Origin of the sequence: Nocardioides sp., from assembly GCF_030150155.1 — a bacterium.
Taxonomy (GTDB): domain Bacteria; phylum Actinomycetota; class Actinomycetes; order Propionibacteriales; family Nocardioidaceae; genus Nocardioides.
Window position 1 is genome coordinate 1 of record NZ_JASLGR010000013.1, and the last position, 57,099, is coordinate 57,099.

The 57,099-nt window shown below is 70.0% G+C and carries 52 protein-coding genes (1 of these 52 only partly in view); 22 read left to right on the forward strand and 30 right to left on the reverse strand.

Features of this window, described 5'->3' with window-relative positions; genetic code table 11:
- From Q1V88_RS02460 to Q1V88_RS02475, 4 genes are all read left to right on the forward strand, one after another.
- Positions 1-1,591 (forward strand): fumarate hydratase (locus tag Q1V88_RS02460; RefSeq protein ID WP_300677423.1); only part of this gene is annotated, 1,591 nt, incomplete at its 5' end.
- Positions 1,592-1,668: 77 nt separating this feature from the next.
- On the forward strand, positions 1,669-3,483 hold the full coding sequence (locus Q1V88_RS02465) for a sensor domain-containing diguanylate cyclase (RefSeq protein ID WP_300677426.1): 1,815 nt from the start codon (positions 1,669-1,671) through the stop codon (positions 3,481-3,483).
- 63 nt (positions 3,484-3,546) lie between these two features.
- A complete protein-coding gene (locus tag Q1V88_RS02470; protein WP_300677429.1) occupies positions 3,547-4,971 on the forward strand; it encodes an aldehyde dehydrogenase family protein in 1,425 nt (474 codons plus the stop codon).
- 50 nt (positions 4,972-5,021) lie between these two features.
- Positions 5,022-6,404: a class II fumarate hydratase gene (locus Q1V88_RS02475; RefSeq protein WP_300677432.1), complete on the forward strand. Its 1,383-nt coding sequence runs from the start codon at positions 5,022-5,024 to the stop codon at positions 6,402-6,404.
- On the opposite strand, the gene Q1V88_RS02480 is transcribed toward Q1V88_RS02475, so the two are convergent.
- The 4 genes from Q1V88_RS02480 to Q1V88_RS02495 all read right to left on the reverse strand — a co-directional run bounded on the left by Q1V88_RS02480 (position 6,405) and on the right by Q1V88_RS02495 (position 10,071).
- Complete coding sequence (locus Q1V88_RS02480; RefSeq protein ID WP_300677435.1) at positions 6,405-6,761, reverse strand: hypothetical protein; 357 nt, start codon at positions 6,759-6,761, stop codon at positions 6,405-6,407. It lies immediately after the preceding gene.
- Between the two features lie 136 nt (positions 6,762-6,897).
- Positions 6,898-7,563 (reverse strand): lytic transglycosylase domain-containing protein, encoded by a 666-nt coding sequence (locus tag Q1V88_RS02485; RefSeq protein ID WP_300677438.1) that lies wholly within the window; start codon positions 7,561-7,563, stop codon positions 6,898-6,900.
- Between the two features lie 148 nt (positions 7,564-7,711).
- Positions 7,712-9,019, reverse strand: a complete 1,308-nt coding sequence (locus Q1V88_RS02490; RefSeq protein ID WP_300677441.1) for a PhoH family protein — start codon at positions 9,017-9,019, stop codon at positions 7,712-7,714.
- A 275-nt stretch (positions 9,020-9,294) separates the two neighbouring features.
- Positions 9,295-10,071 carry an isoprenyl transferase gene (locus tag Q1V88_RS02495; RefSeq protein ID WP_300677444.1) on the reverse strand — a complete coding sequence of 259 codons (777 nt, stop codon included), beginning with the start codon at positions 10,069-10,071 and terminating at the stop codon, positions 9,295-9,297.
- Positions 10,072-10,138: 67 nt separating this feature from the next.
- Here Q1V88_RS02495 and Q1V88_RS02500 point away from each other — a divergent pair, with 67 nt between their 5' ends.
- The gene (locus Q1V88_RS02500) at positions 10,139-10,882 is read left to right on the forward strand and encodes a hemolysin III family protein (protein ID WP_300677447.1); all 744 of its coding nucleotides are present in this window, start codon (positions 10,139-10,141) and stop codon (positions 10,880-10,882) included.
- A gap of 34 nt (positions 10,883-10,916) precedes the next feature.
- Here Q1V88_RS02500 and Q1V88_RS02505 read toward each other — a convergent pair whose 3' ends face one another.
- The 9 genes from Q1V88_RS02505 to Q1V88_RS02545 form a co-directional block, all read right to left on the reverse strand.
- Complete coding sequence (locus Q1V88_RS02505) at positions 10,917-12,878, reverse strand: thioredoxin domain-containing protein (protein WP_300677449.1); 1,962 nt, start codon at positions 12,876-12,878, stop codon at positions 10,917-10,919.
- Positions 12,879-13,956: 1,078 nt separating this feature from the next.
- Entirely contained in the window at positions 13,957-14,703 is a 747-nt protein-coding gene (locus tag Q1V88_RS19555) for a DUF3883 domain-containing protein (protein ID WP_366914055.1), read from the reverse strand.
- 215 nt (positions 14,704-14,918) lie between these two features.
- Positions 14,919-16,373, reverse strand: a complete 1,455-nt coding sequence (locus Q1V88_RS02515; protein WP_300677452.1) for a hypothetical protein — start codon at positions 16,371-16,373, stop codon at positions 14,919-14,921.
- Between the two features lie 72 nt (positions 16,374-16,445).
- Positions 16,446-16,790, reverse strand: coding sequence for a very short patch repair endonuclease (locus Q1V88_RS02520; protein WP_300677454.1), 345 nt, complete (start codon positions 16,788-16,790; stop codon positions 16,446-16,448).
- A 191-nt stretch (positions 16,791-16,981) separates the two neighbouring features.
- Positions 16,982-18,514, reverse strand: coding sequence for a DNA cytosine methyltransferase (locus Q1V88_RS02525; protein ID WP_300677463.1), 1,533 nt, complete (start codon positions 18,512-18,514; stop codon positions 16,982-16,984).
- 212 nt (positions 18,515-18,726) lie between these two features.
- Entirely contained in the window at positions 18,727-19,266 is a 540-nt protein-coding gene (locus Q1V88_RS02530; RefSeq protein WP_300677465.1) for a glutathione peroxidase, read from the reverse strand.
- Positions 19,267-19,710: 444 nt separating this feature from the next.
- A complete protein-coding gene (locus Q1V88_RS02535; protein ID WP_300677467.1) occupies positions 19,711-19,932 on the reverse strand; it encodes a DUF2007 domain-containing protein in 222 nt (73 codons plus the stop codon).
- 21 nt (positions 19,933-19,953) lie between these two features.
- Positions 19,954-21,225, reverse strand: a complete 1,272-nt coding sequence (locus tag Q1V88_RS02540) for an MFS transporter (RefSeq protein WP_300677470.1) — start codon at positions 21,223-21,225, stop codon at positions 19,954-19,956.
- Between the two features lie 25 nt (positions 21,226-21,250).
- A complete protein-coding gene (locus Q1V88_RS02545) occupies positions 21,251-22,123 on the reverse strand; it encodes a DUF2510 domain-containing protein (RefSeq protein WP_300677473.1) in 873 nt (290 codons plus the stop codon).
- Between the two features lie 220 nt (positions 22,124-22,343).
- Between Q1V88_RS02545 and Q1V88_RS02550 the strand changes: the two genes are divergently transcribed.
- The gene (locus Q1V88_RS02550) at positions 22,344-23,255 is read left to right on the forward strand and encodes an NAD(P)H-binding protein (protein WP_300677475.1); all 912 of its coding nucleotides are present in this window, start codon (positions 22,344-22,346) and stop codon (positions 23,253-23,255) included.
- Positions 23,252-23,974: a CPBP family intramembrane glutamic endopeptidase gene (locus tag Q1V88_RS02555; RefSeq protein WP_300677477.1), complete on the forward strand. Its 723-nt coding sequence runs from the start codon at positions 23,252-23,254 to the stop codon at positions 23,972-23,974. Before Q1V88_RS02550 ends, Q1V88_RS02555 begins: the two co-directional genes overlap by 4 nt.
- Positions 23,975-24,058: 84 nt before the next feature.
- On the opposite strand, the gene Q1V88_RS02560 is transcribed toward Q1V88_RS02555, so the two are convergent.
- The gene (locus tag Q1V88_RS02560) at positions 24,059-24,853 is read right to left on the reverse strand and encodes an enoyl-CoA hydratase/isomerase family protein (RefSeq protein WP_300677480.1); all 795 of its coding nucleotides are present in this window, start codon (positions 24,851-24,853) and stop codon (positions 24,059-24,061) included.
- A gap of 119 nt (positions 24,854-24,972) precedes the next feature.
- Here Q1V88_RS02560 and Q1V88_RS02565 point away from each other — a divergent pair, with 119 nt between their 5' ends.
- The 5 genes from Q1V88_RS02565 (at position 24,973) to Q1V88_RS02585 (ending at position 30,373) form a co-directional block, all read left to right on the forward strand.
- Complete coding sequence (locus Q1V88_RS02565; RefSeq protein WP_300677483.1) at positions 24,973-26,313, forward strand: solute carrier family 23 protein; 1,341 nt, start codon at positions 24,973-24,975, stop codon at positions 26,311-26,313.
- Positions 26,314-26,362: 49 nt separating this feature from the next.
- Positions 26,363-27,445, forward strand: coding sequence for a hypothetical protein (locus tag Q1V88_RS02570; RefSeq protein ID WP_300677485.1), 1,083 nt, complete (start codon positions 26,363-26,365; stop codon positions 27,443-27,445).
- Positions 27,446-27,473: 28 nt separating this feature from the next.
- A complete protein-coding gene (locus Q1V88_RS02575) occupies positions 27,474-27,836 on the forward strand; it encodes a VOC family protein (protein WP_300677487.1) in 363 nt (120 codons plus the stop codon).
- Positions 27,837-28,012: 176 nt separating this feature from the next.
- Positions 28,013-30,127: an MMPL family transporter gene (locus Q1V88_RS02580; RefSeq protein WP_300677490.1), complete on the forward strand. Its 2,115-nt coding sequence runs from the start codon at positions 28,013-28,015 to the stop codon at positions 30,125-30,127.
- 30 nt (positions 30,128-30,157) lie between these two features.
- Positions 30,158-30,373 carry a DUF2892 domain-containing protein gene (locus Q1V88_RS02585; RefSeq protein WP_300677493.1) on the forward strand — a complete coding sequence of 72 codons (216 nt, stop codon included), beginning with the start codon at positions 30,158-30,160 and terminating at the stop codon, positions 30,371-30,373.
- Here Q1V88_RS02585 and Q1V88_RS02590 read toward each other — a convergent pair.
- The 8 genes from Q1V88_RS02590 to Q1V88_RS02625 all read right to left on the reverse strand — a co-directional run bounded on the left by Q1V88_RS02590 (position 30,345) and on the right by Q1V88_RS02625 (position 40,238).
- A complete protein-coding gene (locus tag Q1V88_RS02590) occupies positions 30,345-32,267 on the reverse strand; it encodes a prolyl oligopeptidase family serine peptidase (RefSeq protein WP_300677496.1) in 1,923 nt (640 codons plus the stop codon). The two genes, Q1V88_RS02585 and Q1V88_RS02590, sit on opposite strands and share 29 nt — an antisense overlap.
- 2 nt (positions 32,268-32,269) lie before the next feature.
- Positions 32,270-32,815 (reverse strand): XRE family transcriptional regulator, encoded by a 546-nt coding sequence (locus Q1V88_RS02595; protein ID WP_300677499.1) that lies wholly within the window; start codon positions 32,813-32,815, stop codon positions 32,270-32,272.
- Positions 32,815-34,500, reverse strand: a complete 1,686-nt coding sequence (locus Q1V88_RS02600) for an ABC transporter ATP-binding protein (protein WP_300677502.1) — start codon at positions 34,498-34,500, stop codon at positions 32,815-32,817. The genes Q1V88_RS02595 and Q1V88_RS02600 overlap by 1 nt, the downstream gene beginning before the upstream one ends.
- Entirely contained in the window at positions 34,497-35,315 is an 819-nt protein-coding gene (locus tag Q1V88_RS02605; RefSeq protein WP_300677504.1) for an ABC transporter permease, read from the reverse strand. Before Q1V88_RS02605 ends, Q1V88_RS02600 begins: the two co-directional genes overlap by 4 nt.
- Positions 35,312-36,262, reverse strand: coding sequence for an ABC transporter permease (locus Q1V88_RS02610; RefSeq protein WP_300677507.1), 951 nt, complete (start codon positions 36,260-36,262; stop codon positions 35,312-35,314). The genes Q1V88_RS02605 and Q1V88_RS02610 overlap by 4 nt, the downstream gene beginning before the upstream one ends.
- Before the next feature lie 3 nt (positions 36,263-36,265).
- The gene (locus Q1V88_RS02615) at positions 36,266-37,927 is read right to left on the reverse strand and encodes an ABC transporter substrate-binding protein (RefSeq protein WP_300677509.1); all 1,662 of its coding nucleotides are present in this window, start codon (positions 37,925-37,927) and stop codon (positions 36,266-36,268) included.
- Between the two features lie 68 nt (positions 37,928-37,995).
- Entirely contained in the window at positions 37,996-39,270 is a 1,275-nt protein-coding gene (locus tag Q1V88_RS02620; RefSeq protein WP_300677512.1) for an amidohydrolase family protein, read from the reverse strand.
- Positions 39,270-40,238: a PDR/VanB family oxidoreductase gene (locus tag Q1V88_RS02625; protein WP_300677514.1), complete on the reverse strand. Its 969-nt coding sequence runs from the start codon at positions 40,236-40,238 to the stop codon at positions 39,270-39,272. Before Q1V88_RS02625 ends, Q1V88_RS02620 begins: the two co-directional genes overlap by 1 nt.
- Positions 40,239-40,362: 124 nt before the next feature.
- Between Q1V88_RS02625 and Q1V88_RS02630 the strand changes: the two genes are divergently transcribed.
- The 4 genes from Q1V88_RS02630 to Q1V88_RS02645 all read left to right on the forward strand — a co-directional run bounded on the left by Q1V88_RS02630 (position 40,363) and on the right by Q1V88_RS02645 (position 44,453).
- Complete coding sequence (locus tag Q1V88_RS02630) at positions 40,363-41,589, forward strand: amidohydrolase family protein (RefSeq protein ID WP_300677516.1); 1,227 nt, start codon at positions 40,363-40,365, stop codon at positions 41,587-41,589.
- A gap of 83 nt (positions 41,590-41,672) precedes the next feature.
- On the forward strand, positions 41,673-42,422 hold the full coding sequence (locus Q1V88_RS02635) for an ABC transporter ATP-binding protein (protein ID WP_300677518.1): 750 nt from the start codon (positions 41,673-41,675) through the stop codon (positions 42,420-42,422).
- Positions 42,422-43,213: an ABC transporter permease gene (locus Q1V88_RS02640; protein WP_300677519.1), complete on the forward strand. Its 792-nt coding sequence runs from the start codon at positions 42,422-42,424 to the stop codon at positions 43,211-43,213. The genes Q1V88_RS02635 and Q1V88_RS02640 overlap by 1 nt, the downstream gene beginning before the upstream one ends.
- A 43-nt stretch (positions 43,214-43,256) precedes the next feature.
- Entirely contained in the window at positions 43,257-44,453 is a 1,197-nt protein-coding gene (locus Q1V88_RS02645; RefSeq protein WP_300677522.1) for an ABC transporter substrate-binding protein, read from the forward strand.
- A 34-nt stretch (positions 44,454-44,487) separates the two neighbouring features.
- Here the strand turns inward: Q1V88_RS02645 and Q1V88_RS02650 are convergent, their stop codons facing one another.
- Positions 44,488-45,093, reverse strand: a complete 606-nt coding sequence (locus Q1V88_RS02650; protein WP_300677524.1) for a helix-turn-helix domain-containing protein — start codon at positions 45,091-45,093, stop codon at positions 44,488-44,490.
- A gap of 99 nt (positions 45,094-45,192) precedes the next feature.
- Here Q1V88_RS02650 and Q1V88_RS02655 point away from each other — a divergent pair, with 99 nt between their 5' ends.
- Genes Q1V88_RS02655 through Q1V88_RS02665 form a run of 3 tightly spaced genes read left to right on the forward strand, consistent with a single transcriptional unit; the run spans position 45,193 to position 48,040 of the window.
- Entirely contained in the window at positions 45,193-46,554 is a 1,362-nt protein-coding gene (locus Q1V88_RS02655) for an FAD-binding oxidoreductase (protein WP_300677527.1), read from the forward strand.
- A gap of 39 nt (positions 46,555-46,593) precedes the next feature.
- The gene (locus tag Q1V88_RS02660; RefSeq protein ID WP_300677529.1) at positions 46,594-47,385 is read left to right on the forward strand and encodes a creatininase family protein; all 792 of its coding nucleotides are present in this window, start codon (positions 46,594-46,596) and stop codon (positions 47,383-47,385) included.
- A gap of 4 nt (positions 47,386-47,389) precedes the next feature.
- A complete protein-coding gene (locus Q1V88_RS02665) occupies positions 47,390-48,040 on the forward strand; it encodes a pyridoxamine 5'-phosphate oxidase family protein (protein ID WP_300677531.1) in 651 nt (216 codons plus the stop codon).
- Between the two features lie 24 nt (positions 48,041-48,064).
- On the opposite strand, the gene Q1V88_RS02670 is transcribed toward Q1V88_RS02665, so the two are convergent.
- From Q1V88_RS02670 to mca, 6 genes are all read right to left on the reverse strand, one after another.
- Positions 48,065-50,350 (reverse strand): Ig-like domain-containing protein, encoded by a 2,286-nt coding sequence (locus Q1V88_RS02670; RefSeq protein ID WP_300677534.1) that lies wholly within the window; start codon positions 50,348-50,350, stop codon positions 48,065-48,067.
- Positions 50,351-50,453: 103 nt separating this feature from the next.
- Positions 50,454-51,281, reverse strand: coding sequence for a hypothetical protein (locus Q1V88_RS02675; RefSeq protein WP_300677537.1), 828 nt, complete (start codon positions 51,279-51,281; stop codon positions 50,454-50,456).
- Positions 51,278-52,726: a dicarboxylate/amino acid:cation symporter gene (locus Q1V88_RS02680; protein WP_300677540.1), complete on the reverse strand. Its 1,449-nt coding sequence runs from the start codon at positions 52,724-52,726 to the stop codon at positions 51,278-51,280. Before Q1V88_RS02680 ends, Q1V88_RS02675 begins: the two co-directional genes overlap by 4 nt.
- 182 nt (positions 52,727-52,908) lie before the next feature.
- Complete coding sequence (locus tag Q1V88_RS02685; protein WP_300677542.1) at positions 52,909-53,979, reverse strand: DUF475 domain-containing protein; 1,071 nt, start codon at positions 53,977-53,979, stop codon at positions 52,909-52,911.
- 15 nt (positions 53,980-53,994) lie between these two features.
- On the reverse strand, positions 53,995-54,222 hold the full coding sequence (locus tag Q1V88_RS02690) for a hypothetical protein (protein ID WP_300677545.1): 228 nt from the start codon (positions 54,220-54,222) through the stop codon (positions 53,995-53,997).
- Positions 54,223-54,234: 12 nt separating this feature from the next.
- Positions 54,235-55,158: a mycothiol conjugate amidase Mca gene (gene mca / locus Q1V88_RS02695; RefSeq protein ID WP_300677547.1), complete on the reverse strand. Its 924-nt coding sequence runs from the start codon at positions 55,156-55,158 to the stop codon at positions 54,235-54,237.
- Positions 55,159-55,188: 30 nt separating this feature from the next.
- On the opposite strand from mca, the gene Q1V88_RS02700 reads away from it, so the two are divergent.
- Positions 55,189-55,587, forward strand: a complete 399-nt coding sequence (locus tag Q1V88_RS02700) for a DUF4307 domain-containing protein (RefSeq protein WP_300677549.1) — start codon at positions 55,189-55,191, stop codon at positions 55,585-55,587.
- Between the two features lie 23 nt (positions 55,588-55,610).
- Here Q1V88_RS02700 and greA read toward each other — a convergent pair whose 3' ends face one another.
- Positions 55,611-56,123: a transcription elongation factor GreA gene (gene greA / locus Q1V88_RS02705; protein WP_300677552.1), complete on the reverse strand. Its 513-nt coding sequence runs from the start codon at positions 56,121-56,123 to the stop codon at positions 55,611-55,613.
- A 128-nt stretch (positions 56,124-56,251) separates the two neighbouring features.
- On the opposite strand from greA, the gene msrA reads away from it, so the two are divergent.
- Positions 56,252-56,899, forward strand: a complete 648-nt coding sequence (gene msrA, locus Q1V88_RS02710; RefSeq protein WP_300677555.1) for a peptide-methionine (S)-S-oxide reductase MsrA — start codon at positions 56,252-56,254, stop codon at positions 56,897-56,899.
- Positions 56,896-57,099: the 5' portion of a GNAT family protein gene (locus Q1V88_RS02715; RefSeq protein ID WP_300677557.1), read on the forward strand. Its footprint extends 354 nt past the window's final position; only the first 204 of its 558 coding nucleotides appear in the window; the start codon lies at positions 56,896-56,898; its stop codon lies off the right edge, out of view. The genes msrA and Q1V88_RS02715 overlap by 4 nt, the downstream gene beginning before the upstream one ends.

Here is a 57,099-nt window from a genome sequence, read left to right on the forward strand (position 1 = left end):
GGTGGAAGCCAGGCAGGCGTTCGGGCGATCCTTTCTTTCCGTCGATCCTGAGGCGCTTACCCTGCTGAGCCGGACGGCCTTCCGTGACATCGCCCACCTGCTGCGCCCTTCGCACCTGAAGCAGCTGCGGTCCATCCTCGACGATCCCGAGGCCTCGCCGAACGACCGCTACGAGGCGCGCGACCTGCTGCAGAACGCGAACATCGCGGCCGGCGGCATCCTGCCGATGTGCCAGGACACCGGCACCGCGATCGTGATGGGCAAGCGCGGCCAGGGGGTGCTCACCGACGGGCGGGACGAGGAGCACCTCGCCCGCGGCGTCTACGACGCGTACACCCAGCTGAACCTGCGCTACTCCCAGATGGCGCCGCTGACCATGTGGGATGAGAAGAACACCGGGTCCAACCTGCCGGCCCAGATCGAGCTGTACGCCACCGACGGGGACGCCTACAAGTTCCTCTTCATGGCCAAGGGCGGCGGCTCCGCGAACAAGTCGTACCTGTACCAGGAGACGAAGGCGGTGCTGAACCCGGCCCGGATGGCCTCCTTCCTGGAGGAGAAGATCGCGGCGATCGGCACGTCCGCCTGCCCGCCTTACCACCTGGCGATCGTAGTGGGCGGGACCAGCGCGGAGTTCGCGCTGAAGACCGCCAAGTACGCGTCGGCCCGCTACCTGGACACGCTGCCGTCAGCCGGGTCCGCGCTCGGCTACGGGTTCCGGGACCTGGAGCTCGAGCAGAAGGTCCTGGAGATCACCAGGAAGATCGGGATCGGCGCGCAGTTCGGCGGCAAGTACTTCTGCCATGACGTGCGGGTGATCCGCCTGCCCCGGCACGGGGCGTCCTGCCCGGTCGCCATCGCCGTGTCGTGCTCGGCGGACCGGCAGGCCCTCGGCAAGATCACGGCCGGGGGCGTCTTCCTCGAGCAGCTCGAGACCGACCCGGCGCAGTACCTGCCCGACACCACCGAGCAGCACCTGATCGAGGGCGGCGAGTCGGTCGCGATCGACCTCAACCAGCCGATGTCCGCGATCCTGGCCGAGCTGTCGAAGCACCCGGTCAAGACCCGGCTCTCCCTGACCGGCCCGCTGGTCGTGGCCCGCGACATCGCGCACGCCAAGATCAAGGAGCGCCTCGACGCCGGCGGTGACATGCCGCAGTACCTCAAGGACCACCCGGTCTACTACGCCGGTCCGGCCAAGACCCCCGACGGGATGGCCTCGGGCTCCTTCGGCCCGACCACGGCCGGCCGGATGGACTCCTACGTCGACCAGTTCCAGGCCGCGGGCGGCTCGATGGTGATGCTGGCCAAGGGCAACCGGTCCAAGGTCGTCACCGAGGCCTGCGACACCCACGGCGGCTTCTACCTCGGCTCGATCGGTGGCCCGGCCGCGCGTCTGGCCCAGGACTGCATCAAGTCCGTCGAGGTGATCGAGTACCCCGAGCTCGGCATGGAGGCGATCTGGAAGATCGAGGTCGAGGACTTCCCGGCCTTCATCGTGGTCGACGACAAGGGCAACGACTTCTTCACCGACCCGTCGGGGTCGGTGACGGTGCCGCTGACCGGCATCCGGATCCGCTCGAAGGAGTAATTCCGGCGTTCGGCAGCGCGGCCGACTCCCTCCCACCTACCGTAGGTAGCGTCTCGATTCGGGGGGAGGGAGACACGATGCGTCGTGGTGCGCTCACCACCGTGGACGGGGCACCGCCGGCCTGGATGGGCGCGGTCCGCCTCGCTGCCGGCCTCGTCGTCCTCCTGACCGCCCTGGCCGTCCTGGTCGGCTGGGGCATCGGCTCGACCGCGCTGACCTCCTTCGGCGGCTTCCACGACCTGCGCCCGTGGGACGCCGTGGCCTTCGCCGTCGCCGGTGCCGCCCTGCTGGCCCCCGGCGAGCCGTTCGCGTCCCGCAGCCCGGCCGCCGCCCGGCTCCTGGTGCTGCTCGGCGTGCTGGGCCTGCTCGGGCTCGCCCAGGTGGTCAGCCACCGTGCGCTCGGGGTCGCACACCTGGTCGGGCAGCACCCGCACCACGACCTGCGGCTCTACCCCTCCCCGCAGGTGTCGGTGGAGATGGTGCTGTTCAGCCTGACCCAGGTCCGTGGCCACCGCCGGGCCCTGTCCCTGCTGCGCGGCATCGCCCAGGGCACCTTCCTGGTGATCGCCCTGACCTTCGGCGTCGGCCTCACCTTCGGTGCCGACGAGCTGTTGCGCTACAACGACCGTCCCGGCATCTCGGTGCCCGCCGTGATCGCGCTGCTGGGGCTGGCCCTCGGCCTGATCGCGATCCGCTCCCGGAGCCTGCCGCTGCGCTGGCTGTGGGAGCGCTCGGTCACCGGCACCCTGGTGCGCCGGCTGCTGCCCGCGATGGCGCTGCTCCCGGTCGCCCTCGGCACCCTGATCGTCGCGGGCCACCGGGCGGGCTGGTTCGACGTCGAGTTCGGCCTGGCGATGTTCACCGTCGTGATCACCTCGGCCGGGGTCGCGATGGTGGGCTTCACCGCCGCCGTCGTACGTCGGGCCGAGCTGCGCGCCGAACGCTCGGCGTCGCGTTCCCGGGCCCTGCTGGACTCCGCTCCGGACGTGACCATCGTCGTGGACCAGGCCGGGACGATCCTGTACGCCAACGCCCACACCACGACGCTGCTGGGCTACCTGGCCGACGAGCTCCCCGGCCAGAGCGTGGACGTGCTGGTGCCCGACGCGGTCCGCGCCCGTCATGTCGCGCTGCGGTCGACGTACGCCGCCCAGCCGACCCGCCGCACGATGGGCGCCGACCTCTCCCTGACCGCCCGGCACCGCGACGGCCACGAGATCCCGGTGGAGATCAGCCTCGGGCCGGTGCCGACCCGCAGCGGCACCGACTTCGTGGTGGCGATCCGCGATGCCACCCAGAAGCGTGCCAGCGAGATCGCGCTGCGCGAGGCGCAGGACCGCTACCGGATCCTGGCCGAGCAGGACGACCTCACCGGGCTGTCGAACCGGCGCCGCTTCGAGGCCGACATCGAACGTCACCTCTCCCTGCCCGGGCGCCCGACCGGGGCACTGATCTTCATCGACCTGGACCACTTCAAGCACGTCAACGACACCCTCGGGCACCGCGCCGGCGACCGGCTGCTGGTGATGGTCTCGCACGCGATGGCCGAGGCGCTGCCCGAGCACGGCTCGATCGCCCGCCGCGGCGGGGACGAGTTCCTGGTGCTGCTGCGCGAGGGCGACGGTCGGGCCGCCGAGCGGCACGCCCGCCGGCTGGTCGCCACGGTGCCGCAGGTGGCCGCCGAGTTCTCCGTCGGAGCGTCGATCTCGGCCTCGGCCGGGGTGGCGGCCTTCGACGCCCTGCCGGTCGGGACGCACTCGGTGGAGCAGGCCGTCACGACCGCGATGAACCGCGCCGACATCGCGCTCTACGCCGCCAAGGGCGCGGGCCGGAACCAGACCCGGCTGTGGACCGCCGCCGACGAGCGGGACCTGGAGCAGCCGCCGCGCTGAGACGAGTCCCGGTCAGCGGGGAGACGGGCCCCCGCACGCGACCGGGTCCTTAGCCTCCGAGGCATGGACGCCTCGAACGCACGCGCACAGCTCTCGGCCCTCCTCGACCGGCAGCGGCAGGCCGATCTGGCCGGCTCGATCCCCGACGCCGCCGAGCGTCGCGCCCGGATCCAGACGGTGATCGACCTGCTGGTGGACCGCGCCGACGACCTCGTCGCCGCGATGGACACCGACTTCGGAGGCCGCCCGGAGGGCTACTCGCTGATGAACGACGTGCTCGGCTCGATCGCGGCACTGAAGTTCGCGCGCGACAACGTCGAGACCTGGATGCAGCCCGACCCCCGGCCGGCGTTCGCCCCCTACGACCAGCTCGGCGCGACCGCGGAGGTGCTGCACCAGCCGAAGGGCAGCGTCGGCATCATCGGCACCTGGAACGCCCCGGTCTACACCCTGCTCAGTCCCCTGGCCGGTGTGCTCGCAGCGGGCAACCGGGCGGTGCTCAAGCCCTCGGAGGTGGTGCCGCGCACCGCCGACGTACTCGCCGCGGCGGCCGCCGACCTGCTCGACCCGACCGTGGTCGCCGTCGTCACCGGTGGCCCCGACGTCGCCGACGTCCTCACCTCGCTCCCCTTCGACCACCTCGTCTTCACCGGGTCCACCGCGATCGGCAGGCTGGTGATGGCCAACGCCGCCCGCAACCTCGTCCCGGTGACCCTGGAGCTGGGCGGCAAGTCCCCGGTGATCGTGTCGCGCTCGGCCGACCTCGCCGACGCCGCCCGCCGGATCGCGGTCGGCAAGGCCACCAACGGCGGCCAGATCTGCATCAGCCCCGACACCCTCCACGTCCCCACCGAGCTGGTCGACACCTTCGTCGCGCAGCTGCGTGAGCAGTACGCCGCTCTCCTGCCCAGCGCCACCAGCGCTGACGCCGTCGCGGTGGTCAACGACCGGCATGCCGCCCGGATCCAGGCCTACGTCGACGACGCCGTCGCCCGCGGTGCCCGGGTCGAGCTCGCCCCGGCCGAGGCGCTGCCCGAGAACGGCCGCCGGCTGCCGCTGCAGATCGTCGTCGACCCGCCCGCGGACGCACTGATCCGCTCCGAGGAGATCTTCGGCCCGGCAGTGGTCGTGCTGGGCTACGACGAGCTCGGCGACGTCCTCGCCGGGATCAACGCCGGCCCGACGCCGCTGGCGCTGTACTACTTCGGGGCCGACGCTGCCGAGGAAGCGCACGTGCTGGCCTCCACCCGGTCCGGCGGGGTGACGATCAACGAGGTGATGATGCATCCGGGGCTGCCCGATGCGCCGTTCGGCGGTCTGGGCGCCTCCGGGCTGGGGCACTACAACGGCCGCGAGGGGTTCCTGGAGTTCAGCCATGCCCGCGCGGTGTTCCGCTCCGCCGGGCCCGATCTGCGCAGCGACTGGGGCATGGTTCCGCCGTACGGTGAGGGCTTCAGGGCGATGATGGCCGCCCAGGTCACCCGGTAGCACCGTCCCGCGGCCGGGAACATTCCCCGGCCGCGGGACGCTCTCCCTACATGACTGAATTTCGCATCGAACATGACTCCATGGGTGATGTGAAGGTCCCTGTCGACGCACTCTGGCGTGCCCAGACCCAACGCGCCGTCGAGAACTTCCCGATCTCCGGCACCCCGCTCGAACCCGCCCTCATCCACGCGATCGCGCGGGTCAAGGCCGCCGCGGCAGCGGTCAACGTCGAGCTGGGGGTGATCACCCCCGAGGCCGGTGCGGCCATCGGTGCCGCCGCCGACTCGATCGTCGCCGGCGAGCACGACGACGCGTTCCCGATCGACGTCTTCCAGACCGGCTCGGGCACCTCGTCGAACATGAACGCCAACGAGGTGATCGCCTCGCTGGCGCACCGGGCCGGGGTCGAGGTGCACCCCAACGACCAGGTGAACGCGTCCCAGTCCTCCAACGACACCTTCCCGACCGCGATCCACGTCGCTACGGCGTTGGCGGTACGCGATGAGCTGCTGCCCGCTCTCGACGTGCTCGCCACGTCGTTCGAGGCGAAGGCTGCCGAGTTCGCCGCCCTGGTGAAGTCGGGGCGGACTCACCTGATGGACGCCACCCCGGTGATGCTCGGCCAGGAGTTCGGTGGGTATGCGGCCACGATCCGCTATGCGGCCGAGCGGCTGGGCGCGGTCCTCCCCCGAGTGCGGGAGCTGCCCCTGGGCGGCACCGCCGTCGGCACCGGGATCAACACCCCGGCCGGCTTCGCAGCAGCCGTGATCGCTGAGCTCTCCCGGGCCACCGGTGAGCCGTTCACCGAGGCCCGCAACCACTTCGAGGCCCAGGGCACCCGCGACTCGCTGGTCGAGCTCTCCGGTGTGCTCAAGACGCTGGCCGTCGGCCTGATCAAGATCAACAACGACCTGCGCTGGATGTCGTCGGGCCCGACCACCGGCCTGGCCGAGATCCACCTGCCCGACCTGCAGCCGGGCTCCTCGATCATGCCCGGCAAGGTCAACCCGGTGCTGCCCGAGGCGACCCTGATGGTCGCCTTCCAGGTGATCGGCAACGACACCACCGTGACGATGGCCGGCGCCTCGGGCGCGTTCGAGCTCAACGTCGCGATGCCGGTGATGGCGCGTAACGTGCTGGAGTCGATCCGGCTGCTCGCGGCCGCGATGACGGTGCTCGCGCAGCGCACGATCGACGGGATCGTGCCGAACGCCGAGCGGATGCGTCGCTTCGCCGAGTCCTCCCCCTCGATCGTCACCCCGCTCAACCGGGTGCTCGGCTACGAGGTCGCCGCGAAAATCGCCAAGCAGGCGTTGGCCGAGGGCGCGACGATCCGCGACACGGTGATCAAGGCCGGGTACGTCGAGGACGGAACCCTCACGCTGGAGCAGCTGGATGCTGCCCTGGACGTGGAGTCCATGACGCATCCGTGATCAGGCGTGGAAGGTCCCGTTCGCCCAGCCCTCGACCACCGCTTGCGGCAGATCACGGCGTACGACGCCCGGTGGCGGGCGCCGGTTCCGCGGCACCGCCACCTGTGGGCTGTCCGGTGCCAGCCGATCCTCCCAGCCCCAGTGCAGGGCCGCACTCTCCAGGATCAGGTAGCCGTTGGCCTCACGAGCCAGCGCCAGGGCCGCGTCGGTCACCGGCAGCGCGTACCGGTCCCGACCGACGTGCACGAGCTCGCCTGCCCTGACTGCGCGGCGCAGTCCCGAGCGGCCGACGTTCGCACACAGCGTGGCGGCGTCGCTGATGCCTCCCAGCGCGAGGGTCAGGCCGACTGCGTCCATGCGCCGAGCATGCCCCGATACGCGTCCGAGCGGCGCGTTATCCACAGGGCCGTTCGTGCGTGCCCGCGGGATGACACGCCGATCGGTCCGGCGTGTCGGGCTCACAGGCCGCTGGAACGGTCAGTGACAGCGACGCTCAGTACCAGCCGTTGGACTGCGAGTGCCCCCAGGCACCGCACGGGCTGCCGTAGCGGCCCTGGATGTAGCCCAGACCCCACTTGATCTGGGTGACCGGGTTGGTCTGCCAGTTCGGGCCGGCCGAGGCCATCTTCGAGCCGGGCAGGGCCTGCGGGATGCCGTAGGCGCTCGAGCTCGGGTTGTCGGCGTTGACCCGCCAGCCCGACTCCTTGGTCCACAGCTTGTCCAGGCAGTCGAACTGCGAGCTGCTCCAGCCGTAGTCGCCCAGCAGGGCCGCGGCGATCGTCTTCGGGTCGCCCTGGGCGGCGTCGACCTTCTGCGTGACGGCCTTCACGTCGGTCTCGGCCGCAGCGGCCAGGCTGGCCGCCTTGGTCGGGTCCGCCGACTCGCGCCGGTCGCTGGACCGGGAGAGCTCGCTCGTCCGGGTCACCGTGCCGGCGTTGGAGCCGGCCGCTGCGTCGACGGTCGAGCTCTGCACCGAGGAGTCGGCGGCCGAGAGGGCCACCTGCCCGATCGAGTCGGCGGCGGCGACAGCCGAGCCGCCCTGACCACTGAGAACAACTCCACCAGCCACCACGGCACCGGTCGCTGCGACCGCCAGGCCGCCGACCAGTGGGGTGCCCAATGAGGCGCGTCGGCGCCGAGGCGCGGCGTGCTTCCCCACTCACTTCTCCCTACACGGACGACCGGCCCTGTCCTAGGCCAAGCCCCCACCATGCCCGAGCAGGTGCGGCGTCGCAAACCAAACATGCGCTTCAGGTGGACCTCATTGACCACATTCGTCACATCAGCCCCACTGGGGAACACCAGTTTCAGAGGACGACGTTCTCCAACATCTCTGTGACCAAGGCCGCAATCGGCGAGCGCTCCGACCGAGTCAGCGTGACGTGGGCGAAGAGCGGGTGCCCCTTGAGCTTGTCCACCACCGCGACCACGCCGTCGTGCCGGCCGACCCGGAGGTTGTCGCGCTGGGCCACGTCGTGGGTCAGCACCACCTTCGAGCCCTGCCCGATCCGGGAGAGCACGGTGAGCAGGACGTTGCGCTCCAGGGACTGGGCCTCGTCCACGATCACGAACGCGTCGTGCAGCGAGCGACCCCGGATGTGGGTCAGCGGCAGCACCTCGAGCATCCCGCGGTCCACGATCTCGTCGATCACGTCCTGGCTCGTCATCGCGCCGAGCGTGTCGAAGACCGCCTGGGCCCACGGCCCCATCTTCTCCGCCTCCGAGCCGGGCAGGTAGCCGAGCTCCTGGCCACCGACGGCGAACAGCGGCCTGAAGATCACGACCTTCTTGTGCTGGCGCCGCTCCAGGACCGCCTCCAGGCCCGCACACAGCGCCATCGCCGACTTGCCGGTGCCCGCACGCCCGCCGAGGGAGACGATGCCGACATCGGGGTCGAGCAGCATCTCCAGGGCGATCCGCTGCTCGGCCGAGCGGCCGTGGATGCCGAACGCCTCCCGGTCACCGCGGACCAGGTGCACCTGCTTGTCGGCCCCGACCCGGCCCAGCGCCGTGCCACGGTCCGAGAGCAGCACCAGCCCGGTGTGGCAGGGCAGGTCCCGCGCGTCGTCCAGGGCGATCACGCCATCGTCGTACAGCTCGTCGAGATCAATGACGGAGACCTCCAGCTCGGCCATCCCGGTCCAGCCGATGTCGGAGTCCGAGATCGCCTCGGCGCGGTACTCCTCGGCCTCCAGCCCGACCGCCGACGCCTTGATCCGCAGCGGCAGGTCCTTGGAGACCAGCACCACGTCCGCGCCCTCGTCGGCGAGGTTCTTCGCGACCGCGAGGATCCGGGTGTCGTTGTCCCCCAGCCGGAAGCCCGACGGCAGCGACATCGGGTCGGTGTGGTTCAGCTCGACCCGCAGCGTGCCACCCTCCTCGCCCACCGGAACGGGGGCGTCGAGCCGCCCGTGCGCGATCCGCAGGTCGTCGAGTGTGCGCAGCGCCGTACGCGCGAAGAAGCCCAGCTCGGGGTGGTGACGTTTGCCTTCCAGCTCGGTCACCACGACGACTGGGAGGACGACCTCGTGCTCGGCGAAGCGCTTGAGCGCGCCCGGGTCGGCGAGCAGCACGCTGGTGTCCAGAACGTAGGTCTTCTTGGCCGGAGTAGCCACGCGGTTCACCCCATCAGACCGCGCGCTCACTCTTCGCTCGGCCTCAGTTCGTGCACATGGACCGAGAAGGAACCCGAAGGCCGGAGTGGCGGCCCCCTTCACCTCGGCACGCCGGAGCGCTTCGAGTGATCAGGTCGTGAGTCTTCACGAGCGGGCCTCCTGGTACGACAGGCTTCCCCACCTGTCGTTAAGCCGAACGTACGCCGCTGAGGCAACCAGTCGGATCGACACGCCGAGTTTTCTGGTGAACAGTTTGTTTCCAGAAACGGGCGGCCTCAGCGCCCGAGCCGACGCTCGCGCTGGGCGTAGTCGCGCAGTGCGCGGATGAAGTCGACGCGGCGGAAGTCGGGCCACAGCGCCTCGCAGAAGTAGAACTCCGACTTCGCCGACTGCCACAGCAGGAAGCCGCCCAAGCGCTGCTCCCCCGAGGTGCGGATCACCAGGTCAGGGTCGGGCTGGCCGGCGGTGTAGAGGTGCTCGGAGATCTGCTCGACGTCGATGATCTGGGCGAGCTCCTCCAGGGACGTGCCCTTGGCGGCATGCTCGGCGAGCAGGGACCGTACGGCGTCGGCGATCTCGCGCCGGCCGCCGTACCCGACAGCGACGTTGACCAGGAGTCCGTCGACGTCACGGGTGGCCTCGGCGGCCGCCTTGAGCCGCTCGGTGGTGTGGGCCGGGAGCAGGTCGAGGGCACCGACCGGGTTGATCCGCCAGCGTCGCTGGTCGGCCAGGGAGTCCACGGCGTCCTCGATGATGCCGAGCAGCGGCACCAGCTCGGACTCGGGACGGTTGAGGTTGTCGGTGGAGAGCAGCCACAGCGTGACGACCGCGATGCCGGCCTCCTCGCACCAGGTCAGCAGCGGCTCGATGTTGGCGGCGCCAGCGCGGTGGCCGTGGGCGGTGTCGCGGCCGACGGCCTTGGCCCAGCGGCGATTGCCGTCGAGCATGATGCCGATGTGCTGGGGTCGCCCCTCCTTGGGCAGCCGACGCAGCATCCGCGCCTCGTACGCCGGGTAGAGCGCCTTGCGCACGCCCCGCTTCCAATCTGCCACGCCCTTCAGGGTAGACCCCGGGCGCCGGACTCCGAGGATCCACCGGCGACCGAGTACCGTCGTGCCCATGAACAAGGGCAGGACCGAGCCGCTCCGAAACCGGCTTGAGAATGCCGTCGCCGACACCGTCGAGACCGTCACCGAACGGCTCGCCGAGATCAAGCCGAAGCTGCGCGGCTGGATCCACGCCGGGTCGGCTCCGTTGGTGCTGGCGGCCGGGATCGTGCTGGTCGTGCTGGCGCCCTCGGGCTCACCCAAGGTCGGCGCCGCGGTCTTCAGCGCGGCCTCCCTGATGCTCTTCACCGTCTCGGCGACCTACCACCGCGGCCATTGGGGCCCACGCGCCCATGCCTTCCTGAAGCGGTGGGACCACGCCAACATCTTCCTGCTGATCGCAGGCACCTACACGCCGTTCTCGCTGCTGCTCCTGCACGGCACGTCCCGAGCGGTGCTGCTGTGGGTGGTCTGGGTCGGCGCCGCGCTCGGGGTGCTCTTCCGGATCTTCTGGACCGGCGCGCCGCGCTGGCTCTACGTGCCGATCTACGTCGCGATGGGGTGGGCGGCGGTCTTCTTCATCCCCGGCTTCTTCTCCGGTGCCACCTCGATCGGCTGGGGCACGGGGATCGCCACGTTCGTCCTGATCATCGTCGGCGGGGTGCTCTACACGATGGGCGGCGTGGTCTACGGCTTCAAGTGGCCCGACCCGTCACCGCGCTGGTTCGGCTTCCACGAGATCTTCCACGTCTTCACCATCCTGGCCTTCGCCGCGCACTACACCGGTGTCTCGCTGACGATGTACGCCCTGCGCTGAGACGCCCTGCGCCGAGAGGCCCGCGCCGGGTGGATCAGGCCAGGTCGGCCGCCGAGGTCGTCGGCGCCCGACAGACGAACCCGCGACACAGGTACGCCGTGGGCCGGGCGTCGATCGCGGGGCGGTCGGCCAGCAGGGGGATGCCGGTGTCGGCGTACGCGGAGACGGCGAGGATCGCACCCGGTCGCGCCATCGCGGCGCGGATCAGTGCGTCCCGGTCGGCTCCGGCCGGTCCGATGATGGCGATCTCCTCGGGGCCTTCGGCGAGGATCCGGGCCGCGGTGAGGGCGTGCCCGGCGAAGCGCGGGGCCTTGTCGGCCAGGGTGGCGGTGGTGGTCAGGGCGGCCTCGGCCAGCTCCCGGTAACGGTGCTCCCCGGTCAGGGCGTGCGCGGTGACGAGGGCGCCGATCAGGGCGCTGACCCCGGACGGGCTGGCGTTGTCGGAGGCGTCCCGCGGGCGGGTGACGAGCGCCTCGGCGTCGTCGGCGGTGTCGTAGTAGCCGCCGTCGCCGGCACCGAAGTGGGTCAGCGCGGTCTCGATCAGATCGAGGCCGCGGGTGAGCCAGTCGGCGTCCCCGGTGGCCCGGGCCAGGGCGAGGAACCCGTCGGCGACGCAGCCATAGTCGTCCAGTACGCCGGCATGGGAGCCGACCACGCCGTCGCGAGAGACCCGGCGCAGTCGTCCGTCGACCAGGTGGGTGCTGGTCAGCAGGGTGGCGGCGGCCTCGGCGGCCTCGATCAGGTCGGGGCGGGACAGCCGCAGGCCGGCGTCGACGAGGCCGGAGATCGCCAGGCCGTTCCAGGCGGCGACCACCTTGTCGTCACGGGCCGGGCGGGTGCGGGTGGCGCGGACGTCGAGGAGCCGGGCGCTGACCTCAGCGAGGCGGCGCGGGTCAGCGGCGGCCGGATGGCGCAGCTGGAGGGTGGAGGTGCCGTGCTCGAAGGTGCCCTCGTCGGTGACGTGGAAGGTCTCGGCGGCCCAGCGGCCGCGGTCGACTCCGAGCGCCTCGGTGAGCTGGGCAGGGGTCCAGACGTAGAACCGACCCTCCTCCCCCTCGGAGTCGGCGTCGAGGGCGCTGGCGAAGCCACCCTGGTCGGTACGGAGCTCGCGGAGCAGGAAGTCGGCGGTGGCAGCAGCGATCCGGTCACCCAGGTCGGTGCCGAGCCGCGCGTACAGTCCGAGCAGCTGCGCGTTGTCGTAGAGCATCTTCTCGAAGTGCGGCACCACCCAGCCGCGGTCGACGGCGTAGCGCGCGAAGCCGCCGCCGATCTGGTCGTACATACCGCCTCCGGCCATCGCGGCGACGGTGCGGTTGAGCATCATCCGAGCTTTCTGGCCGGTGTCGGACGAGCTGACGGAGCGGCGCAGGAACTCCAGCACCATCGACGGCGGGAACTTCGGCGCTCCCCCGAACCCGCCGGCCATCGGATCGAACTGATCGGCAAGGGTCTCGATCGCAGCGTCGAGGTCGATCGGGTCGGCTGTGGGCTGCGGGGTCGACGCCGCCAGGTGCTCGCGGACGCTGGCCGCCACCCGATCCACCTCGTCGCGCCGGTTGGCCCATCCCTCGGCGAGGGCTTGGAGGACCTGGGTGAACGCCGGCTGCCCATGTCGCGGCTGGTCCGGGAAGTAGGTGCCCGCGAAGAACGGCGCCCCATCGGTATCGAGCACGACGGTCATCGGCCACCCGCCCTGCCCCGTCATCGCGCTGGTCGCCGCCATGTACACAGCATCGACATCAGGCCGCTCCTCCCGGTCGACCTTGATGTTCACGAAGTGCTCGTTCATGTACGCCGCCGTCGCGTTGTCTTCGAACGACTCGTGCGCCATCACGTGGCACCAGTGGCAGGCGGCGTACCCGACGCTCACGAGGACGGGCACATCGCGACGCTTCGCCTCGGCGAAGGCCTCCGGGCTCCACTCCCACCAGTCCACCGGGTTGTCGGCGTGCTGGAGCAGGTACGGCGACGTGGCGGAGGCGAGGCGGTTGGGCACGGGATCCACGCTAGCGGGCGGGGCGATCGAGGGCTGGGCCCATTGCACGATCAGCAACGGGATTTGCGCGGCGCACCTCCAGACCTTCGTCAGCGCCAACGATCCGCGAAGGAGGGCGCTCCGTCGCACCGCCACGTAGGACGTGCCGCACACTTCACAGGGACAACACGGCTTTCGTCCGATCGAGAGATCCTCGTCCGCCACCTCGAAAAAGAAGGCCGTGCACGTGTTCCGAGTGCGGGACAAGTACTGGCCCAGGGAGGCCGCGACCGTGGTTCCGGGCCCACGCCAACCCAGTGACCAATTGACCCCACCATCCACGAACTGGCGGCCGCGCACCGCTGCACGGTCCGGGAGGAAGTCCGCGGACCTGACGCAACCGGTCGATCGATCCGCAGGGCGGGTTGGAGATCGGCCGAAGGACGGCGTTCCAGGCGCGCCCACGCACCACGTCCACCCAAGGACACCGACCAGAGACACGCCACGCACGACCGATGGCTGCCGGAGCAGACACGATCGGTGGGCCGGACAATACCGATCCACCGCTGACCCAACTACCTTGTCCAGCACGAGGATCCGCCTCACTAAGGCAGCCTGCTCCTCTTTGAGCAGAACGGGCTTCGCCGATCGACATGCTCTTCGAGCACAGGCACCTGCACGTCAACGGCCTCTGGTCGACGCCACACCCCCAGTTTCCGCGTCCCAAGGAAGGATCGCGTCCCGCACGACGGCCCCCTTCCCGCTCGCACATGTTCGACGAGCTCGTGCCACGCGTGAAGAAGCTGCTTAACTGCGCCCGGCGGTATCGCTGCAGCAGGTGCTCAACGCACAGGAGGAGCGCCAGCCAGCGGAACTAGGACTGCAACCGCCGCAGACACCCCTCCGCCTTTGCTAGCAACTCGCGCCCCGACTACACCGACGTTGCCTCGGGCAGCAGGTCGCCCTGCGGACGCGAGCCCGAGAGCGCAGCATGACCGTCCACCGCAGCGACCTGCCCGTCGACGTCATTCTCAGCGTGCCGCTATCGCCGGATTGAGTCTTGGCGCCAATAGCAGCGACGAGACGCAATTCAGGCAGGTCAGTCCTCCGGCCAATCGACTCGGTAGTCGAAGCTTATCGGGTCCAACTCTTCGTCCTCGGGATTCCAATACTGGACAGTGTAGTAGCCGACGTCGGGGTTGATCTCCCCCTCGTTGTCGAAGATCATCCCTGACCACACCCCAAGGATGCACTGGCCCGGGTGTGAGCGTGCCCACGCGACTTCTGCCCTCGTAACGATGACGGACTCACCACGGGTGGTCGTGCCCTTGGCTTCCAGATACAGGAGTTCCTCGCCTTTCCGCGCAAGCGCGTCATAGGGCGCAGTCAGGTGGGTGTCCACCACGTCCCACCCGTCCCGCTCGAACGTCCCCATGAGCCAACCTTGTGCGGCCATCTCTACTTTGCTGCGGCGCACGGGGTCGAGCATTCGGTTTTGGCCTCTACCCGGAACCCAACGTTCCACCCCGATCCCAACCTCGGGATCTTTGTCTCCCCGGGGCTGCCCGCCGTTGTGGGCGGGATCTCCGCCCTCACCGAGGACCTGCAATGCGTCAGCGAGTGCACGGAGTCCGACCACCGTGACATTGCCACCACCCGCGGACTCACTCTCGCGGGAGTCGTAGTGGGCGTGCCAGGGAAGCCCAGCCAACCGAATAATCTCCTCAGTCGTCTCGGTGCGATTCCGGTAGCCGATTCCAGCCCGCTCGGCGGCCGCTCTAAAGACTCCCGCAGGAACGGTGCCTCGCTGAATGCCTGTAATGTCGATCGGGGCGAGTCCGAGCATATTCGTCAAGACGTCCGTAGCGGTTTGCTTTTCAGACGGCACAAAGCCCCCCTCGGCCTGTTCCGGGTTCACCACAACTACCTCGGGCCGCAGTCCGGCTCACAATGCGGCAGGCGGACCTCCCAGACGAAATCCACTCCTGGGCCGCACGCCGGGTGGCGCCACGCCTCGAAGTGCGCCTCTGGCCGCCGTCGACCGCTAGCACCTTAGCGATCCTACGACCTCGGCCAGTCATACCGTGCAACAGCAAGCGACGTCCCCCGCGTCTTGGGGACGGAGAGGTTGTACCTCGGCCGCCGCGAGCGGCCCACTCCTCCTTCCTCGTCGGGGGCCTGCCTGCCCTGGGCGAAGCCGGTGATTTGGCCGGCCGCCTTCGCAGCGTCCAACGCGGCCTCGTTGTGAAAGTAGAACGCCTCGACATGAAGGGGCTCGAAAGCTGATTTCCTTGCTCGAGAGCCGCCGCTGTTCGAAGACCTCGACTTCACACCCTGAGCCGCCTTGAAGCCGCGGTGCCACTCAACGAACTCCCCGTCGTCATCACTGATCGCCTCACCCCCGATCATCAAGAAACCAAGGCCTTGCTCCCGAATGCAGGCGTCCATCGCCTCCTGATCGTTCAGCGGTGCAGCTGACTGTCCCCGCTTGATCGCACTTGTCAACGGCGAGCGCCATGACTCCGTGTGCGCCTTGAGATCCCAGACGTAGCGCAGGCTGTAGTCGAAGACCGTCTTGCCGTACACGACTTGCGGCGGATTAGGGTTGGGGGTGAACGCCGAGTTGAGAAGGGCGCGGCCACGAGCCTCCCAATAGAAGCCCTGCCACTCGTTCTGGTTCGGCCCCTCGGTGACACCCTGATCAAGCATCCAGTGGATGCACTTCCGGGCATCCCACACGACCCGTTTCCCACCGTCGCCCTGCTTCTCGGCTCGCCACCCGTCCAGAAGTGCGGCGGCAAGCGCCTGCCCTTCCTCCTCAGGCGTACCGAACAGACCCAGACGGGCAGCACCAAGACGCCCGAGTCGACGCTCCGCGCCTGCAAGCAGCGTGTTGAGTCCGATCAAGGAGATCGTCTCGCCCGTCGACTCGCATATGTCGGACCAAGGAGCACCGAACTCGTCGGCAAGCGCCGCCCCCAGCTTCGTCTTGCTGAGCTTGACCTCCAGATGCGGTGCCAGGCCCGCAGCAAGGTTGACGAGTACAGACTTGTGCTCCTTGCTGCCGGGGCCAAGCCACTCAGGACCGGAGTTCGTCAAGCCACTGATCCGGTTGACTGCCTCGATCTTCGACGGGGCAGGCTCAAACTCAGCCCACTGGGCGTCGCTGAGGGTCGCCGGCCGCTGCGCGGCCAGACGCCGAAGGGAGCCTGCATGAAACGCCTCCGTTGCGCCCTCCAGCAGAATGTTGAGGCCGTCCAGGGTCACCTTGTTGCGGTCGGTGCACGTCGAGTTCCAGTCGATGTCCAACCTGAGTGCGATCCGCTCCCCCATCTGGGCGTTGGTTCGAGCCATGTCGATGTCGAGGCCGAGCGCGTCTCGGAGTGCAACGATCGCGCGCTTCTCGCCGCGAGTGCCAGCGTCGACAGCCCCCGTGAGCGAATAGATTCGGGCAACGGCCTCTGCCGCCGTCTCAGCAGGAATGAAGAACGGTCGGTCAGACAGCACGGAGCCCACCGACCAAGCCTATGGGTATCGAAGTCGGCATCGTCAGGCTTTGACGATATCCACCTGCGCAATGCATGCACCTCAGCCGGTGCACACGAGCGCGCACACTCGATCAGCGACCTCGATCGGGTCTTCGTGCTCCCAAGCCCGCAAGACGGTCCACCCGGCGGCTTCCAGACGCAGGTTCGTGTCAGCATCGCGCGCTCGGTTCCGTGCGATCTTGGTACTCCAGTACTCGGCATTCATCTTTGCCTTCATGCCGTGGTCCGGGCAGCCATGCCAGTAGCACCCGTCCACGAAGACCGCGACCTTAGCGCGAGTGAACACAAGGTCGGCTCGGCGGTTCAAGTCAAGCCAAGGCCTCGCATCAACCAGATAGCGGGGTCTCGAAGCGTGAAGGAATCGCCGAACGCGGACCTCTGGCATCGTGTCTCGAGGCCGATTTGGCTCGCATGACAGCACGGGCAGCCGCACTCGATGCCCACGGTTCGTACCCCTTGACCATCCTCCAACGCTGCCATTTGCTCAGTCGCGAATCCGATCGCCGACGTCCTGCAAGTCCCAGCCAGGACCCGGATATGGGCCACATCAGGCCGCGGTGCACTGACGCGGGCCGACTACGGATGAGCAGGAACGTGGGTCGAGAGTCGATCGGCCACGTCCAAAGGCGAGGTAGTCATGGCAGCTTCGACGATCCGGGGTCCAACTCCGTCCGGGTCCGCCTCTAGAAGGCTCCGATCGCGGAGAACGTGCTCACGGAAGACGTGCTGCACTGCCCCGACCGCGACGCCGTTCCCCATCTGCTTGTACGTCGCAGCAGGCAGTTGGCCAGGGAAGACGAATGAGTCCGGAAGACCTTGGAGCCGCGCGGTCTCACGCGGCGAGAGTCGTCGCTCGAGGGGACCGACGATCGACGTCTGTGTGATCGCCACAAGCGCGGGGAGATACGTCGGCCGCTTGGCCCGGATCCCTGACGGTCGGAAGTGCATGACGGTGTCCCATAGGGACTTGGCGTCCTGCGCCTGCCACTCCAACTTTCGGCGAGAGCCTGGGAACAGATCCGTGTACACGCCCCAACGCCACGCCCAAGGAAGAATGTCGCGCCAGTGTTCCTCGAACGCGTCGTAGTTGCGACGGAGATGCGACTGCTTCCACCGAGGCAACGACTCACTGATCTTCGGTCGCGTGACTTTTGCCGGCATCTTGAAGCCAACCTCTGCCGCGGCAACGTATCGACCATCCGAGCCGCGCGCGGGCGACAGTGCGCGTCGCATCGCAGACGCCGCCTCCGGAAAGTCCAGCCAGGAGTCAGCCCAATACGGGAACCCCTTCAGAGGCTCGCCTGTGCGATCACGCATGAAGAGCGTGAACTCGTCCCAGGCGTCAATCCATAACTTCTCGACGGAGGTCAGCTCGCAGCCAAGAATGGCGTGAGCATCGTCCAGCAGTCCGCCGTCTAGGAGACTCCAGCCTCCCTCGCTCGCTCCGGGATCGAAGAGCGGCGCGTCAGCCGTCGCGGACGTCCGGAATCGGTCTGCCATCGTCGCGACCGGCGCCGGTCCCTGGACTTCGAAGTCCACCTCTCCGCTAGCGAGACGAGGCACAGTCTGAGGCGCATACGTTGCCGTGATGAACACCCGCTCTCGCACCTGGGGCGTCCCTCCCAGGTGCTCGGGCAACAGGTGGGGCGAGAAGACCGCTGGCCGGGCCGAGACGTTGTAGCCCTCCTCCCGCAAGGTCTTGATAATCACGTCCCACTCGTGAGCGTGCCGCGGGCCAATCAGATTCCGCACGTTCTCCAGCAGAACCACCTTGGGGTGATGCGCCTTGATGATCGAGGCGATGTTGAAGAAGAGCGTCCCACGCGCCTCGTCCATGCCGCGCTGCGCGCCAGACTTGCTGAACGGCTGGCACGGAAAGCCTGCACAGAGCACGTCATGCTCAGGCACGTTCATGACGCCGAGCGCATCATCGGCGTCATGAGTGATGTCCCCGAGAGCACGGTGACCCCAGTTGGCTTCGTAGACCGCCGCCGCCTTCCGGTCGATCTCAACGGCGTAGACACACTCACCGCCGAACGACTTCATCACCGCATGGAAACCGCCGATCCCAGCGAAGAGGTCGATGAATCTGAACGCGGGCTCCTGCATGAAGGAATGGTACGCAGAGCCCACCGACAGAATCGCTTCCCGCGCCGTTGTGAGCTGGACAACACGCGAGCGCGGACCTACCCCGCACCGGCGGGGCAGCCTCTCCCTTCGCCCCACTATCGACGGACTGCTTCGCGGACGAGGAGGTACTGAGCCCGCTGAGGCCAGAGCGTGATCCCGACTAGCGAGGATGGGCGCCAGCAGGGGCGGGTTCAGGCGTCGGCGAGCAGCTCCCTGACCTCGGCCTCGATCACGTCCGCCGTCACCGGCGGCTCGTAGCGCTTGAGCACCTCGCCGGTCGGGCTGATCAGGAACTTGGTGAAGTTCCACTTCACGTCGTCGACGCCTGCCTCAGGGTTGATGGAGGAGATCGCCTCGAAGAAGCCGCCGTACTGCGGGCCGAAGTCCCCGGGGGCCTCACTCCGCAGGAACCGGTAGAGCGGCGCGGCGCCCTCTCCGTTGACCTCGATCCGGGCGAAGACCGGGAAGGTCACGTCGTACGTCGTCCGGCAGAACTCCTGGATCTCCGCATCACTGCCCGGCTCCTGCTCCTTGAACTGGTTGCACGGGAAGCCCAGCACGGCGACCTGGTCGCCCAACGACCGGTGCAGTGCCTCGAGACCCTCGTACTGCGGGGTCAGACCGCACTTGCTTGCGGTGTTGACCACCAGGAGGTACCGCCCGGCGTACTCAGCCAGGGAGACCTCGCCGCCCTCGGCGGTCGTGGCGGTGAAATCGTGAACCGTCGTCATCGGAGTCATCCGTCCTGTTGTCGGTGAAGCAGAAGGGCGCAGCACATTCGCCACTGCAACCGTCCTCAGGTCCTGTCCATTCCTCGAATCTCGTCCCCACTCGCTTCCTGGGCGCACCGGGCCACCGGCCGGCGCAGGCTCAGCAGGATCCGCTCCCCAGCCATGATCTGCGTCGGGTCGGCGACATGGCCGCACCCCATCACACGGGGGCCAGGACCGAAAGCGAGCAGTTGAGCCGCGACTCCGGCCGGGAGCGGCTCGGGCACCTCACTCACAGATCGCGCGCGTCGCGCGGGATCACCGAGGCGCGATGGGCTGATCCCCCGCATCAGCAGCAGGTGCAGCGCTCATCAGGCGCCCCGCTCTCGAGAGCGTCGAAGCTTTCAAAGCCGTCGAGTTGGAAGCACGTCCAGCGGCAACCTACGCCAGCAGAACAGCAGACCGTCAGCGACGGACCCACTTCCCCAGGTCCGCGTCGTCGAGCAACCCGCGGGCCTCGGCCTCCCGGTCCTCGGGCACCATCACCCGGGGCAGCACGCTGATCAGGTTGCCGCCCATCACGCTCGCATGGCGATCGGCGATGTGGCACGGGATGCCTGCGTCGACGAGGAGGCTTTCGACGATGGCGAGGATGGCGGGATCGCTGGTGCGGACGACTTCACCCATGCCCCGAGCGTAGGCACCCCTTCAGCGTTTCGCCAGGGTGACGCCGCGCAGGATCAGCCATGCCACCAGCTGCAGGGCAACGACGACGACCCCGAGCACCAGGACGTGATGCTCGGCCAGGGCCCCGGCGACCGCTCCCCCGATCAGCGCCCCGATGCCCTGGACGGCGGCGAAGACGCCGTACGCCGTCGCCCGCCGGGCCCCGGGAACGAGGTCGGCGACGAACGCCTTGACCGTCGAGTCTTGGACGCCGGTGGCGAAGCCCCACACCACCACGCCGGCCAGGACCAGCCACAGCCGGTCGGTGAAGACGCAGAACGGGACGATCGCCACCAGCGGCGGCACCAACAGCAGGACGCCGCCACCGCGCCGATCGAAGAGCCGGCCGGTCGCCAGTGCCGCGAGCGCTTCGACCGCCATCGCCAGCGCGTAGACCAGCGGGACCGCGGCCGCTGTGACCACTCCGTCCTGAACGAACCGGAAGGAGATCACCCCGAAGGTCATCAGGCCTGCCGTGGTCAGGGCCGCCGACAGCGAGAAGAGGTGGAAGGAGGCCGGCAGATCGCGGCCCACCGCCGCCCTCCCGATCGCCCGTAGCACCCCGCCCGGCCTCGCGGCGACGGCGGGAACGCCGACCGTGCTGGACTCAGCGTCCTCAGGCTCTGCCGGCGCGGTGATCGGGGCGCGTCGGTACAGCAGCGCCAGCAGCACCAGCGAGAGGGCGCCCGGGACAGCCAGCACAGCGAATCCCGGCCACAGCACACCGGTCAGCGCCGCCATGGCGGCCAGGAGCAGCGGCCCGAGGAAAGCACCCACCTGGTCGAGCGCCTTGTGCACCGCGAAGCCCTGGCCTCGTCCGGTCGACCTGGCCATCCGGGCCAGCAGCGCCGACTTCGCTGGGGAGCGCACCGCTTTGCCGGTGCGCTCCAGCAGGATCAGGGTCGCAGCCACGGCAAGTCCGGCCGCGCCCAGGAACGGAGTGAACGCCAGCAACGGCACACAGACGGCGGTCATCGCGTAGCCGACCACGGTCAACCGCCAGTGGTTCGCCGCTCGGTCAGCCCACACCCCGGTCCCGAGCCGGAGGATGAGTGCGATCCCCTCGCCCGCACCGGTGACGACCCCGACGGTGAGCGCCGAGGCGCCCACCGAGCCCAATAGCGGTCCCGACATCGCCCGCATGCCTTCATAGACCATGTCTGCGGCGAGGCTGACCAGCCCGAAGACGACGACGGTGCGCCACGGGGTCCACGAACCCGAGATCGTCTGGGCACGGCGAGGCACTGGCTTCACGGAGAGATTCTGGCCTATCCCGGTCTCAGCAGGTGCCGCTGCCCAACAGCGCGAGACCGGCCAGATCGCCGTCGGCGTACACCAGCTGGCCGACGTTGGTCGGGTACATCATCTGGCGTCGGTCCTTGACGTGGCCGAGCCCCAGGACATGGCCGAGCTCGTGCATCACGATGGCGCGTTCCTCGGCGTTGTTCCCGGCCGCGCTCTCCTGGGCGAACCAGTCGCGGCGCAAGGCGATGGCTCCGGTCAGGTAGTGCGGTTGCACCTGCCCGTTGACGGTCAAGGCTGTCGAGCCGCCGAGACCGACGGCGTCCTCGTCGGCGTCGCTCTGGGGCAGGACGGCGGGAAAGGTGATCACCACCGGCTTGGGCCGAGTGCCCCGAAGGTTCTCCTCGAACGTCACCGAGGTCGTGCCGCGGTACTCGAACTTGAGGCCGGTGGTGGCCTGCGCCTCGGCGACCGCGGGCTCGATGAAGGAGAGGTAGTCGGCGGGGGCACCGACGGGGTTGATCGCGTACTCGATCGGCTCACAGGGATCATAGGTCACCGGAGCGCCGGTCGCCGTCCGCTTCTCGATCCGGTAGCTGCTCGACGTACTCGGTGGCGTCGGCTCGGCCAACAGCCGGTGGTGCCGAAACACCCCCAGCTGCTCGGCGACAATGGCGCCGTCACCGTTGCGGGCCAGCACCGCCAGGCCGCCGAGGACGGCGACCACCACCACGCCGATCAGCACCGGACGCATCCGTCTGCGGCGTCGGACCGTGCGTGTACGCCGGACCTCGGCACGCTCCTGGGCCAGGGCCGTCGCCGGGTCGGGCCGGGTGACGCCCGTCCACCGGCGGCCGTCGTGCCAGCGCTGCCCGACGCCGTCGGGATCGCTGTACCACCCGGGCTCCATGCCCTCCCCCTTCGCCGGTGTGAACCACCGACGCTAGTTGTGCCGAGCACCCGATGAGGAGAGATTCGGGCAACCTCCGCCGGTCGCCGACGGCACCACCAGGGCGGCACGCACCGTGCTCCCACCGCGACGCCCACGGAGACAAGGGACACACCCGCAGGCACAGGGGTTGCGTCGCCCACCGAATCGAGCAACGCTCAAGACCCCGGAGGAGGTCTACATGAACCACACTGCCCCCGTGCTGGTGGCCGGCGGGACCGGCTTCGTCGGTCGTCGCCTGGTCGCCGCGCTCACCGATCAGGCGCGCGAGGTCCGGGTGATGACCCGCCACCCCGAGCACTACGACGGACCAGGGATCGCGGTCCGGGGCGACGTCGCCGACCCTGAGTCACTGAGGGCCGCGCTGGACGGGTGCTCAGCGGCGTACTACCTGGTGCACTCCTTGGGCAGCGCTGACTTCGAATCCCGCGACGCGGCCGCCGCTCGCGCGTTCGGCCGGGCGGCGCGTCAGGGCGGGATCGCGCAGATCATCTATCTGGGTGGCCTCGGTGCCGACTCCGACACTCTCTCGCCCCACCTGCGCAGCCGGCGCGAGGTCGAACGCCTCCTGGCCGCTGACGGAGCGCCGGTCACCGTCCTGCGGGCGGGGATCATCATCGGCCACGGCGGTATCTCCTGGGAGATCACCCGCCAGCTGGTCGCGCATCTGCCGGCCATGATCACGCCGCGCTGGGTGACCACCCGGACCCAGCCGATCGCGATCGCCGATGTCACCCGCTACCTGGTCGGCGTCCTGGAGAACCCAGACGCACTCGGCCGCACCTTCGAGATCGGTGGCCCCGAGGTGCTGGCGTACGCCGACATGCTCTCCCGGGTGGCAGCGATCAAGGGCCGGGCCCTGCCGATCCTGCCGGTCCCTCTCCTCACCCCCGGCCTCTCCTCGCGGTGGCTCGCCTTCATCACCGACGTCGACACCGAGACCGGCCGCAACCTGATCGACTCGATGACCAACGCCGTCGTCGTCCACGACACCGCGATCCGGGAGGTGGTGCCGTTCGAGCCGATGAGCTACGAGGCCGCCGTCCAGATCGCCCTGGCCGAACGGACCCAGGCACGGGCGGCTGAGCAGTGAGCCGGTTCGACCGGCTCCTGCCCAAGCCCCTGACCCACCGGCACGGCTCCGGGCCGATCGAGCCCCCCGCACTGCAACGACGTCGGCGCCGGGTCGTCGCCGGGACGGCGGTGCTGGGCACCGCTCTGCTGGGACGGTCACTGACCCGCGCACCGGGCTCAGCCGACTTCTATGCCTCCACCGCAGCGGTGGCCTCGGTCTACACCGCGGGAAGCCTCGCCTCGGGCCCCTTGCATCGCGGCTGGGTGGAGAACCGCGACGACTCCCTGCGTCGGCCGATCCTGACCCCGGTCGCGACCGGCGTGGCAGCGTTCGGCGTCTTCTATGTCGGCGCCCTCGTCGCCCGTCGGGTCCCGGTCCTCGGCGAGGCCGTCGCCCGGGTCCTGGCCTTCGCCCACGAAGGTGCGACCCCCGCGGTGTGGGCGACCACCCTCGCCAACGGCGCCGCCGAGGAGCTGTTCTATCGCGGCGCCCTGTACGCCGCCCTGGAGACGCACCAGCCGCTCGCCGGATCGACCGCGGTCTATGCGCTGGCCACCTCGGCGACCCGCAACCCGGCACTGGTGCTGGCCGCCACGGCGATGGGAACCCTGTTCGCCTACCAGCGCCGCGCCTCGGGCGGCATCCAGGCGCCGATGATCACCCATCTCACCTGGTCGACGCTGATGCTGCGCTTCCTCCCGCCGCTCTTCCGGCGCGACGAGGCCGCACCACTCTGATCATCAGCATCGTCATCCCGATCGCGGTGACCTGGGTGTCACCGTTCATGGTCAGGCAGGCGCTGCGCAGCCTCGCCGCCGGCCTCAGCGGTTCAGGAACGCGTCGATCAGGGCGCTCGCCTCGTCCCCCACCACTGCCCGGCTGATGGTGCGGGCCTCGTCGGCGGCGTGGACGTCGCGCGAGACCTCCAGGCCCGAGCGGAGCAGACGCCGGGCCTGGCCCAGGGCGAGGGCCGGTCCGGCGGCGAGCGTGCGGCCGATCTCGAGCGCGCGCTCGGCCGCCGTACCGCCGGCGACCTCGGCAGCGCCGGAGCCGTCGACCACCTCGGTGACCAGGTCCCACTCCAGCGCCGTGTCGGCCGAGAGCACCCGCTGGTTCACGGTCAGGTCGAGGGCGCGGCGCAGGCCGACGACCCGCGGCAGCAGGTAGGAGACGCCCGAGTCCGGGGTCAGGCCGATCCCGGCGAAGGCCATCGTGAACTTGGTGGCGCGTTCGGCGACCACCAGGTCGGCGGCCAGCACGAAGCCGAGACCGGCACCGGCGACGGCGCCGTGCACCCCGGCGACGACCGGCTTGGCGAGGTCGGAGAGCGCCCGCAGCGCCCCACCGAGCACGCTGGCGAGCTCGTGGATGTACGCGTCGCGTGCCTCGGCCGCGACGAAGGAGGCGACGTCGCCGCCGGCGCAGAAGCGCTTCCCGGCCCCGGTCACCACGACCACGCGGATGTCGTCGGCCGCACAGCGCTCGACGGCGGCGACGAGGTCGAGTGCGGTGGGCAGGTCGAAGGAGTTGGCGGCGGCGGGCCGGTTCAGCACGAGGTGGGCGACGCCGGAGTCGACCGACAGGAGCACGCCCGCGGCGTTCGTCTCTTCACTCATGCCCTCCCTTCTATCAGTCGCCGGGCGCGTACGGGAGCCGAGTCCCATAAGATCAGGCCGTTTGTGCTCAGGCCGCTGCGGCCGCGCACGCCCCCATCCCCCATCCCTCAGGAGGACCCGTGTCCTGGACCATCCACGGTGACGGCAAGTCCGTCGCCCCCGGCGAGGTCGTCAAGCCCCACGAGCGACTCTCGTGGCCGCGCACCATCGGTCTGGGCGGGCAGCACGTCGTCGCCATGTTCGGCGCGACCTTCCTGGTCCCGATCATCACGGGCTTCGACCCCAGCACCACGCTGCTCTTCTCCGGCATCGGCACGATGCTCTTCCTGCTCATCACCCGCAACCGGGTGCCGAGCTACCTGGGCTCGTCGTTCGCGTTCATCTCCCCGGTGCTGGCCGCCAAGACCGGTGACGACATCTCCACCGCGCTCTTCGCGATCATCGCCACCGGTGCCGCGCTAGCCCTGATCGGTCTGCTCGTGATGCGGGTCGGCACGGGCTGGATCCACGCCCTGATGCCGCCGGTCGTGATGGGCGGCGTGGTCGCCCTGATCGGCTTCAACCTGGCCCAGGCGTCGTGGAACAACGTGATCAACCTCGACGCCGGCGGCACCTTCGCCCCCGGCGGCAAGCCGGTCGACGACAAGCACCTGCTGCTCGCCACCGTCACCGTGGTCGCCATCGTCGTGATCGCCGCGCTCTTCCGCGGCATCCTCGGCCGGATCGCGGTGCTGCTCGGCTTCCTGGTCGGCTACCTGGTCTCGATCGCGATGGGCGTGCCCAACTTCGACGGCGTCAAGGCCGCCGACTGGTTCGGCCTGCCGCACCTGACCCACCCCAGCGCCGACTGGAGCGCGCTGCCGATGTTCCTGCCGGTCGTCTTCGTCCTGGTCGCCGAGAACGTCGGCCACGTCCGCTCCGTGGCCCACCTGGTCAAGGACGACTCGATCAACGCCATGACCGGTCGGGCGCTCTTCGCCGACGGCGTCGCCACGATGGTCGCCGGCGCGGGCGGCGGCTCGGCCACGACGACGTACGGCGAGAACATCGGCGTCATGTCGGCCACGCGGGTCTTCTCCACGGCCGCGTACTGGGTGGCCGGCATCGTCGCCTTCCTCCTCGCCATGTCGCCGAAGTTCGGTGCCCTGCTGTTCACCATCCCGAACGGTGTCATCGGCGGCGCCACGCTGGTGCTGTACGGCGTCATCGGCCTGATCGGCATCCGGATGTGGATCGACGCCCGGGTCGACTTCGGTATCCAGAAGAACCTCTTCCCCGTCGCCGCCGCCCTCATCATCGCGATGGGGATGGGCAACGACGTGGTGAAGTTCGGCGACTTCACCCTGGGCGGCATCGCGATCGCGACCGCCGCGATCCTGGTGCTGTTCCACCTGATGAACGGCCTGGAGACGCTGCGCGGCGGCACCGAGGAGTCAGCGCCGACGGAGGCGAAGGCCTGAACATTCCCGATCCCCGGACAACCCGGTCCGATCCCCCTATCCTCCAACGGTGATGACCCCCACCCGCCCCCAGAAGATGGTCGCCGCCGGCATGGCGTCGCTCGCCCTGGCCGCCGTCGTCGGCGTCCCCGGTGCCGCCGAGGCCGCCAAGCCACGCAAGATCGCCGCCTGCTACGTCAAGGAGACCGGCACCCTGCGTGTGATCGGCGCCGGCGAGCGCTGCACGGCTGAGGAGAAGAAGGTCGTCTGGCGGGTCGAGGGCCGCCGAGGCAAGACCGGAAAGACGGGCAAGACCGGGAAGACCGGCGCTACCGGGGCCGCCGGTGCCCAGGGAGCCGCCGGTGCCCAGGGTGCGACGGGGGCGACGGGGGCCGACGGCGCCGCCGGGGCTCAGGGCAGCATCGGCCCGGCCGGGCCTGTCGGCCCCACCGGAGCGACCGGGGCCACGGGCGCGACCGGAGCCGACGGCGCTGCCGGAGCGAACGGAGCGAACGGAGCCGCTGGCGCAGCCGGCCCGGCGGGAGCAGCCGGCCCGGCCGGTGCCACGGGCGCCACGGGCGCCACGGGCCCGACCGGAGCCGACGGCGCCACCGGCCCGACCGGGCCTGCCGGTTCCGGGAGCGGATCGCAGTACCTGAGCAGCTCAGGCCTCACCTCGATGTCTCTCACCACGATCGCGGGCGGGCTGACCGGGAACGGCGCTGTACTCCCGGTCAGCGGCACCAGCTCGATGACGACCTCGGTGACCACAGGGAGCATCGATGCCCTGGCGGTCGGGGGCCTGTCCCAACCCGTGCTGAACGCCACCACGCTCACCGGTGTGACCGCCAACTTCACTCTCACCCAGGCAATGTCCCTGATCGGCACGACCGTCTCCGTCACTGCCCAGGTATGGCGGTCCGACGGGAACCTGGCGCCCTTCACCCCGATCACCGGGGCCACGTGCACCACCACTCCCGCGTTGACAGGCCTCATCGCGACCGGCACCACCGCCTCCTGTTCGGTGACCGGCCGGTCGATCCCCGTCGCCAGCGGGCAGCAGCTGATCGTGGTCTTCAGCGCGACCGCGACCGGCATCAGCCTGGTCAACACGATCACCGGCTACGGCAGCGCGGCGGTCACGACCTCCTGAGCTCGACGCCCGGGAGTAGCGTCGAGTCATGAGCGACAACGTGATTCGACAGATCATCCTGTCCACCGAGAACCTCGACGACTCGATCGCCTTCTACGAAGGCCTCGGCTACACGCTGCGGTTCCGCGACGGGGCGCACTACGCCGCCCTCGACGGCGGCGCCGTCACCCTGGCCCTGGCCACCTCGATCGACCATCCCCTGCCCGGCAAGGTCGTGGTCGGGATCAAGACCCCGACCACGGCCGACGTCGACACCCAGGCCGCCGCGATCGAGGCTGCCGGCGGGGCGATCGTGAAGGCGCCGTACGACGACGCGCACGAGCGCCGCGCGGTGGTCTACGACAACCAGGGCAACGGACTGGTGTTCTACAGCCCGCTCCCCCGGGACTGACCCGGCCCGAGCCACCAGTACCGCCAGACCGGCGGTCCGACGAGAGTCGGACCGCCGGTCTTTCGCATTCCCCCTCCCCTGGCGGCCGTCCCCGCGCCCCACGGTTTCATAACCCCCCGGGGGGATATGCTACCGTCGCCTCGTTATCCCCCCAGGGGGTTCTGAGAGGAGTTGGAATGAGTACCGCCCGCCCCGGCCCACTGGGCCGCCTCGGCCTCGGAGTCCTGCGTCACGGTCGGCTGACCGCGGTGCTGTGGCTGCTGGTCATCGTCGGCCTCGGCCTGTTCGCCCCACGCGTGGAGAGCTCGCTGTCGGGTGCCGGCTGGCAGGCCAGCGGCTCCGCGTCGGTCCAGGCCCGGCACCTGGCCGAGGAGCACTTCGGCGGCAACGCCTCCTCCGCGCTCCAGGTCGTCGTGCACAGCGACGCGCCCCTCACCGACGCCGCCGGGCAGAAGGTGCTCGCCCAGGTCGAGGCGACCCTGCACGCCGATGACCGGATCTCCACCGTGATCGCACCGCAGCCCGGTGCCACCCTCAGCGCCGACGGCACCACCGCGATCGTGATCGGTGGCGCCGCGGTCGACACCAACGAGATGGTCAAGGCCGCCGTCGACCTCAAGGAGCCCCTGACCGCCCTGTCGGGCGACGGCATCGAGGTCACTCCGACCGGCGCCTCCCAGCTCTGGGCCGACTTCAACGCCGCCAACCTCGACGCGATGATGAAGTCCGAGATCATGTCCTGGCCGGTCACCCTGGCCGTCCTGGTGCTGGCCTTCGGCGCCCTCATCGCCGCCGGACTGCCGCTGCTGCTCACCCTGGCCGGACTGGTCGCCTCGGCCGGCTCCCTGGTGCTGATCAACGAGATCGTCCCGGTCTCGATCTGGGCGATGAACTTCGCGATGATGTTCGCCCTCGCCCTCGGGATCGACTACGCCCTCTTCCTCGTCGTGAGGTTCCGCGCCGCCCGCGCCAAGGCCGGCGCCACCCGGGAGAGCGCCGTCGCCGAGACGATGGACACCGCCGGCAAGGCGGTGCTGCTCTCCGGCCTGACCGTGCTGGTCTCGCTCTCGGCCGTCGAGATCGTGCCCTCGCCGTCGTTCCGGTCGATGGCCGGCGGCATCATGCTCGCCGTCGTCTTCGTGCTCGCCGCCACCTTGACCCTGCTGCCGCTGGTGCTGGGCAAGCTCGACACCCGGATCAACAAGCTGGCGCTGCCCTGGACCCGTACGGCCGAGCACCACTCCCCCCGCTTCGCCCGCTGGGGTGAGCGGCTGTGGCGGCGCCCGTTCCTCTACGGTGCCGGTGCCCTGGTGGTGCTGATCGCCCTGGCCGCCCCGATCCTCGGCCTGCGCACCGCGATGCCCTCGATCAAGGTGCTCCCCGACGACGCCCCTGCCCGGGTCGGCTACGACCGGGTCCAGGAGGCCTTCGGGCCGGGCACCGCCGGCATGCTCCAGATCGTCGTCCCCCGTACGTCGGCCGGTGCGGCCGCCGCCGTGGTGAGCGCCGATCCTGGCATCGCCGGGGCAATGCCGGCGACCGAGGCCGTCGACGGGTCGTCGTACGCGATGATCCAGGCGGTCCCCACGGTCGACCCGTCCGACCCGGCCCTGGCCCAGACGGTGGAGCGACTGCGCGCCGACCTGCCCGACGACGCCCTGGTCGGTGGCCCTGCGGTGGAGAACCTCGACCTCAAGGCCCAGCTCGACCACTCCACGCCGCTGGTGATCGGGATCGTGCTCGCGCTCGGCTTCCTGCTGTTGCTGATCGCCCTGCAGGCGCCCCTGATCGCACTGCTGGGCACCCTGGTCAGCCTGCTCTCCACCGCCGCCGCGTTCGGCGTGGCCCGGCTGGTCTTCCAGGACGGGCACCTCTCCGGGCTCTTCGGATTCGAGTCCCAGGGGTTCCTCGACGCCTGGGCGCCGGTCTTCTTCTTCGCGATGATCTTCGCCATCGCGATGGACTACACCGTCTTCCTGCTGGCCTCGGCCAAGGAGAACTGGGAGCGCACCGGTGACGCCCGCAGTGCGATGGTCGGGGCGCTGGCCCAGTCCGGGCGGGTGATCTTCGCCGCCGGCGCGGTGATGGTGGCGGTCTTCTTCACCTTCTCGCTGTCCGGGCCGCTGCCACCCAAGGAGATGGGCGTCATCCTCGGCGTCGCCGTCCTGCTGGACGCCTTCGTCGTCCGACTGGTGCTGCTGCCGGTGCTGCTACGGCTGACCGGCCGCGCTGCCTGGGCCTGCCCCGCGTGGCTGCGCCGGATCCTGCCCAGCATCCGCTTCAGCCACTGACCCTCCGACCTACCGATCCAGGAGATCCTCGTGCACGACTTCAACCTCGACCGCGGCGTGATGCTCGTCGCCGGCACCGTCACCCTGCTCAGCGCCCTGCTGGCAGCCCTGGTCTCGCCGTGGTGGCTGCTGCTCACCACGTTCGTCGGCCTCAACCTGTTCCAGGCCAGCCTGACCGGGTTCTGCCCTGCCGCGATCCTGCTCAAGCGCTTCGGCGTCAGGGCCGGGTGCGCGTTCCGGGAATGAACCGCTCCATCCAGGCGACCAGCGCCTCGTCATGAGCACGACGCGCTGAGGCGGGGCCGTACGTGCTCCCCTCGTGCGCGCTGCCCGGCAGCACCAGCACCTCGCTCGGCGTACCGACAGCACACAGCTGACGGTGCATCGACCAGGCCTGGGGCGCCGGGCAGCGCCGGTCCTCGGTCCCGGTGACGAACAGGGTCGGCGTGCGGGCGCCGCGGGAGCGGTACAGCGGCGACTGGTCGCGGTAGCGCTCGGGCCGGTCCAGGGGCGTGCCGAGCATCTGCTCGGTGAAGAACCGCGGGCCGATGTCGCTGGTGAAGTACATCGAGGCCAGGTCGGTGACCGGGTTCTCCGCCACCGCGGCACCGAACCGCCGCGTGGTCGCCCCCAGCCAGGCAGCCATGTAGCCGCCGTAGGAGTTGCCCGCGATGCCCAGCCGATCGTCGTCGGCCCAGCCGCGGGCGACCGCCTCGTCGACCACCGCGAGCAGGTCACGGCTCGGCCCCTCGGCCCAGTCGCCCTGCACCGAGGTGGCGAACTCCGTCGAGGTGCCCGTCGAGCCGCGCGGGTTGGCGTAGAGCACGCCGAACCCGGCCTCGACCAGGGCCACGGCGTCCAGGGAGAACGACTCGCCGTAGGAGTAGTGCGGGCCGCCGTGCACCAGCAGCACCGTCGGCAGCGGGCCGGTGGCCTCGGCCGGACGCAGGAACCAGGCGTCGATCGGCGCGACCGCGTCGGTGCTGACCCTGAACCGCTCCACGCTCATCGCGGGGGCCGCCTCGGTGAAGCGCCGCACCACCCGCTCCTCGCCGGTGGCCCAGTCGACGCACGCGATCTGCGCCCACTGGTCCGGGGCGATCGTCGCCATCACCAGTCGGCCGTTGCTGAAGCCGACCGGGGTGCAGGTCCGCTCGCCGCCGACGTACGCCGTCACGGTGACGTCCGACCCGTCGATCCGTGCCAGCGCGATCCCCATCGCGCCCCGGGTGACGGTACGGATCAGGAAGAGGTCCTCGTCCACGGCCAGCAGCAGCCGGTCGCCGGTGTCGACCAGCTCGGCGGGGTGGTCGCCGTAGACGTCGCCGCCCAGCCCGGGGACCTCACCGGGAACCTCACCGGAGGCCGTGATCGTGGTCAGGGTGACCACCGGCGGGGCGGTGGCATCGCCCAGGTCGACGCGGTAGAGCTCGGGCTCGGCCCCCGGCGTCGGCTCGAAGACCAGCACCAGCAGGCAGGTGTCGCTGAGCCACTCCACCGAGAAGGACCGCCCGGCCGGCACGGCTGGCGTCAGCCGGGACCCGTCCAGGCCCAGCACGTGCAGCTGCTGGCCGCCGATCCGGTCCTCGGGGTCGATCCCGGCCGCTGCAGCGATCCGAGTGGCGTCGGGCGACCAGCGCAGCAGCGACCAGCGCCAGCCGTCGTCGGTCAGGAGGCGGGGCTCCTCGTCGTCGTGGGCGCCGGCGATCAGCACCTGCGGCGGGGCGTCCAGCGGTCCGAGGCCGTCGAAGTCCAGGTAGGGCCGGGTCCAGCGGAACGGCTCGGAGCGGTCCACCGGCTGAGCCGTCGCGGCGGTGAAGGCCAGGTGGGCACCGTCGGGCGACCACAGCGGCGCCGAGGCGGCCCCCGCCGAGCCGGGCAGGGTGCGGCGGCTGCCGTCGGGCTCGCGGAGCACGATCGTGCCGTCCTCGGCGTCGGCGTCGATCCAGGCCAGCCGGCGTCCCCAGGGCGACCAGGTGGCGCCGTACCCGGCACCGAGCGGCTCCTCGGTCCCGGTCTCGAGGTCGAGCACGCTGACCTCGATGCCGTCGGGTCCGGCGGTCGACAGGGTCAGCCAGCGGGCGTCGTAGGTGAGGTCGGCGTGGAGCGGGGCGTGGGCATAGCCGGACGGCAGGGACATCCTCAGTCCTCGGGCAGGGTCAGGAGGGTGAGCATGGTGGCAGCGCTCTCACGGGTCTCGTAGGTGTGGGTGAGCGAGCCGTCGAAGCGGACCGCGTCGCCGGGGCCGAGGGTGAGGGTGCGCTCCCCGACGGTCAGGTAGACGGTGCCGGTGACGACGTACGCGTGCTCGACCGACGCCTTCCCGTGCACGCCGACGCTGCCCTTCTCCCCGGCCCGCAGGACCGACTCGGTGAACTCGAACCGGCTCCGGTCGTGCATGTCGAACAGCGTCCTGACCCGGGAGTCGTCCGCCCCACGGGCCGGGGCGCGCAGCACCTCGGGTTCCGACAGCGGCATCCGGGTCAGGTCGGCGAAGGCCAGGTCGAGCGCCTCGGCGATCCGGCTCAGCGCGGCCAGCGTCGCGTTGGCGTCCTCGTGCTCGATCCGCGACAGCAGCGCCGCGCTCAGCCCGGTGGTGGCGGCCAGGTCGCGCAGGCTCAGGCCCTTGGCCAGGCGTGCGCGCCGCATGTTCTCCGCCACCGCACGGCGGACCAGCTGCTCGCTCATCACGCCACCACCGAGGCGATCAGACGCTGGGTGTACTCGTGCTCGGGTGCGGTCAGGATCTGGTCCATCGACCCCGCCTCGACCACCGAGCCGCGCTGCATCACGTAGGCCCGGTCGACCACCTGCCGGGCCACGGCCAGGTCGTGGGTGATCAGCAGCAGGCCGATCCCGAGCCGGGTGCGCAGGTCGTTGAGCAGGTTGAGCACCTGCGCCTGCACCGAGACGTCGAGCGCCGAGACCGGCTCGTCGCAGATCAGCAGCTCGGGGCGGGGCGCCAGCGCCCGCGCGATCGCCACCCGTTGCAACTCACCGCCCGACAGCGCTCGCGGCTTCCTCCGGGCGTACGCCGACGGCAGCCCGACCAGCTCCAGCAGCGCCGCCACGTCGAGGTCGTCCGAGGGTGCGACCCGGAGCGCCTCGCCCAGGGTGGCCCCGATCGTCATCGCCGGGTTGAGGGTCGAGGTCGGGTCCTGGAAGACGATCTGGGCGCGCTGCGGACCGGGGCGGGTCGAGCCCCAGGTGATCGCTCCGGCGTCGAGCCGTTCGAGGCCCACCAGGGTGCGCGCCAGGGTGGTCTTGCCCGAGCCGGACTCGCCGACGATGCCGACCGCCTCGCCCGGTGCGACGCGGATCGAGACCCCGTCGAGAGCCGGCGGTGCGTCGGGGGCGAAGCGCCGGAACGCGTCGGTGACGCTGACCAGGTCCTCGGCGGCCACGGTGTCGGCGGCGACCCCGGTCGCCGGGTCCTCGGCGATGTCGGCGGCGTCACGCAGTGCGGCGACGGTGCGCTCCCCCGGGGCCAGCGGATGCCAGCAGGCGACCTCGCGCGGCTCCTGCTCGACCCCGGCCAGGGGCGGTGCCTCGGTGCGGCAGCGCTCGTCGGCCAGCGGGCAGCGGGCGGCGAAGACACAGCCCGTGATCGTCTCGCCCGGGTGCGGCACCGAGCCCGGCATCGTCGGGAGCAGCGCCAGGCGTCGCTCCAACGGGGGCTCGGAGTCGCGCAGGCCGGCGGTGTAGGGGTGGTGGGGCGCGGCCAGGACCGCACCGGAGGCGCCGGTCTCGACCACGCGACCGGCGTACATCACGATCAGGTCGTCGGCCTGGTGCCGGGCCACGGCGAGGTCGTGGGTGATCAGGATGAACGCCATCCGGCGCTCGGCCTGGATCCGGGCGATCAGGTCGAGCACCTGGCGCTGGGTGGTGACGTCGAGCGCGGTGGTCGGCTCGTCGCCGATCAGCACGTCCGGGTCCGAGGCCAGTGCGGCCGCCAGGGCGACCCGCTGGCGCATCCCGCCGGAGAGCTCGAAGGGGTACTGGCCGGCGACCCGCGCCGGCAGGTCGACCTCGGCCAGACGGCGTTCGATCTCGGCCTTGAGCGCACTGCCCGACAGCCCCGTCAGCGGTGCGGCGATCTGGTCGCCGCAGCGGTGCAGCGGGGACAGGCTGGTGAACGGGTTCTGCAGCAGCAGCCCGACCCGACCGTCGGTGCTGACCGTGCCGGTCGAGGTCAGGCCGGGCGGCAGCAGACCGGAGACGGCCTTGGCCGACACCGACTTGCCCGAGCCCGACTCACCGACGATGGCGATGGTCCGGCCGGGCGCGACCGCGAGGTCGAGGCCGGTCACGATCGGGCCGTGCGGCCCGGTGACGGCGAGGTCGGTGACCTCGAGTCCGGTGAACGTCATCGCTTCTCCCCTGCCGCCGTGAGCCGCTCGCCGACCAGGTCACCGAGCAGGTTGACCAGGGTCGCGGTGATGATGATCAGCAGGCCGGGCACGACCGCGGCGGCCCAGTTCAGGCCGAGCAGGTCGCGACCGTCGCTGAGCTGACGGCCCCAGTCCGCGTGCCCGGGTCCGATGCCGAGGCCGAGGAAGGAGAGCGCGGAGATCGAGACGAGGGCGAACGCGACGTTGATCAGCATCGTGGCGAACGCGATCGGGAGCACGTTGGGCACCAGGTGGCGGAACATGATCCGCCACCGCGACAGGCCGAGCACCTGGGCCGCCTCGACATAGGGCAGGCCGCGCTGGGCGAGCACCGCTCCCCTGACCATCCGGATGTCGGTGGGCGAGAAGAGCACCACCAGGACGCCGACGGTGACCCAGTAGCCGCCGTCGATGAGGCCCGCGACCACGATCGCGATCAGGGTCGTCGGCAGGGCCAGCAGGAGGTCGGCGTACTTGGACAGGAGCAGGTCCAGCCAGCCGCCGGAGTACCCGGCGATGGTGCCGAGCAGCAGTCCGATCGCCATCGAGCCGAGGGCGATCACGACCGGTCCGACGACGGCGCTGCGCGCCCCGGCGACGGCCATCTGGAGGACGTCGCGGCCGAGCTGGTCAGTGCCGAACAGGTGTCCGCCGGTGCCCGGCGCGGTGGTGCCGAGCAGGATGTCCTTGTGGGTCGCGTCGGGCACCAGCAGCCCGGAGAACGCAGCACACACGGCGATCACGACCAGCGGCAGCGCCAGCAGCGAGAGCGTGAGGGTGGAGGTCCGCTTCATCGGCGTGCTCCTCGGACGCGGGGGTCGATCGCCCAGGTCGCCACATCGACGGCCAGGGCGGTCAGGGCGATCACGGCGGCGGTGAGCAGGGTGATCGCCTGGACGACGGGGATGTCCTTGAACGTGACCGAGCTGGCCAGCAGCGAGCCCAGGCCGGGCAGCGCGAAGGTCACCTCGACCAGCAGCGTGCCACCGAAGAAGAACGCGAAGACCAGGCCGAGCGAGGTCACGATCGGGATCGCGGCGTTGCGCAGCACCAGCCGGGCGATGGCCAGCTCGGAGAGCCGCCGGCTGCGGGCGAAGGTGACGTAGTCCGACCCCAGCTCGCGTACGACGGCGGTGCGGGTGAGCTTGAAGACCAGCGCCCCCGAGGCGAACGCCAGCGTGATCGCGGGCAGGGTGAGGTGCCAGACCCGGTCGACGAAGCCCTCCCCGAGTCCGAAGACCGGGAAGATCGAGAGCTTCACGCCGAGCAGGTAGAGCAGCACCAGGCCGATCGCGAAGCTGGGCGCCCCGACGCCGACGAAGGCTGCCCCACCGAGCAGGCGGTCGGAGAGACCACCGGCACGCCAGGCGGCCCAGAAGCCGGCCGGGACACCGATCACGACGGTGAGCACGAACGCCATCAGGGCGAGCTCCCCGGTGACCCCGGCACGCGAGCCGAGCAGGCTCGTCACCGAGCCGCCGCTGCGCACCGAGGTGCCGAAGTCGAAGTGCAGCGCGTCACCGAGCCAGCGCAGGTACTGCAGCCAGAACGGGTCGTCGAGGTGATACTGCGCCTTGATCGCCGCGAGCGCCTCGGGTGAGGGCGTGCGCGGCCCGAGCAGGTTGCGAGCCGGGTCCCCCGGCGCCATGTAGAGCAGCGTGAAGACGACCAGGGAGAGCGCCAGCAGCAGGACCACCGTGGCGAGCAGCCGGGCGCCCACGAAGCGCAGCACCGGGGGCATGCCTCAGCCCCGGCTCTTGATCCGCTGGGTCCAGGGCGAGAGCAGGGTGTACGAGCCGAGGTCCTCGATCGTGTACGAGGACTCGATCGCGTACGCCGCCTCGCCCCACCACAGCGGCAGGTACGCGACGTCGGCCAGGGCGAGCCGCTGGGCCTCGATCAGCTCGTCGACGCGCGCGGACTCGTCGGTCTCCGAGGTGGCCTTGGCCAGCAGGGCGGCGACCTTGGGGTTCTTGTACGACGCCGGGTTGCCCGCGCCGAGGAACCAGTTCGGCAGCTCGGCCGGGTCGCCGGTGGTGTTGAAGTAGCTCATGTAGGCCAGGCCGTACTTGTCGGACCCGATGGTGCCGTACCACTGCTCGGTCGGCATCTCCTTGATCTCGATCTCGATGCCGAGCTCCTTGACCGCCTCGGCCAGGGCCTGGAAGACCAGGCTGACCTCGCCGATGCCGAGCTCCTTGACCGCCTCGGCCAGGGCCTGGAAGACCAGGCTGACCTCGCGGGCGTCGGAGGCGACCCCGACGGTGGTCTTGAAGCCCTGGGGCACCTTCGACTGGGCCAGCTCCGCCTTGGCCTTGTCCAGGTCGTAGGGCAGGTCGAGCAGGGCGAGCTTCTGCAGCGCCTCGGAGTCGGTGTAGAGCGAGGCGACCTGCTCGGGCGTGGTCAGCGCGGTGGCCGGCTGGCCGTGGCCGCCGAGCAGCGACGTCACGTAGCCGGCGCGGTCGGCGGCGTACGCGATCGCACGGCGCACGTGGACGTCGTCGAACGGCGCCACGGCGGTGTTGAAGTCGATCCCGACGTAGCTGCGGTTGGGGGCGAACAGGACGGTCGTGGAGCCGGCCTTCTTCCACTGCGCGGCCTGGCTGATCGAGACGTTGACGGCCAGGTCGATGTCGCCGGACTCGCGGGCGAGGATCCGGGTGGACTCCTCGGGGATGAACTTGATCTCGACCTTCTTGATCGCGACGTTGCCGCCCCACCACTTCCCGGTGGCCTCGAGCACGACGCCGGAGTCGGGGGTGAAGGAGGTGACCTTGTACGGGCCGGTGCCGGTGACCAGGCCCTTGGTGGTGCCGAGCTGGGCGACGCCGCCGGCGGCGGTGACGAAGCGCTCGGCGGTCACCCAGAAGGCGTTGGCCGCGGTCGGGCCCCAGGCGAAGGCGACGTCGGGCGAGGAGAGCGTGATGGTGACCTGCTGCGGGCCGGTCTTCTTCGCACCCTTGACGTTGGCCCAGTAGTACGCCGTGTTCGGCGCGACCTTGGCGTCCTTGGCGAGGTTCACCGAGTAGACGATGTCCTCGGGGGTGACGGCGCTGCCGTCGCTGAAGGTGGCGTCCTCACGCAGCTCGTAGACGTACGTCGTGGGGGTGGCCTGCTTCCACGACTTCGCGAGCGCCGGTGCCAGCGCGCCGGAGCTGTCGGGGGCGACCAGACCCTCGAGGACCAGGGTCGCCACGAAGTAGTTGACGATCCCGGCCTCCTTGCCCGGGTAGAGGTTGGTCAGCGAGGAGGGCAGCGCCACCGTGAGGGTGTCGATCTTGCCCGACCCACCGGAGCCGGTCTTCGACGAGCCGGAGTCGCCGCAGGCCGCGAGGGCGGCGAGCAGAGCGACCGCACCGGTGCCCTGGAACAGGGTCCGTCGGTTGATGGTGATGGTGCGGTCCATCGCATTCTCCTTCTGAGGTCCGATCGCCGAGATCGATGTGTTTAGTGAATCTTTGCAGATGCCACTCCTCAGTGAACAGGGGTCCGCTTCATGAGACGCGTCACCAACTGGTGGACAAGTTCGCCCTCGTCGGCCCGGACCAGGCGGTAGTCGCGCACCACCACCTCCCCCGCCACGACCACATGCCGCGGCCGCCGCCCCGGCGATCCCCAGAGCAGGCCCGCGACCGGATCGGCGATCCCCGCGTCCGCGACACCGCCCACGTCCCAGACACACAGGTCGCCGCCGTACACCGTGCCGAGCTCGGGTCGGCCCAGGCCGCCGGCCCCACCGCCGGTCGCCATCCTCAGCACCGTCCGGGCCGGCAGCTGCGGGCCGACCAGGCCCGAGACCTGCATCGCCAGCCGGGCGTCGGCGAGCAGGTGGCCGGCGTCGTTCGATCCCCCGCCCGAGGTGCCCAGCCCGACCGCGATCCCGGCCTCCAGCAGCGCCGCCACCGGAGCGATCCCCCAGCCCATCGGCACGTCGCAGCCCGGGGCGTGGGTGGCGCTCACCCCGGCCCGGGCGATCCGCTCGATCTCCGCGGGCGTCACGTCGCACAGGTGCGCGATCGTGACGTCGGGCTCCAGCCAGCCCCACTCCTCCAGCAGGTCGATCGGACGGCGCCCGTAGCGCTCCAGCGCGATCGCGGTGTCGACCTGCTCGTTGGCCTGGGTACGCCGCTTGAGGCCGTGGCGGCGGGCGACCTCGCCGAGCGCCTCGAACGTCTCACGCGCGTCGGAGTGCACCCCGGCCGGGCCGACCGCGACCTGGAGCAGCCCCTCGTCGCTGACCCCGCGCGCACCGACGCCGAGCGCCGTCACGATCGCCTCGGCCGAGGCCGCCGCCCAGGCCGGGTCGTCGCGGGCCGAGCCCCGCACGAAGACCAGGCGACCACCCAGGGTGGCCGCCGCCCCGACGGTCGCCTCGGCCAGCGCGACGGTGTCGGCCACCGGTGCCCCGTGCGGCCAGTTGAGGTGGTGGTCGGCCACCGTGGTGACCCCGCACAGCAGCGACTCCGCGATCCCGATCGCCGCTGCGGCGGCATAGAGATCCGGGTCGTGCCCGGCGCCGTCGTACGCCGCTGCCATCGTCGGCAGCCACTGCGCCATCGGCACCCCACGGGTGCCCGGCAGGGTGCGGAAGGCGCTCTGCAGCAAGTGGTGGTGGGCGTTGACCAGCCCCGGCGTGACGACGCAGTCGGTGGCGTCGAGGTCCTCGCGCAGCGCCGCGACCTCCAGGCTCCCGGTGACCTCGGTGCCGTCGCCGACCCAGACCGCGCGGGCCTCGTGCAGCGTCCCCATCAGAACAGGTCCAGCACGAGCCGCGGGCTGCGCGCCCGCGAGACGCACGGGTAGAAGAGCCGGTTCTCGGCCTGTTCCCCGGACGACAGGATCGAGTCGCGGTGGTCGCCCTCGCCCTCGAGCAGCACCGTCTCGCAGGTGCCGCAGGTGCCCTCCCGGCACGAGGAGACGACCAGGAAGCCCTCCTCCTCGATCACGTCGAGCGCGCTGCGGTCGGCGGGCACCTCGAAGACCCGCCCGCCGGCCTCGATCTCGAAGGCGGTGTCGACGTGTGCGCCGACCTCCTTGGGGGTGAAGTGCTCGACGTGGACCGGCACACCGGCGGCGAGCCCGAGCTCCTCGGCCGCGGCGAGCATCCCGGCCGGACCGCAGCACCAGACCTGGGTCGCGCCCTGCACGACGCCGCTCAGATCCAGGCCGGTGCCCTCGTCGTCGACGTGGAGCCGCACCCGGTCGCCGTACGTCGTCACGAGGCGCTCCGCGTAGGCCATCGAGGCCCTGCTCCGACCGGCGTAGTGCAGCACCCAGGTCCGCCCCGCCGCGGTGGCCGCCTCGATCATCGGCAGCAGCGGGGTGATCCCGATCCCGCCGGCGACGAAGGTGACGGGACCCTCCACCGGGGCGAAGGTGAAGTGGTTGCGCGGCATCCGGCAGCGCAGCGCCGCACCGACGGCGAGGTCGTGCATCAGCGCCGAGCCGCCCCGGCTCTCGGCCTCGCGGCGGACCGCGACGGTCCACTCGGCGGCGGTCTCGGGCCCCCGCGGGCCGCACAGCGAGTACTGCCGGTCCAGGTCGGGGGCGAGCAGCAGGTCGAGGTGCGCGCCGGGCTCCCACGCGGGCAGATCGGTGCCGTCCGGGGCGGTGAAGGTGAGCTCGACGACGCCGTCGGCGACGTCGAGGCGACGGGTCAGGACGAGGTCGATCAGGACGTCGACGGACGGCTGGGCAAGGGCGGTGTGGTTCGTCATCGCGGCACACGCTAACCGCGAAAACGGCTCGGATCGGGGGTGGTCAACGGTTGTAACAAACGTTTCAGAACAGTGAAATCGAAGCGTTACAGCAGGGAAACAGGGCGTTCCTAGCGTGCTCCTCATGCCCCCTCGTTCGGTGTCCCTGCTGCGCAACGCCACCCTGTCCGACGGACGTCGCGTCGACGTCGCGATCGACGGTGCCGTCGTGCACGACGTGTTCGAGGCCGGCACGGCGGCGACCCCCGAGGCCGCGGCGGCCGACCCGGCGAGCGTGCTGGACCTGGACGGCTACCTGCTGCTGACCGCGCCAGCCGACCCGCACGCCCACCTCGACAAGGCACTCAGCTTCGACGCCGTACAGCCGCCGTTCGGCGACCTCGGCACCGCGATCGAGGCGTGGATCGCCTGGAGTGCCGACGTCACGATCGACAACATCGTGGCCCGTGCCCGCGAGCAGGTCCTTCAGATGGTGGCCAACGGCACCACCGCGATCCGCTCCCACGCCGACGTCCTGCCCGGCAACGCCGCCCGCAACGTCGCGGCACTGGCCCAGGTCCGGGCCGAACTCGGGCACCTGGTCGACCTGGAGATCGTCGCGCTGTGCAGCTCGTTCGTCTCCGACGCCGAGATCGAGGAGGCGCTGGCCGCCGGCGCGACGGTGCTCGGCGGCGCCCCGCACCTGGCCGAGGACCCGATCGCCGAGCTCGAGCGGCTGCTCGCGATCGCCGAGCGACACCACCTCGCCGTCGACCTGCACACCGACGAGAGCCTGGACGGTCCGCTCACCCTGGACGCCTACGCCCGGGCGGTCCGCGACTGGCCGCGCGACCGGCAGTACTCCGCCGGGCACTGCTGCCGGCTGGGCACCCTGGAGTCCGCCGAGCTCGACGCCGTGATCGACGAGGTGAAGGCCTCCGACCTCGGGATCATCTCGCTGCCGATCACCAACCTCTACCTGCAGGGCTGGCAGCACCCGGTCTCCACGCCCCGCGGCCTGACCGCACTGCGGGCCCTGATCGACGCCGGGGTGCGGGTCGGCGCGGGTGCCGACAACGTCCGCGACCCGTTCAACCCGGTCGGGCGCAGCGACGCGTTCGAGACCGCCTCGCTGCTGATCACGGCCGGGCATCTCACCCCCGAGGAGTCCTGGTCCCTGGTCAGCGACGGCGCCCGCTCGGTGATGGGGCTCCCGGTCGCCGGGGCCGTCCCCGGTGCCCGCGCCGACCTGGTCGCGATCCGAGCCGCCAGCCTGCTGGAGGCGATCGCGGTGGCCAGCGCCGACCGACTCGTGCTGCACGGCGGCCGTCTCATCGCCGAGACGACCCTCTCCCGCTCCCTGGCCCTCTAGATCCCCGGCCCTCTCGATCCCCGGCCCCTGAACCACCGGATCATCCTGATCCGCCCGACCCTGCTCTGCGAAGGGACTCCCACATGACCGAACCCAGCGCCCCCGGTGTGCTGCTGGACTTCCGCAACACGGAGATGACGTTCCCCAACGGGACCGTCGCCCTCCACGGGGTGGACCTCACCGTCGCCCGAGGCGAGTTCGTCTCGGTAGTAGGTCCCTCCGGCTGCGGCAAGTCGACCCTGCTGCGCATCGCCTCGGGTCTCGAGACCCCCAGCGACGGCGACAACCGGGTCCACACCGACCGGATCGGCTACGTCTTCCAGGACGCCACCCTGCTGCCCTGGCGCACGGTGACGAAGAACGTCGAGCTGCTCGCCGAGCTCGACGGGATGAGCAGGGCCACCCGGGCTGCCAAGGCCGCCGACGCGATCGAGCTGGTCGGGCTAAGCGGCTTCGAGAAGTCGCTGCCCAAGCAGCTCTCCGGCGGCATGCGGATGCGGGTCTCGCTGGCCCGCTCGCTCGTCCTGGACCCGGAGCTCTTCCTCTTCGACGAGCCGTTCGGCGCCCTCGACGAGATCACCCGCGAGCGTCTCAACGACGAGCTGCTGCGGCTCTTCGTGGACAAGAAATTCGCCGGCCTGTTCATCACCCACTCCGTGGCCGAGGCGGTCTACCTCTCCACCAAGGTGATCGTGATGAGCGGCAGGCCGGGGAAGGTCGCCGGCACCTACGACATCCCGTTCGACATGCCCCGCACGCCCGATCTCCGGTTCACCCCCGAGTTCGCCCAGATCGTCGGCGAGGTCTCCGAAGCCCTGAGGGAGCACCACTGATGAAGTCCTCCGTCCTGTCCCGCTCGGCCCGCTGGGCCGGCCCGGTGATCGTCCTGGCGCTGCTGGTCGGGGTCTGGTACCTGGTCGCGCACTGGGAGGACTCCCGCGACCTGGGCTACCTGGTCCCCTATCCGCACGACGTGTGGTCCTCGGGCTTCGCCGACTCCCAGACCCGCAGCGACCTGCTCTCGGCGCTGTGGCAGACCAGCCAGGTGACCCTGATCGGCCTGATGATCGCGATCGTGATCGGCGTCGTGTGGGCGATGGCGATGGCCCAGGCCAAGTGGGCCGAGCAGTCCCTCTACCCGTACGCCGTGGTGCTCCAGTGCATCCCGATCCTCGCCCTGGTGCCGCTGATCGGCGCCATGTTCGGCTACGAGTTCCGCTCCCGGATCATCGTCACGGTGATCATCGCGATCTTCCCGATGGTCTCCAACACGCTGTTCGGTCTCCAGTCCACCGAGCGCGGCCAGCGTGAGCTCTTCGCCCTGCACCAGGCCAGCCGGTTCACGATGCTGCAGAAGCTGCAGTTCAAGGCGGCGCTGCCCTCGATGTTCGTCGGACTGCGCACCTCGGCCGGGATGGCCGTGATCGGCGCCATCGTCGCGGACCAGTTCTTCCAGCGCGGCAAGGGCGGTCTGGGTGTCCTCATCCAGGTCAGCGCCTCGCGTCTGGAGGGCCCCACGATGTGGGCCGCCATGCTGACCGCCGCCTTCCTCGGCATCGCGGTCTTCCTCCTCTTCGGGCTGCTCGGACGGCTCGCAGTCGGTCGCTGGCACGACTTCAGCTGACCACCATTCCCACCCCATCGAAGCCCCATCGAAAGTGAGAATCATGCGCACCACCTCCCGCGTGTTGGCTGCAACCGCGTCCCTCGCCCTGTCCGCCCTCACGCTGACCGCGTGCGGCAGTGACTCCGACTCCTCGAAGGCCGCCGAGTCGACCACGTCGGCGGCCGCCACCGGCTCGGTCGACCTCGCCGCCGCCGGCTGCCCCTCGACCGTCGTCGTCCAGACCGACTGGAACCCGGAGGCCGACCACGGCCACCTGTACCAGCTGCTCGGCCCGAACCCGAAGATCGACGCCGACAAGAAGTCGGTCACCGGCGACCTGTACGCCGCCGGCGCACCGACCGGGGTCAAGATCGAGATCCGCGCCGGCGGTCCGGCGATCGGCTACCAGAACGTCTCCTCGCAGATGTACCAGGACAAGTCGATCACGCTGGGCTACGTCACCACCGACGAGGCGATCCAGTTCTCCAAGACGATGCCGACCACCGGGGTCTTCGCCGAGAACGACAAGAGCGCGATGATGCTGATGTGGGACCCGGCGACGTACCCCGACGTCACCTCGATCGCCGACCTGGGCCCCGCGCTGGAGAAGGACAAGAGCGTGGTCCGCTACTTCAACGGTGCCGCCTACATGGAGTACCTGGTCGGCGCCGGGATCATCCCGAAGTCGGTCACCGACGGCTCCTACGACGGCACCCCGTCGAAGTTCGTCACCGACAAGGGCAAGGCCGCGCAGCAGGGCTTCGCCACCGCCGAGCCCTACATCTACGAGCACGAGGTGAAGGCCTGGGGCAAGCCGGTGAAGTTCGCCCAGATCGCGGACACCGCGTGGTCGCCGTACCCGGAGACGATGGCCGTCCGCACCGGTGACGTGAGCTCACTGAGCGGCTGCCTCAAGGCGCTGGTGCCGGTGATGCAGCAGGCCGACGTCGACTACTTCAAGGACCCGTCGACGACCAACAAGCTGATCGTCGAGCTGGTCGACAAGTACAACAACGGCTGGACCTACAGCGAGGACGTCGCGAACTACGCGGTGAAGACGATGAAGGACCTCAAGATCGCCACCGACGGCGACAACGGCTACGTCGGCGACCAGGACGAGGCCCGGATCACCAAGCTGATGGAGGTCGCGGTCCCGATCTACACCAAGTCCAAGGACTCCTCGGTCAAGGACGGCCTCAAGGCCACCGACCTGTTCACCAACGAGTTCCTCGACACCAAGATCGGCTTCGGCTTCTGAGCCTGAGCCACCTCGACGGCAGGGGCCGGCAGCGTCAGCTGTCGGCCCCCGCTGCATGTCCGAGGCCGTTCTTGACCACCAGCAGGCGATAGGGCTCGCCGTCGGCCGAGGCCCAGCGGTGGGCAGTGCCGCCGGGGACGTACGCCGAGTCGTAGGCCTCCAGGGTGGCGTGCTCCCCCGCGATCTCGATCACCAGCCGCCCCGCCACCACGTAGACGAACTCGTCGTCGGCGTGCACCCAGGTCTCCCCCAGCGCGGTCGAGGCGCCGACGAACTCCAGGGGGACGAAGGGTCGCTCCCCGTCGACCAGGGCATGGACCGCGGCGCCGCCCGACTCCGCCGGTGCCTCCTCGGTACGCCGCCGGATGGCGGCCCCCTCCCCGGTGCTCGCCGCACTGGCGGCCAGCAGGGCGTGCTGGGTGGTGCCGAGGGTCTGCGCGATCCGGTAGAGCGAGGCCATCGAAGGCCGCGCCAGGCCGCGCTCGATCTGGCTCAGGAACGGGTGCGACAGGTCGCAGTCCTGCGCCACCTGGACCAGGGTGAGCCCGCGCTCGTGGCGCAGCTCGCGGATCCGGCCGCCCAGGCGGGCAACGGAGTCGTCGAGGGCGGCGCGGCCCTCGGGTGCGGCGGGATCGACCATCCCGGCAGGTTAGTGCGTGATCGCTACGGAGCCGTTACGCCGGCGAAACGTGACCTTGCCATCCTCAATGTTGATCACACCAACATCGAGGGGATCCCCATGCCTGACCTGCCACACGCCTCCGCCGACGCGATCGACGCCCTGTACGACGAGCTCGTCACCCTCCTGGGCGAGCGTGGCGTCTCCCGCGATCTCGCCACCCGCCAGCGCGCGTCGGTCGACGAGGCCACCATGTCGCCGATCATCTCCGAGCTGCTCCCGCTCGGCCTGGCCGACCTGGTCGCCTACCCCACCAGCGCCGAGGAGATCGCGGTCGTGGTCGCGGCCTGCACCCGGCACGGCGTCCCGCTCACCCCGCGAGGCAAGGGCACCGGCAACTACGGCCAGGGCATCCCGATGGCCGGCGGCCTGATCCTCGACACCACCCGGGCCCGCGCGATCCTCGCCGTCACCGAGGGCACCATCACCGCCGAGGCCGGCGCCACGATGGTCGCCCTGGAGCAGGCGGCCGCGGCCCAGGGCCAGCAGCTGTGGATGTACCCCTCGACCGCCCAGTCCACCGTCGCCGGCTTCCTCGGCGGCGGCTCGGGCGGCACCGGCTCGATCAAGTACGGCTCCAACTGGCAGGGCTTCGTGGTCGCCCTCGACGTCGCCCTCCCGGGCGAGGAGCCCACCATCGTCCACCTCGAGGGCGAGGAGGCGCAGACCTTCGTCCACACCTACGGCACCGCCGGGGTGATGGTGCGCTGCACCGTCCGCCTGGAGCCGCTCCAGGACTGGGCCTCGCTCTACGCCACCTTCGGCACCCAGGCCGAGCTGCTGGTCGCGATCCGCACCCTGCGCGACCTCGAACCGCTCCCCCGGCTGGTCTCCGGCGACCCCGCCGCGATCGCCGCGAAGCTCCCCGCCGACCCCGCGATCGTGGTCGGATCCGCCTCGCTGCGCGCGATCCTCGACCCGGCCACCGTGGCCGAGGCGACCGAGCTGATCACCGCCGCGGGGGGCTCCGTGAGCGACGTACGCGGCGGGCTGAACAACTCCGTCAAGGTCTCGATGCTCTCCTACAACCACCCGATCTGGTGGCTGAAGAAGAACACCCCCGACGAGGTCTGGTTCCACGTCGAGGTCGGCGGCGAGGCCCTGATCGACAGGATCGACGAGGTCCAGGCCGTCTATCCCGGCGGCCTGCTCCACATCGAGGCCGCCCACAACGGCCCGATCGGCATGCTGACGGCGCCCTACACCGGTGCCGACGACGTCTATGCCGGCTACGACGCCCTGACCGCGCTCGGTGTCCGCGTGCACAGCCCGCACCAGTGGTACGTCGACCACGACATCGACGCCCTGGTCGCCCTCAAGGCCCGCACCGACCCGGCCGGGCTGCTCAACCCCGGCAAGCTCGGCGCCCCGGCCGACCTCAAGCAGGGCAACTCCACCGCCTCGGCCCAGCCGACCCGCTGACCACGCCGACCACGCCGACCACCACGAACGGACACTGACATGACCACCTCCCGCAAGCTCGTCGAACTCGCCGGCCCCGCCGTCGGCGCCCGCTTCACCTCCGACACCATCGTGGTCGTCGGCACCGGTGCGATCGAGCACCACGGCCCACACCTGCCGCTGGTCACCGACTACCTGCTGGCCGACGAGATCGGCACCGCCGCCGTCGCCCAGGCCGCGAGTGAGGGCCTCGACGTGTGGCAGCTCCCGACGCTGGCCTTCACCAAGTCCGACGAGCACTCCTGGGCACCGGGCACGGTCTGGCTGGACTGGGACACGATGTACAAGACCTGCCTGGAGATCGGGCGGGCCGTCGCCCTGATGGGGGCCGGGACGCTGGTCTTCTGCAACGGCCACGGCGGCAACACCGCCCTGCTCCAGGTGGTGCTGCGCGAGATCCGCAAGCAGTACGGCCTCAAGACCTTCTCGATGCCGTCCCTGATCCGCACCGAACCCCCGGCCGGCGAAGGCCTCGACGAATGCGGCCAGGGCATCCACGGCGGTGCCGCGGAGACCTCGATCATCCAGTACCTGCGCCCCGAGCTGGTCGACCTGAGCCTGGCCGAGCGCAACCTGCCGCCGCACTTCGCCGAGCTGAGGTACATCGGCTTCAACGGCATGCCGGTCAGCTTCGGCTGGCTCTCCAACGACTTCGGCCCGGCCGGGATCGTCGGCGACCCGACCCAGTCCACGGTCGAGTACGGCAAGGCGCTTTACGAGGCCAGCGTCGCCCAGGCGGTCGCCTCTCTGCACGAGATCGCCGGCTTCGAGCACAACCCCGCGGCGGTCTGAGCCGATGACCCAGCAGCCTCAGCCGGGCGTCGGCGTCGGCAACCCCGGAGCGTTCGGCACCGACCTCCCCGAGGACGCCGCCGACGGCGCCGTCACCGATCCGCTCGGCCTGCTCGGCGCCTGGCTGAGTGCTGCGAACACCCCCGTGCGTCCGCTGGGCACCCTGGCCACGATCGGTGCCGACGGCTACCCCAACGCCCGCCACCTGCTGGCCTCCCTCTTCGACGGCGAGCGGATCCACTTCCACACCGACGCACGCAGTCGCAAGGCCGCCGAGCTCGGGGCCGACCCGCGCGCGACCCTGGCCTTCGTCTGGGCCGACGTCGGCCGTCAGGTGATCGTCACCGGTGACGTCGTACCGGTGACTGAGGCCGAGCGCCTGGCCGCGTTCGAGGGGCGCAGCCGGTATCTCCAGATCCTCGCCCAGGTCAACGACGACGGTCTCGCCGCACAGCCGGCCGCGACCCGGCGCGCCGTGTGGTCGGCGTACGACGGCACCCACCCGACCATCGAGGCACCGCCCACCTGGGTGGGGTTCGCCCTCACTCCGCGCCGGATCGTGTTCTGGCGCGGAGACGCCGACGGCCCCTCGAATCGCGTGATCTGCGTTCGAGGGGCCGACGGCGGGTGGGTCAGCACGCGCCACGCGGGGTGAATCCGGACTGGCGCGTGCTGCCCGTCACTTCGTGATCTTCAGTGTCGTCGTGGCCGAGCTCGCCTTGAGGTACGTGGCGTCACCGGCGTAGGCGACCGTCACCTTCCAGGTGCCCTTGGCCAGCTTGGGAACGGTGACGGTGGCACTGCCTGCCCGCACAACGCCGGCGACCTTGGTCGCCTTGGTCCCCTTGGTCAGCGTGACGGTGACCGCACCGGTGGCCCTGGTCAGCGCCGCGGGAGTCTGCACCGTCACTGCGAGGGCCCCCGCCTTCTTCGAGGTCGGCACCTTGGTGACCTTGCCACTCACCTTGGTGACGCTGGCCTTGGCGACCGTCAGGGTGCCGGTCCGGGTGAAGCCGACGATCTGGTCATCACCGGTGTAGCTGACGGTGAAGGCGTGCGAACCGACCGGCAGCCCAGCAACGGCGAAGGCGGCGCTCGCGTTGGCGACGGTGGCGGTCAGGGTGCGGCCGGCGATCTTCAACGTCACCTGACCGGTCGGGATACGGCCGTAGTCGTTGGCGATCGAGAGGTTCACCCGCGCCACCGTTCCGACCGTGGCCGGAACGGCCTTGACCACCTGGTCGGAGACGACGCCGCCCGGCAGGCCCCCGAAGAACGTCTTCAGCCTGCTGACCGCCTCCTGACCGAAGGCCTTGTTGGTCAGGGCCTGCTCGACCAGGGCACGGCGAGCGCCCACGACGCTGGTCTGGTCACCGGCACTGAGCGTGGTCTTCTCGGCGGCGGTCAGATAGGCACTGTCCGGGGCGGCCTCAGCCGCGTCGGCGGAGGCCGGCACCGTCAGCTCGGTCGGGAAGCCGGGGTTGGCCACACTGGTGAACGTCGGGTTGAGCCCGAGTCGCGCGGAGGGATGCGTGAACCACCACTCGGACATGTACTCCTTGAAGGTCGCCAGACCGGTGGAGGCGTCAGAGTTCTGCTGGATCCACTGACGCTTCACCGCAGTGGATGCGGGCGTGGCGCCGGTGCCCCGCTGGTAGTTCACCAGGAACGGCACCTGCAGCTTGCGCACCACGTCCGGGAACGCGGTGGTGTCGCCCTTGGGGTAGTACGCCACCCGCGAGCCGCTGTTGGGGTCGTACTCGGTGACGACGTTCTTCAGGTAGGTCCGGACGAGGTCGCCGTACAGGTACGACGGCCTGAAGTTCGTGGTCGTGCCCGAGTTGGCGTTGTCCCGCACATGGATCGGGTTGCTGCCGCCGTTGGTCCCGTTGGTAGTCCCGCCGTCGAGGACCAGGTCGAAGTTGTAGACCACCTTGACGTCGTTGTCCTGGGCCTGAGCATTGACGTCCTTCAGCACCGCTCGGGTGTTGTGGCACCAGGTCCCGCCGAAGAGCAGCGCGAAGTTCTGCTGTGCGCTCTCCTTGGCATCGAGAAGGTGGAGCAGCTCGGGATAGGTGACCTGCTTGATCCGCCAGCCATCAGCGGCGTCGGCGTCGGTGAGAAGGTCGCCGCCGTAGCGCTGGGTGTCGGCATAGGAGGCGGCGTGCTTACCGTTGGCTGCGCTCTTCCACCAGTGGAACTGGTCCAGGGCGTCGATCGCGGCGCCACCGCCGGCGGCACCGAGCACGGTCGTCACACCGGTCGTGACCGCAGCCGTGTCGGCGGCGTCGGACAGGTCGGTCCAAGACAGGATCTTGTCCGCTGCACCGGCGCTGGTGTGGTCCTTGTCGTAGACGAAGAAGAGGTCGTCGCTGCTCCCCGCCACGGCGCTGTGCCCGCTGCGGTAGTCGAACAGCGGATCGACGGCGTCGTTGACCACACTGTCGTCGCTGCCGATCGTCACGGAGCTCGTGGACGCGGCGGTGGACTTGATGCCGTTGCCCAGGTAGGCACCCAGCAGGTGCTTCCAGGTGTTGCCGAAGACCGTCTGCGAGCTCGCGGCGAGCCCGATCCCCGCCGGGTTCCGGGTGTCGAGGTTGCGCTGGTCGGTGTAGCCCGACAGGTTCGGGTCGAACCAGTAGACGGTACGCACGCCAGCAGCGCGCGCCGCCGCATCGACAGCGACGGCGTTGACCTTGAAGCCAGCGTCGGCGGGATCGCCGATCAGGAAGGCGTACTGACCAGGCTGCTGCAGCAGCCACTGGAACCGGTCGTAGGTGACGGTCTCGACGATGGTCGAGCTCGGCAGCCCGAGGGTGTCGGACAGGTAGGTCGTATCGACCGAGGTCAGTGCCGACCGGGAGGCGGCGTGGGCCGCTCCAGTGACGCCGCCGAGGGCGAGCGGGGTGAGGCCGAGCGCGGCGGCGACGAGCGCCGAGGCGGCACGGGTCCGTGTGGTGGACATCAGGAGCCTTTCGAGGTGATGGAGAGGTGGAGTGGGCGCACCCGGCCCGCCGGCCGTGCCCAGCACGGTCGGTTGTGAGAAGAGGGAGGCTGAGCGGCGGTGCTCAGGAGGCCTTGCGGCGGCGTACGACGGCGTTGCCGCCGACCAGGGCCGCGCCGAGCACGACGATGGCGCCGATGATGGCCACGCCAGTGCCCGAGGAGCCACCCTCGGAGCCCTTCGTCTGACCCGAGGCCAGCACGGCGTCGACGGTCTCGGCTGCGGCCTCGGTGGTGTCGCCGTTTCCGGCGGAGGCCGTCGCCGCTGCGGCACTCGCGCTGGCCGCAGCCGTCGCCGAAGCCTTGTCCGCGACGGTGTCGGCCGCGTCGGTGCTCTGCGAGGCCTCAACCGATGCCGTGGCGGTGGCGGTGGCGGTGGCGGTCGGAGCGGCAGTCGTCGCCGTGCTCTTCGGCTTCGAGGTGCTGCTCGTGGTGCCAGCCTTGGTGCCGGTGGAGGTGCCGGCCTTCGAGCCGATGGCCGCGCCGCCCTTCGAGGCTGACGACGTCGACGTGCCGCTGGCCGCAGTGGCCGCAGCGCTCGGCGTCGGCTTGGCACTGGCCGAGGCCTGCTTTGCCTTCCACTTCGCGTAGCCGGCGATCCGGTCCCATTCGGTCCAGCTCACCACAGTGCCGTCGGCATAGTGAATCTTGTTGTTGTCGAAGTCGTACCAGGTGCCCGGGATGTACCCGCACTCGTAGTCGTCGTAGCCCGGCAGCGTGTCCTGGCCGTCGGTGTAGGTCTGGCCGTCGTCGCCCACCACGGTGATCTTGTGCGGATTGTCGGCGGGGTTGGAGACAGAGGCGGCCTGGGCCGAGACCGCGGTCAGGCTGAGCGGCACCACGATGGTGGCGACGCCGGCGACACTGAGGAGACGAGCAAGGGAGCGGTTCACAGCAGACTCTTTTCGATGGAGGAGGACGCAACAGAGGCAGAGGGGGCGAGCAGGGCGAGGTCACCGGCCGAGACGTCGAGCGAGCCGTCGACCACGTCGGCTCGGTGGGTGCCGCGCGACGGCTCGACGTACTCGGCGACCCCCTCGAAGATGGCGTCGTCAAGCAGGTCGGTCTGGCGAGCCACAACGGTGGCGCTGACCGCCGCTGCAGTGACGTTGGTCGCCGTGCGGGCCATGTCAGCGATGGTGCTGATTGGCAGGGTGACAGCGATGAAGTCCAGCGGCAGGCCCGCAGCGGCGAAGACCGTGGCGGCCGCGACCGTCGCAGTGCCGGGCACGCCGGCGGTACCGATCGAGACGATCACACCGAGGAAGGCCAACACCAGGTAGTCCTGGAGCGAGTAGCTGATGTCGTAGGCGTTGATCCCCCACACCGCGATCAGCACCGGCCAGATCCCGGCGCACCCGGGCATCCCGATGGTGGTGCCCAGTGGAGCGGTGAAGTGGGCGATCTCGGGATGCACCCCGACCCGCCGGGTGAGTACGTCGGTCGTGACCGGCAGCGTCCCGACGCTGCTCTGCGTGGTCAGCGCGGTCAGCTGGGCCGGGAAGATCTTGCGGAAGAAGGCCAGGGGGGCGACGTCAGCGAAGACCCGCAGTACGACCCCGTTGATCACGAACGTGTGGACCGCGCACACACCCCAGGTGATGGCGAGCAGCCCGATCAGCGACCAGAACGTGTGCTGGAGGTGCGTGGTGGAGGCCACCACCGTGACCGTGAGCGCGACGATGGCGTACGGCGTCAGGCCGATCACGAAGCCGACCGCCTTGAAGACGACCAGGCGCAGTGCCTCGATCCCGTCGGCGAAGGGCCGGATCTTCTCCTCCTGCTCCTCCGCGAGCGTGAGGTAGGCGACGGAGACGGTGACCGCGATCAGAATGATCGGGATGATGTGGTTCGCCCCGAGGTCCGTGACGACGTTGACCGGGAAGAACCCGACGACCACATCGGTGAAGGTCTGGACAGAGTTCTCCAGGACGTCGAGCTGCTGCTGCCCGAGCTTCTCGTGCACTCCGGTCCCGGTGCCGATCGCCAGTCCGACACCAAGGGCGACCGCAACTCCCAGGGCGTTGCTGAGCAGGAGCCAGAAGACCGAGCGGAGCCCGATGCTACGGAGCTTGGCGAGGCTTCCGAGGGAGACGACCGAGGAAATGATCGCGACCACGATCAACGGCGCGACCGAGGCCATCAGCACGTTGATGTAGATCCGTCCGATCGGCTGCACGTACTCGACGTGCCGTCCGGCCACCAGCCCGATCGGCACGCCGATGACCAGCGCGCCGATGGTCAGGAGACCGAAGTTCACCTGTCGACGACGGAGCAGATGGATGCCCACGAACACGACAGCGACGGCTACGAGAACCGCCAGATCAGGCCACTTCACGACCCACTCCCCTTCTTACTATTAAAAGTCGAGTGGAAAACTAGTGATTAGCGACCCGCTTGGGAAATCGAATCCCAACATGTGAGACCCATGTGTCAGATAACGAGATTTGAGCGCGAAAAAAGACCCCGGCCGCCATCGCAAGATGACGACCGGGGTCGTAGACGGTCGAACCTCGACAGCTAGGCCAGTGCTCCCTCACGCTTGCGGTGGGCCAGCGAGGAGCCCAGCGAGGCCAGGATGAAGCAGACCCCGATCAGGCCGGTGACGACCTCGGGGATCTCCCACTGCAGGGTGAGGAAGAGGATGAAGGCGAGCGCACCGATCGCCCACATCGCCCCGTGCTCCAGGTAGACGTAGTCCGAGAGCGTGCCCTTACGGACCAGGAAGATGGTCAGGGACCGGATGTAGAGCGCGCCGACACCGAGGCCGATGGCGATCTCGAAGATGTTCGAGGTGATCGCGAACGCACCGATCACGCCGTCGAAGGAGAACGAGCTGTCCAGCACCTCGAGGTACATGAAGAGCATGAACGCCGCCTTGCCGGTGGCGAGCTTGATCGCCTGACCCGGGTGGGCCGCCGCCTCAGCGGCCTCGGCCTCCTCGGTCGCCTCGTGCTGGCCCTCGAAGTACGCCGCGAGCGAGTCCACCGCGAGGTAGACCAGCATGCCGAGCGCCCCGGAGACGAGCACGGTGTGCGACCCGTCGGCGAGGTACTGGGTGGCGAGCAGCAGCACGCCGAGACCGACGATCACCTCGACGGTGTCGATCTTGCCCACCCGGGAGAGCGGACGCTCGATCCAGTGCAGCCACTTGTAGTCGTGGTCGTCGAAGATGAAGTTCAAGAAGAGCATCAGCAGGAACATCCCGCCGAAGGAGGCCAGCGCCGGGTGGGCGTGGTGCAGCTCGTAGGCGTACGTGCCGACCTGGTCGGCCGGACCCCCGTCGAGAGCGAGTTTGAAGACCTCGATCGGGCCGAGGCCGGCGGTGAACGCGACCAGCACCAGCGGGAAGATCAGCCGCATCCCGAAGACGGCGATCAGCATCCCGACGGTGAGGAACATCTTCTGCCAGTACGGACTCATCCGCTCCAGCACCTTGGCGTTGACCACCGCGTTGTCGAAGCTCAGTGAGACCTCCAGCACGATCAGGATGGCGATCAGCGCCGCCCCGGTCGGACCCCACAGGAACAACGACCCGACGAGGGCCGCCACGGTGATCCCGAAGGACCACCCAAACGTTTTCAGCACCATGCAGGTGCCAACGTGTCAGTGATTCTGAGGGTTCCCTGAGGAGTCGACTCGCGGCTTCTGGGTCGGCAGGATGCCGGCGTCACGGTTGCGCTCGGTCTTCTTGAACTGGCGGGCCATCGAGAAGCCGAGCAGGACGACCCCGACGAAGAGCAGCAGGAAGATGATGAACGCGGTCCAGCCGGCCTTGACGTCGGCGGGCTCGGGGATCGGGTCGGACAGGTGCAGGATGATCTCGGGAAGCATGACGGGTCCTTCTCAGCTGTGCTCAGCGCCGGTGGCGCTGCGGTTCTCGGCGGAGATGCCGGCGAACAGGTCGTCCTCCGGCGTCGTGGTCTCGACGAAGCTCGTGACGAGCTCGTAGTCCTCGGTCGGCCAGGTCTCCTTCTCCAGCTCGCGCGGCGTCGCGAACCACCAGGAGTCGGGGTCGATCTGGGTGGCGTGCGCCAGCAGGGCCTGGTCGCGCACGCCGAAGTACTCCGCACACGGCACGTGGGTGGTGACCCGCGCGTCCCAGGCGTCGTCCTTCGTCCACTTCTCCAGCCGCTCGGCGTAGTGCGACTCCAGCCCGTGGGCGACCATCGCGTCGTGCAGCGCGACGGCCTTGGGTCGGTTGAAGCCGTGGTGGTAGTAGAGCTTGAGTGCCTGCCAGGCCTCCCCCAGCTCGGGGTGGTACTCCGGGTCGGCCGCCTTGGCGAAGGCCTCCACCGTGATGTTGTGGCACTGGATGTGGTCGGGGTGCGGATAGCCGCCGTTCTCGTCGTACGTCGTCACGACGTGCGGCCGGAACTGCCGGATCAGCGCGATCAGCGGAAGCGCCGCCTCGGCGACCGGGACCAGACCGAAGCAGCCCTCGGGCAGCGGCGGCTTGGGGTCCCCGTCGGGCCAGCCGGAGTCGACGAAGCCGAGCCAGTCCTGGCTGACGCCGAGGATGTCGCGGGCGCGCTCCATCTCCTGGCGCCGGATCTCGTGGATGTTCTCCAGGATCCCGGGTCTGTCCATCTTCGGATTCAGGATCGACCCACGCTCGCCACCGGTACACGTGACGACGTGCACGTCGACGCCGTGGTCGACGTACATCGCGGTCGAGGCCGCGCCCTTGCTGGACTCGTCGTCGGGGTGAGCATGGACGTGCATCAAGCGCATGCCCGCCCACGCATCGGCGCGGGGGTGCTGAACCATGCGCTCCATCCTAGATGCGACGATGAGGGGGTGAGTGACCAGTCCCGCGTCAGCGCGCGCTACGCCGCCAACCCGTCGCCGTGGTCGAAGGTCTTCGCCGTGATCGGCGTCGTCATCTTCGTGGCCCTGGCGATCTGGCTGGTCTGGGTGATCGCGGTGAAGTCCAACCCGGCGGTGACCTCGAAGCTCACCACCTGGAAGGTCGTCGACTCGCACTCGGTGAGCGCGACCGTCGAGGTCAAGCTCAAGGACGGCGCCGAGAACCCGCGCTGCGTGCTGCGCGCCACCGCCGAGGACCACACCACCGTCGGCGAGTTCGCGTTCGTGCCCGTGAACGGAGTCAACGCCGTCTCGGTCCGCACGGAGCGGACCGCGACGACGTTGGAGTCCGTCGGGTGCACGGCGAAGGGCCAGAACGACGCGCGCTGAGGCCGTCGCCGTGCGGTGAGGCCTCAGCCCTCGAAGGGGACCACCTTCAGCACCTCGACCTTGAGCGGGCCGCGCGGCCCCTCGAAGGTGACGACGTCACCGGCGGAGGCACCGAGCAGCGCGGCACCGACGGGCGACTGGGGCGAGCTGATCTCGACACCGTCGGAGTACTCGTCCATCTCGATGGAGGCGATCAGGCGGACCTCGGCCTCGTCGTCGTCATCGCCCTCGAACTTGAAGGTGACGATCTTGCCGGGGGCCACGATGCCGTCCTTGGCCGGCTCGGTGGTGTCGACCTTGAGCAGCATCGCGGTGAGCTGCGTGATCTCGAGCTCGAGACGTCCCTGGGCCTCACGAGCGGCGTGGTAGCCGCCGTTCTCCTTGAGGTCGCCCTCGTCCCGGGCAGCACTGATCTCAGCGACGATCTTCTCGCGCTGGGGACCCTTCATGTCCTCGAGCTTGGCGGTGAGGGCCGCGAACGCGGTGGCGCTCATCCAGACGGTCGAGGATGCCGAGGTGTCAGTCTGCTGCGACATGGAGATACTCCTGCTTCGATTTTGGGTATCAGAGAAGTCTAGCAACTTCGCCGTGTGAGGGGGACGGGAACGAAGAAGGCCCCCTAGCGGTTGAGGTGAGTACCCCATCTACCAGGAGGTCTGTCCGAATGTTCGGTCGCCCGACGAAGCTCTTCCCTGCTGACGCGACGCTTGCGGGTCGCGAGGAATCGTTCTTCAACCTACCCGAGCGCCACCGGGTCCTGGGGACCCGCCTGGACGCCACGCCGGGCGACGGCACCACGCCCGAGGGCCTGGAGGTCGCGTACTTCGGCCTGGGCTGCTTCTGGGGAGCCGAGGAGATCTACTGGGCCAAGCCCGGGGTCTACACCACGTCGGTCGGCTACCAGGGGGGGACGACCCCGAACCCGTCGTACGAGGAGGTCTGCAGCGGGCGAACCAACCACACCGAGGCGATCCGGATCGTCTTCGACCCGTCGGTGATCTCGTACGCCGACCTGGTCAAGACGTTCTTCGAGGTGCACGACCCCACCCAGGGCATGCGCCAGGGCAACGACGTCGGCACCCAGTACCGCTCGGCGATCTACTACACGACCCCGGAGCAGGAGGCGACCGCGCGCGAGCTCACCGCGGTCTACGGCGCCGAGCTGGAGCGCCGCGGCTTCGACCCGATCACCACCGAGATCCGCCCGGTGCCGACGTACTACCCCGCCGAGCCGATGCACCAGCAGTACCTCGACCGGGTCCCCGACGGCTACCGCTGCCACGCCACCACCGGGATCGCGTTCCCGGCGTGACCTCCCGTCCGACGGTGCACCCCCGCGACCTCGGCGACGGTGCCGCCCTGCGCCTGATCGAGGCCACCGACGCCGCCGCCCTGACCGAGCTGCGCCTGGCCAACCGCGCCCACCTGGCCCGATCGGGCCCCGAGCGCTCCGAGGAGTACTTCACCCTCGCCGGCCAGGAGGCAGCGATCGACGACGCCCTGTCCCGCTTC

What these genes read in the sequence shown, in the direction of transcription:
- Q1V88_RS02465 (WP_300677426.1), top strand. Translation starts at nt 1,669, where the DNA reads ATGCGTCGTGGTGCGCTCACCACCGTGGACGGGGCACCGCCGGCCTGG.
- Q1V88_RS02470 (WP_300677429.1), top strand. Translation starts at nt 3,547, where the DNA reads ATGGACGCCTCGAACGCACGCGCACAGCTCTCGGCCCTCCTCGACCGG.
- Q1V88_RS02475 (WP_300677432.1), top strand. Translation starts at nt 5,022, where the DNA reads ATGACTGAATTTCGCATCGAACATGACTCCATGGGTGATGTGAAGGTC.
- Q1V88_RS02480 (WP_300677435.1), bottom strand. Translation starts at nt 6,761, where the DNA reads ATGGACGCAGTCGGCCTGACCCTCGCGCTGGGAGGCATCAGCGACGCC.
- Q1V88_RS02500 (WP_300677447.1), top strand. Translation starts at nt 10,139, where the DNA reads ATGAACAAGGGCAGGACCGAGCCGCTCCGAAACCGGCTTGAGAATGCC.
- Q1V88_RS19555 (WP_366914055.1), bottom strand. Translation starts at nt 14,703, where the DNA reads ATGCTCGGACTCGCCCCGATCGACATTACAGGCATTCAGCGAGGCACC.
- Q1V88_RS02520 (WP_300677454.1), bottom strand. Translation starts at nt 16,790, where the DNA reads ATGCCAGAGGTCCGCGTTCGGCGATTCCTTCACGCTTCGAGACCCCGC.
- Q1V88_RS02525 (WP_300677463.1), bottom strand. Translation starts at nt 18,514, where the DNA reads ATGCAGGAGCCCGCGTTCAGATTCATCGACCTCTTCGCTGGGATCGGC.
- Q1V88_RS02530 (WP_300677465.1), bottom strand. Translation starts at nt 19,266, where the DNA reads ATGACGACGGTTCACGATTTCACCGCCACGACCGCCGAGGGCGGCGAG.
- Q1V88_RS02535 (WP_300677467.1), bottom strand. Translation starts at nt 19,932, where the DNA reads ATGGGTGAAGTCGTCCGCACCAGCGATCCCGCCATCCTCGCCATCGTC.
- Q1V88_RS02545 (WP_300677473.1), bottom strand. Translation starts at nt 22,123, where the DNA reads ATGGAGCCCGGGTGGTACAGCGATCCCGACGGCGTCGGGCAGCGCTGG.
- Q1V88_RS02550 (WP_300677475.1), top strand. Translation starts at nt 22,344, where the DNA reads ATGAACCACACTGCCCCCGTGCTGGTGGCCGGCGGGACCGGCTTCGTC.
- Q1V88_RS02560 (WP_300677480.1), bottom strand. Translation starts at nt 24,853, where the DNA reads ATGAGTGAAGAGACGAACGCCGCGGGCGTGCTCCTGTCGGTCGACTCC.
- Q1V88_RS02575 (WP_300677487.1), top strand. Translation starts at nt 27,474, where the DNA reads ATGAGCGACAACGTGATTCGACAGATCATCCTGTCCACCGAGAACCTC.
- Q1V88_RS02580 (WP_300677490.1), top strand. Translation starts at nt 28,013, where the DNA reads ATGAGTACCGCCCGCCCCGGCCCACTGGGCCGCCTCGGCCTCGGAGTC.
- Q1V88_RS02590 (WP_300677496.1), bottom strand. Translation starts at nt 32,267, where the DNA reads ATGTCCCTGCCGTCCGGCTATGCCCACGCCCCGCTCCACGCCGACCTC.
- Q1V88_RS02595 (WP_300677499.1), bottom strand. Translation starts at nt 32,815, where the DNA reads ATGAGCGAGCAGCTGGTCCGCCGTGCGGTGGCGGAGAACATGCGGCGC.
- Q1V88_RS02600 (WP_300677502.1), bottom strand. Translation starts at nt 34,500, where the DNA reads ATGACGTTCACCGGACTCGAGGTCACCGACCTCGCCGTCACCGGGCCG.
- Q1V88_RS02605 (WP_300677504.1), bottom strand. Translation starts at nt 35,315, where the DNA reads ATGAAGCGGACCTCCACCCTCACGCTCTCGCTGCTGGCGCTGCCGCTG.
- Q1V88_RS02610 (WP_300677507.1), bottom strand. Translation starts at nt 36,262, where the DNA reads ATGCCCCCGGTGCTGCGCTTCGTGGGCGCCCGGCTGCTCGCCACGGTG.
- Q1V88_RS02615 (WP_300677509.1), bottom strand. Translation starts at nt 37,927, where the DNA reads ATGGACCGCACCATCACCATCAACCGACGGACCCTGTTCCAGGGCACC.
- Q1V88_RS02620 (WP_300677512.1), bottom strand. Translation starts at nt 39,270, where the DNA reads ATGGGGACGCTGCACGAGGCCCGCGCGGTCTGGGTCGGCGACGGCACC.
- Q1V88_RS02625 (WP_300677514.1), bottom strand. Translation starts at nt 40,238, where the DNA reads ATGACGAACCACACCGCCCTTGCCCAGCCGTCCGTCGACGTCCTGATC.
- Q1V88_RS02630 (WP_300677516.1), top strand. Translation starts at nt 40,363, where the DNA reads ATGCCCCCTCGTTCGGTGTCCCTGCTGCGCAACGCCACCCTGTCCGAC.
- Q1V88_RS02635 (WP_300677518.1), top strand. Translation starts at nt 41,673, where the DNA reads ATGACCGAACCCAGCGCCCCCGGTGTGCTGCTGGACTTCCGCAACACG.
- Q1V88_RS02640 (WP_300677519.1), top strand. Translation starts at nt 42,422, where the DNA reads ATGAAGTCCTCCGTCCTGTCCCGCTCGGCCCGCTGGGCCGGCCCGGTG.
- Q1V88_RS02645 (WP_300677522.1), top strand. Translation starts at nt 43,257, where the DNA reads ATGCGCACCACCTCCCGCGTGTTGGCTGCAACCGCGTCCCTCGCCCTG.
- Q1V88_RS02650 (WP_300677524.1), bottom strand. Translation starts at nt 45,093, where the DNA reads ATGGTCGATCCCGCCGCACCCGAGGGCCGCGCCGCCCTCGACGACTCC.
- Q1V88_RS02655 (WP_300677527.1), top strand. Translation starts at nt 45,193, where the DNA reads ATGCCTGACCTGCCACACGCCTCCGCCGACGCGATCGACGCCCTGTAC.
- Q1V88_RS02660 (WP_300677529.1), top strand. Translation starts at nt 46,594, where the DNA reads ATGACCACCTCCCGCAAGCTCGTCGAACTCGCCGGCCCCGCCGTCGGC.
- Q1V88_RS02665 (WP_300677531.1), top strand. Translation starts at nt 47,390, where the DNA reads ATGACCCAGCAGCCTCAGCCGGGCGTCGGCGTCGGCAACCCCGGAGCG.
- Q1V88_RS02670 (WP_300677534.1), bottom strand. Translation starts at nt 50,350, where the DNA reads ATGTCCACCACACGGACCCGTGCCGCCTCGGCGCTCGTCGCCGCCGCG.
- Q1V88_RS02685 (WP_300677542.1), bottom strand. Translation starts at nt 53,979, where the DNA reads ATGGTGCTGAAAACGTTTGGGTGGTCCTTCGGGATCACCGTGGCGGCC.
- Q1V88_RS02690 (WP_300677545.1), bottom strand. Translation starts at nt 54,222, where the DNA reads ATGCTTCCCGAGATCATCCTGCACCTGTCCGACCCGATCCCCGAGCCC.
- mca (WP_300677547.1), bottom strand. Translation starts at nt 55,158, where the DNA reads ATGGTTCAGCACCCCCGCGCCGATGCGTGGGCGGGCATGCGCTTGATG.
- greA (WP_300677552.1), bottom strand. Translation starts at nt 56,123, where the DNA reads ATGTCGCAGCAGACTGACACCTCGGCATCCTCGACCGTCTGGATGAGC.
- msrA (WP_300677555.1), top strand. Translation starts at nt 56,252, where the DNA reads ATGTTCGGTCGCCCGACGAAGCTCTTCCCTGCTGACGCGACGCTTGCG.